This is a genomic window from Pseudomonas sp. EMN2 (genome assembly GCF_009650555.1).
GTDB lineage: Bacteria > Pseudomonadota > Gammaproteobacteria > Pseudomonadales > Pseudomonadaceae > Aquipseudomonas > Aquipseudomonas sichuanensis.
Genome location: NZ_VZZR01000042.1, coordinates 1 through 41,397, shown reverse-complemented (window position 1 = coordinate 41,397; position 41,397 = coordinate 1). Strand labels below are relative to the sequence as shown.

Below are 41,397 nucleotides of genomic sequence, written 5' to 3'. Positions count from 1 at the left end.
GGACTGCTCATGGCGGGTCAGTACCAGCTTGATCTTCGATTTGCGCAGGGACTCGAGCAGGTCGAGGTTCTCCTCGCCGGGGATGCCGAATACGTACTCAACACCTTCACTTTCCAAACATTGCACAACGAGATCAGCTGCCTTGGCCATCTATTTGCCCTGCCACTATCGAGAGTGAGCCACGCGGGCAGATGACGAGATCTCTACCCGGTGCTTAATGAGTTTTATGGTAAAGAGGAGAATCTTGGATTATTCAGTCTTTCGAAGAATCACCAAGGTGGCGTCAATTGCAATCAAAGCATTCAACGCAAGCGCCGACACGCCAACGGTCGCTCGTGCCGGGTAAGGCGCTTCAAAATAGCGGCTCATTATTTCGTTCACGACACCGAAGTGCGAAAGTTCGGTGAGATAAATAGTGAGTTTTCCTACGTCAGAAAAACCACCGCCTGCGGCCTGTGCAACTGCCTGGAGGTTCTCGAGCACCTGAATGGTTTGGGCTTCAATCCCCTGAGCCAATTCCATCTTTTCAGGGTGAAGCGCGATTTGCCCTGTCAGGAAAACCAACTCCCCCATTTGGACTGCTTGCGAATACGGGCCGATAGCTTTCGGCGCCTGATCACTGTGGATAGCGATTCTGCTCATCAAAATTGATCCTGTCTTAGGGAGCGATCCAGCCCGCCTGCCAATGCTTGCCTTGCACAATAAAGCGTGCCCGCTGGTGGATAGCCTGGGTAAGGTCAAGCCACTCGATTTTTCTTAGGTGAACAACCACTACTGCGAAATTTTCGAAACCATCCATGTGCGCTTCATAGGCTGATGAAGGTGAAGAAATTGCCTCGCCCGGTATGCACCCATGGCGAAAGAGCGCTTGAGTTCTTCCTCGTGCCTGCTCCCAATGCTTGGCGAGGAGCGAAACATCCGACAAAGATTCACCCAGGCCTTCAATCCGAAGCTGAAGCTTGCCAGACGGGTCGACGGAGGTAATACCGACTCTAGGCTCGGCAAGTATCTCGGCAAACTTCGCCGACCGCTTGTCCACATAAAAGATGATCGATCTCGTGGACTCATCCGCATGGCGCAAGACAACAGTGCTTACCTTGGGCTGCCCTTCAGCATTGATCGTGGCCAGTTGCATCAAGCGAAATGGATTTTGAATACCGCCAACAGGGATGGATAAGTCCGACCATACCTTGGCCAATATCAGATCAAGCATGGCAATCGCCCAACATGAAAAAGGGCCGCGTACTGTGTGCGGCCCGGAAGTGCTTAGACGCTGCGGGTTACGCCGCCGTCGACCTTGATGTTCTGGCCGGTAATGTAGGCTGCCCCTTCGCTCGCCAGGAAGGCGATAGTCGCGGCGATCTCCTCACTGGTGCCATAGCGCTTGAGCGGCACACCTTCTCGACGCTGTTCGGTAGCAGGGAGACTGTCGATCCAACCAGGCAGCACGTTATTGATGCGAATGTTGTCAGCGGCGTACTTGTCAGCAAAGATTTTGCTGAACGACGCCAGGCCAGCACGGAAAACTGCCGAGGTAGGGAAGAGTTCGCTTGGCTCGAACACCCATGCAGTAGAAATGTTGATAATTGCACCACCGTTCTGGCGCTGCATGTATGGCGTCACCAGTCGCGCGGGGCGAATTACGTTCAGCAGGTATGTCTCCATACCCTGATGCCAGTCTTCGTCGCTGATCTCAAGGATCGGTGCCCGCGGGCCATGGCCGGCGCTGTTGACCAACACATCAATACGGCCCCATTTCTGAATGACTGCGTCGACCAGGCGCTGCAGATCTTCGTTTGACTGGTTGCTGCCGGTTACGCCGATACCACCTAACTCTTGCGCCAGGGCCTCCCCTTTGCCAGAGGAAGAAAGAATTCCGACCTTGAAGCCGTCGGCAGCCAGCCTGCGTGCTGCTGCCGCTCCCATGCCGCTACCACCGGCAGTGACGATTGCTACTTTTTCTACTGACATACATCCTCCTAAGTGAGGCGTGGACGGGTTGTTGGTGAAACGAGACTAGCAGCGCTCGCTGCCTATCAGAGAGACAACAACCCTTGTTCATGTCAGTAGAAAATCTATAGCCTTGGCATTTCCAGTTCCGTGATGTCCGACCTGAGGCGGCTTCTGAAATAGAGGACATCAGTCACGCCAGCCGATTGCTTGGGCATTCGAAGGAGGGAATCAGCGAGCCCTCGAAAGGCTGAAGTTTCGGAACTCCACCCTTTTTTCGACCCACAAAGAAAAACCCCGCAGACGTTAATCTGCGGGGCTTTCGAATATGGAGGCCGAGGTCGGAATCGAACCGGCGTAGACGGATTTGCAATCCGGAGCATAACCACTTTGCTACTCGGCCTCAAAGTCGGAGTCAGCTTTCGCTATCTCCTTGAAACTGCTGGGCTTTTTCAAGTTCAGCTGCGTTTCGATGGAGGCCATTATGTCGGCAATCGATTGACCTTGCAACCCCCTTCAAGAAAAAAATCTTCAAGGGGTTCAAGGTGTTAGCGAAGGCGCCCAAGTTTGCTCCACAGCCCTACCAGGGTGTTCTCCACCGCACCACTGGCAGCCACGCCAATACGCTCCTGCAGGCTCTTGCGCTCGGCAAAACGCAAGTGGAATACATTGGCCTCGCGGGCGCTGCGGCTCAGGTACTCGTCACTGGTGCCAAGCTCATCGACCAGCTGGCGGTTGAGGGCGGCAATGCCCAGCCAGACTTCGCCGGTCGCCACCTCATCGATGTGCAATTGCGGACGGTAGCGGGCAACGAAGTCCTTGAACAGCTGATGGGTGATGTCGAGGTCTTCCTGGAATTTCTCCCGGCCCTTTTCGGTGTTCTCGCCGAACACCGTCAGGGTGCGCTTGTATTCGCCTGCCGTGAGCACCTCGAAATCGATATCGTGCTTCTTCAGCAAGCGGTTGATATTGGGCAGCTGCGCCACCACGCCGATCGAACCGAGCACGGCGAACGGCGCGCTGACGATCTTCTCGCCGATACAGGCCATCATGTAGCCGCCGCTGGCGGCGACCTTGTCGATGCAGATGGTCAAGGGAATGCCGGCTTCGCGAATGCGCGCCAGCTGTGAAGCCGCCAGGCCGTAGCTGTGCACCAGGCCGCCCCCGCTCTCCAGGCGCAGCACCACTTCGTCACGGGGTGTGGCCAGGGTCAACAGCGCAGTAATCTCGTTGCGCAGGCTTTCGGTGGCCGAAGCCTTGATGTCGCCATCAAAGTCGAGGACGAACACCCGGCGCTTCTGCTCGGGCTTTTTCTTCTGTTGCTTCTCGGCCTTCGCCTGCTGCTTGCGCAGCGCCTTGAGCTCGCCTTTGTCGAGCAGGCCCGATTCCAGGCGCTCACGCAGCTCTTTATAGAACTCGTTGAGGCGGGTGACCTGCAATTGACCACCCGGCTTGCGCCGCCCCTTGCCGCGCAGACCGGCGATGGCCGACAACACCATCAGGATGGCGATCACCAGCGTTGCGGTTTTGGCGAGAAAGCTTGCGTATTCGGCAAGAAACTCCACGTTGACTCCTTGATAGACCAGCGCCAGACAGGCACGAAATGCTTGCAGCATACCGGGCTGCCTGGGCTGCTGCCAGCCGTCGACAACGCCGGCAACACAGTTCAAACGACCTTTTCAAACACTTGTATGTTTTTTCGTTGACAGCCTTGGCAGGGCATCCTAACCTCGCTGCAACCTCCAATCGGGCCGGACAACTTCGTGGGCAACCTCTACCTGATCCGACATGGCCAAGCCTCATTCGGTGCCGCCGACTACGACGTCCTCTCGCCCGTTGGCGAGCGTCAGAGCCTGGCGCTGGGCGAGCACCTCGCCCAACTCGGGCTGCGCCTGGATCGTTGCATCGCCGGCAGCCTGCGCCGCCAACAGGATACCGCCCGCCTGGCACTGCAAGCCTTGCAGGCCAGCGGCAGCCAAGTCCCTGCCATCGAGACCGACCCGGCCTTCAACGAATTCGATGCCGACGGGGTGATCCGCGCCCTGCTCCCCGGCCTGCTGGCCGATGAGCCCGAAGCGCTGCACGTACTGCGCAACGCTGCGCAGAACCGCAGTGAGTTCCAGCGCCTGTTCGCCTTGATGGTACAGCGCTGGCATGCGGGCGAGCATGCTCACGACGACAGCCTGGAAACCTGGCAGGCCTTCACTGGCCGGGTGGGTGGCGGCCTGCAGCGGCTGCTCGACAGCGCTGCCAGTGGTGAAAACATCGCCCTGTTCACCTCGGGTGGCACCATTGCCGCCCTGCTCCACCTGATTTGCGCAATCACGCCGGCACAGGCATTCGCCCTGAACTGGCAGATCATCAACACGTCGCTCAGCCACCTGAAATTCCGTGGCCGTGACGTGGTACTGGCCTCCTTCAACAGCCAAGCCCACGTGCAGCTGCTGAGGGCGCCGGAGCTCATCACCTACCGATGAACCCGGCCTGTTTTGTCCCTGCGGACTTGAATATCACTTAATAAGGAAAACACCATGAGCGATGTAGCAAAAGCCGTCGAGGCAATGAAAGCGAAATTCAACCCCGCCGCTGCCGCCGGCCTGGACCTGGTGTTCGGCTTCAACATCACCGACGAAGACAAGCACTACGCGCTGCTCGTCAAGGATGGCACCTGCGAGATCCAGGAAGGCGAGAACGCCGACGCCAACTGCACCCTGGTGCTGGACAGCGAAACCCTCAAGGGCATCGTCAGCGGTGACACCGATGGCATGCAGGCCTTCATGGGCGGCAAGCTGCGCGTCGAAGGCGACATGATGCTGTCGATGAAGCTCAGCGAGCTGTTCCCGGCCTGATCGGCAACGCGAACTGCGAATGAAAAAACCGAAGCGTCCTGCGCTTCGGTTTTTTTTTGCCTGTCCAGCATCAAGGCCATTGATCGCCCGGCAACACCCCGACCAATAAGCGTCTGGCACGCTTGTACCAACAGTCATGGGAAATTAGATTAGCCAATAGTCCTTGCTATTGATCATAAGGAAATCGCATGACGATCACCGATCAGTCCACCCAGGTCCGCCCCGGCGAAGAACTCGATGCCGCCGTCATCGATCCCTATCTGAAGGATCATATTTCCGGCCTTGAAGGCGTGCCAACCATCAGCCAGTTCCCCGGTGGCGCCTCCAACCTCACCTACCTGCTGGCCTACCCGCAGCGAGAGTTCGTGCTACGCCGCCCGCCGTTCGGGCACAAGGCCAAATCGGCCCATGACATGGGCCGCGAGTTCCGCATCCTCAACCGGCTCAACGACGGCTTCCCCTACTGCCCCAAAGCCTACGTGCACTGCACCGACGAATCGCTGATCGGCGGTGAGTTCTATGTGATGGAGCGGGTCAACGGCATCATCCTGCGCTCGGATATCCCGGCCGAACTGAACCTTGACCCAGCCCGCACCGAGGCCTTGTGCAAGAGCTTCATCGACCGTTTGGTCGAGCTGCACCAGGTGGACTACAACACCTGCGGGCTGGCCGACCTGGGCAAGCCGGAAGGCTATGTACAACGCCAGATCGAAGGCTGGGCCAGCCGCTATGAAAAAGCCCTGACGCCGGACGCGCCGCGCTGGGAGCAGGTGATTGCCTGGCTGCGCGAAAAAATGCCGGCCGACCACCCGCGCCCGGGCATCGTGCATAACGATTATCGCTTCGACAACGTCATCCTCGACAGCAACAACCCCATGCGCATCATAGGCGTGCTGGACTGGGAGATGGCCACCATTGGCGACCCACTGATGGACCTGGGCAACAGCCTGGCCTACTGGATCGAGGCCAGCGACCCGGCGCCGGTGCAACTGATGCGCCGCCAGCCCAGCAACGCACCGGGCATGCTGACCCGCCAACAGTTCGTCGACTACTACGCCGAGCGCGCAGGCATCACGCTCGACAACTTCGACTTCTATTACTGCTATGGCCTGTTCCGCCTGGCCGGCATCGTGCAGCAGATCTACTACCGCTTCTTCCACGGCCAGACCCAGGACAAACGCTTCGCCCAGTTCATCCACATGAACCGCCTGCTGGAGCAGATGAGCCTGCAACTGATCGACAAATCCCGCCTGTAAACCCGGCAGCGACAGACAACAAGGAATACAAGCATGTCCAAGACCCAGCTGTTCGACCTCGACGGCAAGATCGCCTTCGTCTCCGGCGCCAGCCGCGGCATCGGTGAAGCCATCGCCCACCTGCTGGCCCAGCAGGGCGCCCATGTGATCGTCTCCAGCCGCAAGCTCGATGGCTGCCAGCAGGTGGCCGAGGCAATCATCGCCGCCGGCGGCAAGGCCACCGCGATGGCCTGCCACATCGGCGAGATGGAGCAGATCCAGCAGGTGTTCGCCGGGATCCGCGAGCAGTTCGGCCGCCTCGATATCCTGGTCAACAACGCCGCCACCAACCCACAGTTCTGCAATGTGCTGGACACCGATCTGGGCGCCTTCCAGAAGACCGTAGACGTGAACATCCGCGGCTACTTCTTCATGTCGGTGGAGGCCGGCAAGCTGATGCGCGAGCACGGCGGTGGCAGCATCATCAACGTGGCCTCGATCAACGGCGTATCGCCCGGCCTGTTCCAGGGCATCTACTCGGTGACCAAGGCAGCGGTGATCAACATGACCAAGGTGTTCGCCAAGGAATGCGCACCCTTCGGTATCCGCTGCAACGCCCTGCTGCCGGGCCTCACCGACACCAAGTTCGCCTCGGCGCTGGTGAAGAACGACAGCATCCTCAACGCCGCCCTACAGCATATCCCGCTCAAGCGCGTGGCCGACCCGAGCGAAATGGCCGGCGCCGTGCTGTACCTGGCAAGCAGCGCGTCCAGCTACACCACCGGCACCGCACTCAACGTCGATGGCGGTTACCTGTCCTGAGGATCAGCCCTTGAGCGCCTGCAGCGTGTAGCTCAGCGGCAGGCGCCAGGGGGCTTCGATCAGGCGCCACTCACCGTCGGCGCCCTTCTCCATCTGCCCCGGCAACGCCTCCCAGGGGATGCTCTGGTGCTCCTCAAGCGCGGTCAGGCGCAGGCCATTGCCCAGCAGTGCGCTGATCACCTGGCCCAGCCCGTGGTTCCACTCATGGGTCTCGGTCTGGCTCAACGCCTGGTCAGTGTCCACGTAGGTCTGGTCGCTGTGCCACACCGTAGGCGCTTCACGCTCGAAATACGGGTAATCCAGTTGCAGCCGGTCCTGATGGTCCTCGTTGACTGCCATCAGCATCGGATGGCCATCGCGCAGGAACAGGCGCCCGCCCGGCTTGAGCAAGGCCGCCACCGTGCGTGCCCAGCGCTCGATGTCAGGCAACCAGCACAAGGCGCCAATGCCGGTGTAGACCAGATCGAAGCTGCCTGCCGGCAGCACCTGCTCGGCACGGTAAACGTCCGCCTGCACATACTCGATGTTCGCACCGCAGCGCCCGGACAAGCTGCGCGCCTGCGCCAGCGAAGCCGCCGAGAAATCCAGGCCGCAGATATCGGCACCAAGCCTAGCCAGCGACAGGGTATCGGTACCGATATGGCATTGCAGGTGCACCGCGCGCAAACCGCGAAGGTCGCCCAGCCGTGGCAGGTCGAAACGCACGACCTCGGACAGGTGCCCGGGGTCGCGAACGAATGTCTCGACTTCATAATCCTTCGAGGCCGCGTGCAGCGGCGCGCGCTCATCCCAACTGGCGCGATTGAGTTCCAGTGATCGGCTCATGCGGTACGTCCCTGTCCTGATGGAGTCAGCGGCCACGTTAACCGCCCCTGGGGCGCTGCGGCAACACCCGTCAACCTGAGGTTGACAGCTCAGGTATACTGCGGCCTTCGGCCCCCGCCCAAGGATCCAGCACCCATGACGGAAAACAGCTTCGCCTTTCGCCTCAAGGAACTGCTCGAACATCACAAGCTGACCCTGCAGGCGGTTGGCACGGCCCTGGGGATATCGCGCACGGCGGTGCACAAGTGGACCCGCGGCGGCGAGATCGACTACGACAACCTGCGCAAGCTGGCGGACTTCCTCAAGGTCAACTGGATCTGGCTGCGTTACGGCGAGGAAGCCCTGCAAAGCGTGCAGCAGGCCGAAGTGGTGGAGCTGCCGATGACCGATGTGCGCCGACGCTACACCGCCGAGATCATGGAGAGCGAAATGCGCATGAAGCTGGCCCAGGAAGGCGCGCGCATCGTCACCTGGGAGTGGAACCTGGTCAGCGACGAGGTCACCTACTCGCCCAACGTCGAGGCGGTGTATGGCTGGCCGGTACGGCGCAACGAGGATTTCTGGGCACATATCCAAGCCGATGACGCCCGCCACATGCAGGGCATGTACGCCCAGGCGGTCGCGCAAGGCACTGGCTGCGAGTGTGATTTTCGCATCACCCGCCCCGATGGCAGCCAACGCTGGATCGCCTCGCGCGCTACGGTACTGCAGGACAGCGTCGGGCGCCCGGTGAAGATGGTCGGCATCAGCATGGACAACACCGAGCGCAAGGTCGCCGAGGAAGACCTGCGCCAGAGCGAAGAACGCTTTCGCGCGATCTTCGAACTGGCCTGGGGGGCACTGGCCTATATCGACCCGGACGGCACCTGGCAACGGGTCAATGGCGGCCTCTGCGAATTGCTCGGTTACAGCGAGAGCGAGCTGTATGCCATGACCTTCCAGCAGTTGACCCACCCCGACGACCTGCCGCACAACCTGGTGCTGCTACGGCGCATGCTGGCCGGCGAAATCGAGCGCTATGAAGTGGAAAAACGCGTGCGGCACAAGGATGGCCGCTTTATCTGGGTGCGCGCGCGCACCTCGCTGCAACGGCATGCCGATGGCCAGCCGGAGCACCTGATCAGCGTGTTCGAGGACATCGGTGCCGAGCGCGAAGAGCATGAACGCTTGCAGGCGCATATTGCCGGGCTGGAGGCGCGGCTGCGCTGAGCGCAGCCTTACAGGCAGGTTGCCGCTGCCGCCCGGCGCTGCAAGGCCATACCGTCGTTGTGCTGGGCGTAGTAATCCACCCGCGTGCCGCCGGCCTGGGCATAGACATCGACGAACGACTCCGCTTCGCGGGTATACACGGTGAAACCGCCCGCCTTGCGCGCTTCGAGGTAGCCGCTGGCATCCACGCCGAAGGTCTTCTCTTCCTGCCAGCTGAACTGGATGCACTGGGCGACCACATCCGGGGTCTTGTGCGAATCCAGGCGCGCGGTCGGTGCGCCGTTACGCGCTGCCTCCATGGTCGACGACGCACAGCCCACCAGCAGCAGCGCCACAGTCATCGGCAGAATCGCTCGCATGTTCCATCCTCGGGACAAAAAAGAACGCGACTCTAGCACGGCAAACCAGGGTTCGGCGTCTGTCCCAATCTGATACACGCAATGGCCTGGATGCCGCCTATCGCCAGGGCACCAATATTTTGCGGGGTAAAGAAACCAAATCGATCGACCAGGGTCTCAGCGAGTACCCGGTAAACCTTTACCGATCAAGGACCTATATCGTGATGACTCGCCTTGCAAGCCTTTCGCTGATCACCGCCTTACTGCTGCTTGGCGGCTGCTACAGCCACCACTACCACGACGATGATGATGGCTGGCGCGACGGTGATCGCGGCCACCGCCATCACCACCGCCACGATCGCGATGACGACGACGATCGCCAGTACCGTGACCGCTACCAGCGCTGAGACGTCTTCCCAACCTTGATTCGCCGCCCGCAAGGCGGCACCCCACCCTGATGATTCCTCTGAGGTTCACAACATGCGTCTGACTCTGCCTTCCCTCGCCCTCGGCCTGCTGCTCTGCCAGGGTGCTTTCGCCGGTGACGGTACCGCGGCCATCGGCGGCGGCCTGGGCGGCGCCTTGGGTAACGTGGTCGGTAAACAGATCGGCGGCAGCACCGGCGCTGCCATCGGTGCAGGCCTGGGCGGCGCGGCCGGCAGCGCCGTCGGCGCACGCAAGGGCAACCGCACCGAGGCGGCCATTGGTGGCGGCCTGGGTTCGGCAGGCGGCTCGCTGATCGGCGGCAAGCTCGGCGGCTCCAACGGCTCGACCATCGGCGCAGGCCTGGGCGGCGCAGCCGGTGGCGCCATCGGCAACCACATGGGTGACAGCAACCGCAAGCACAAGCACCGTCACTGATCGACGCTGACACCCTCGCGGGCGGTGCAGGCTTGTTGTATGGCCGCACCGCCCGCGATCGTTTAGCCCGGCAAAACATTGCAGCACGTCAACGACGCATTCGCGTCAAGCTGCCACACTAAGGCCATCGCTTTTCGCGCCCTAGTGTGAAGGAACCCCCCCTCCCCATGAACCAAGAGTTGCTCTGGGTCCTCGGCCTGCTGGCCGCCGTCGTCGTGCTGTTCATCATCAACCGCCCACGCATGGACGTGGTTGCGTTGCTGGTGATCCTCATCCTGCCGCTTACCGGCATCCTTACCGTGGACCAGGCCCTGGCCGGTTTCAGTGACCCCAACGTGGTCCTGATCGCTGCACTGTTCGTGATCGGCGAAGGCTTGGTCCGCACCGGCATTGCCTACCGCATCGGCGAATGGATGAGCGAGCGCGCCGGCAACAGCGAGGCGCGCCTGCTGGTTTTGCTGATGGTGGCGGTGGCCGGCCTGGGCTCGGTGATGAGCTCCACCGGGGTGGTGGCGATTTTCATCCCGGTGGTGCTGAGCATTGCCGCGCGCCTGAAGCTCTCCCCCAGCCGGCTGATGATGCCGCTGAGCTTCGCCGGACTGATCAGCGGCATGCTCAGCCTGGTGGCCACGCCACCCAACGTGGTCGTGCACAGCGAGCTGATGCGCCACGGCCAAAGCGGCTTCGGCTTTTTCAGCTTCACCCCGTTCGGCTTGGTGGTGCTGATGCTGGGCATCGGCTACATGCTGCTGACCCGCCACTGGCTCAATGGCGAAGTGCGCAAGGATGGCCGGGTGGAAACCCGCCGCACCCTGCTCGACCTGGTGCTGGACTACAAACTCAACGGCCGCGAGCGTCGCCTGCGCATCCGCCCGCACTCGCCACTGATCGGCCATACCCTGGGCGAACTGGAACTGCGCACCCGGCATGGCGCCAACGTGATCGGTATCGAGCGCCAGCACAAGTTCACCACCCGGGTGATCGCCGCCAATTCGGGCAGCGTGCTGCAGCAGGGCGACATCCTGCTGCTCGACCTGTTCGCCAACCGCGACGACCTGCGCAGCCTGTGCCAGACCATGCAACTGGAGCCGCTGCACTTCAAGGCGGCCTACTTCATCGACCAGTCCCAGGAACTGGGGATGGCGGAAGTGTCGCTGCCGCCAGGCTCGCAACTGATCGGCAAGAGCATCCTCGAACTTGCCTTCCGTACCCGCTACGACCTCAACGTGGTGGGGCTGCGGCGCGACCAGTTGGCCATCGAGGAGCAGTTGGTCGAAGAAAAGCTGCGCCTGGGCGACACCTTGCTGGTCGTCGGCCCGTGGAAAGCGGTGCGCCAGCTGCAGACCAAGCCCCGCGACTTCCTGGTGCTGAGCCTGCCGGCCGAAATCGACCAGGTGGCCCCCGCAAGCGCCCGGGCGCCTTATGCCTTGCTGAGCCTGGCAGTGATGGTCGGGTTGATGGTCAGTGGCCTGGTGCCCAATGTGCTCGCCGCGCTGATCGGCTGCCTGCTGATGGGCGCGGGGCGCTGCATCGACATGAACAGCGCCTATCGCGCCATCCACTGGCAAAGCCTGGTACTGATCGTCGGCATGCTGCCGTTCGCCCTGGCGCTGCAAAAGACCGGCGGCATCGACCTGGCGGTGGGCGCCCTGGTGAGCCTGCTCGGCGATGCCGGGCCAAGCGCGATCCTCGCCTGCCTGTTCGCCGTCACCGCAGTCATCGGCCTGTTCATCTCAAACACCGCCACTGCCGTTTTGATGGCGCCGGTGGCCATCAGCACCGCGCAACAGCTGGGCATGTCGCCCTACCCGTTCGCCATGACGGTCGCGCTCGCGGCATCGGCGGCGTTCATGACCCCGGTGTCGTCGCCCGTCAACACCCTGGTGCTGGGCCCCGGGCAGTATCGCTTCGCCGACTTCGTCAAGGTCGGGGTGCCGTTCACCTTACTGGTGATGCTGGTGACCGTGCTGATGGTGCCGTGGGTTTTTGGCTTGTAATCTGACGCAGTATTCAGGAAATTCCCGGCGAATTGACATCAATTGGCGACTTGAAACAAACTGACGCGACTTTGCCCCAGGTGCCTACGGCCGTTTTCCTGGATTCCGTCCTCGCTTGCCGGTCGAGCTTATGGTGTCTCCAGTTCCGTCGCGCCTGCTGCCTTTCGCCATCCTGTTCGGCCTGACGCTCGTCCTGACACTTGCGGGCATCCTGGCCAGGCCGATCGAATCCCTGTCGCTGTTCTGGCCGGTCAACGCCGTACTCGCCGGCGTCTTGCTGCGCAACCCGCGCCAGGCCACAGCAGCCGGCTTTGGCCTGATCTACCTGGCGATGGTCGCTGCCGACCTGGCTACCGGCTCGCAGTGGCAACCGGCGCTGTGGTTCAACCTGTGCAACCTGGGCGCCATCCTCAGCATCTGGTACCTGATGGCCCGTTTGCCACGGGTTCACCGGCGCCTGCGTACACCCCACGGCACCCTGTGCCTGTTCGGTGCCTGCGCCGTCGGCGGCATGGTGGCCGCCAGCCTGGCCTGCGTCATGGCCGCGCCGTGGTTCGAGCAGTCGTTGCGCGCCACCTGGCTGGCCTGGTTCAGCGAGCAGTTCTCCACCAGCGTGCTGGTCCTGCCGGTTCTGCTCACCGCCCCCTCGCCCCGCGCCTTCACCCGCAGCGGCAGCCAGCCGATCTCCCTGGCCCCGCTGCTGGTGTTGCTGGCCTCGCTGGCATTGAGCATCTTTTTTGGCGGGCCGGGGGCAATTGCCTTCCCGATCGCCGCCCTGTTGTGGTGCGCCTTGAGCTACTCACCGTTTCTCGTTTCGTTGCTGACCCTAACAGCCGGCAGCACCTTGATCGTTGCCGTGGCGCAGAACCTCATGCACTTCAGCGTGCCGCACAGCGAGCCGGGCGTGACCACCTTGATGTCGGCACGCCTGGGCATCGCCATGCTGGTGCTCGGCCCGCTGGTAGTGGCTTGCGTGAGCAATGCCAATCGCAGCCTGATGGCGCGCCTGGCGCACCAGGCGACCATCGACCACCTCACCGGCACCCTCACCCGCAGCGCCTTCACCCGCCGCGCCAACGGCCTGCTCGACAACCGTCAGCAGCAGGCTCCAGCCCTGCCGTTGACCTTGATGATGCTCGACATCGATCATTTCAAGACCATCAATGACCGCCACGGCCACGCAGTGGGTGACCAGGTACTGCGCCAGTTTGCCGACACCCTGCAGGACCAGTTGCATGACGGCGAACTGTTCGCCCGCCTGGGTGGCGAGGAGTTCGCCATTGTCGTCCCGGGGCTTGCGCCGGAGCTGGCCAGGTTCACTGCCGAACGCCTGCGCCGGGCCGTTCAGGACCTGCCGTTCGCCCAGGCCGGGCAGCGCCTGCAGATCACGGTCAGTATCGGTATCGCCGGGTGCAGCAGTGACGATGCCGCGCCCAGCCTCGACGTGCTGCTGGCCAGGGCCGATCAGGCGCTGTACCGCGCCAAGGCCCACGGCCGCAATCGTATAGAGCTGGCCGAGGCCCAACGCCAGATCGTGGTCTGACTCAACCGTTGAACAGGTCCCAGCTCAGCTTGGCGATCAGCACACACAGCAGGATCAGGAACAACCCGCGCACGAACCCCGCCCCCTTGCGCACCGCCAGCCAGGTGCCTGTCAACGCGCCGAGGATGTTGAACAGCGCCATCGGCAGGGCAATCGCCCACAGCACATTGCCCGAAGGGATGAAGAACACCAGTGCCGCCAGGTTGGTGGCGATGTTCACCAGCTTCGCCGAGGCCGAGGCATGCAGGAAGTCGAGGGCGAAGAAGCGAATGAACAGGAAGATCAGGAAACTGCCGGTACCTGGCCCGAACAGGCCGTCGTAGAAACCGATGGCGCCACCGATCAACACCGCCAGGCATTGCTCCTTGCGGCCGATGACGGTGGGTTTGTGCAAGGTACCGAAGTCCTTCTTGCAGAAGGTGTAGATGGCCATCAGCACGATCATCGCCAGCACCATAGGCCGCATCACGCTGGCCGGCACCAGCGACACCGTGGCCGCGCCGCAGAACGACATGACGAAGGCGCTCAGCGCCGCCGGCACGATCAGCCCCCAGTCCAGCTTTACCTTGCGGATGAACGAACGCGCGGCAAAGCTGGTGCCGCAGACCGATGCCAGTTTGTTGGTACCCAGCAGTGCGGCCGGCTGGGCAGTGGGCATCACGTTGAACAGGGCCGGGATCTGGATCAGCCCGCCACCACCCACGGCGGCATCGATCAGGCCAGCGGCGAAGGCAAACAGCGAAAGCAGGGCGATATCCATCATGTCGGCAGTCCAGGCGGCAATAAGCAGGCCGCCAGACTAATCAAAGCGCCGCGCTTGTGTTGAAATGCCACGTTGCGAAAACTGCAACGAGGAAAAGCCCATGGCACTGGACATGCTGCGTGAGATCCAAGCATTCGTCAGCGTTGCGCACAAGCGCAGCTTCGTCAGCGCAGCCCGCGCCCTGGGCCGCTCCCCCAGCGCCGTTACCCGCGCGGTGCAGGCGCTGGAAGATAACAGCGGCGCCAAGTTGCTCAACCGCAGCGCCAGCACCGTGACCCTCACCGAAGCCGGCGAACGCCTGCTGCCCCATGCCGAGCGCTTGCTGGATGTGCAACGCGATGCCGCCGACGAACTGGCCGCGCTGGCCGGCAGTGCGCAGGGCTGGATCCGGCTGGCCGCACCCGAGGTGCTGGCCCAGCAGGTACTGCCGCAGGTTCTGGCCGAGTTCTCCAGGCTTCATCCGCAGGTAACGCTCGATGTGCAGTTCAGCGACCAGGCGCTCGACCCGCTGCTGGGCAAGCTCGACTTCGTTATCCGGGGTGCATTCCCCCAGTCAAGCGAGCTGATCGGCTACCCGCTGTGGAGTTACCGCCGACACCTGTATGCCAGCCCGCAGTACCTGGCGCGAGAAGGCACACCCCAGGGGCTGGAGGATCTGGAACAGCACGCACTGATCCTGCATACCGCGCCACGCATCCTCAAGGCCTGGCACTTCTGCCGCGAGGGGCACATCACCAGCCTGCGGCCACAACCACGGTTGCGCCTGGGTTCAGGTGTCGCGGTGCTGCAAAGCACCCTGGCCGGCGCCGGCATCGCCCGGCTGGCCGACTGGCTGGCCGAACCCGAGGTGCACGCCGGGCGCCTGGTGCGGGTCTGCGCCGATTACCACCTGACATCCAGCAGCGGCCAGGACCCGCAGATGCATGCGCTGTACCCCACAGGCGACGTGCCGACGCGGGTACGCGAGCTGCTACAGGCCCTGCGCGCTGCGCGTCCGTGAGCACAAAAACAGAGGGTGGAAACGCTGCTCACTTTCTGCTCAATTTAACAGAAGCCACGAAACACAAGGCCCAGAGAACTTTATCCACAGACCTACCCACGTTTTTTGTGGACAGTTTCGCCAACGCTTGCAGGATTTATCTGAGCTTCAGCAATGCCGTATTGGCCAACTTGACCAGTTCGATCCATTCACTTGCACTGATCACTCCAGAATGCTCCAAGGCTTCGGCACTGCGCAGTGCCTGATCGTAGTCCTCCTCATGCAGGATGCCCTCTGCGAGATAGCGACTGCGCCACTCCAGCATTGCTGTAGTGTCTTTCTTGCATTCCATAGTGCGTATTGTCTCCAAGGCAGGTGATCGGCCCGTGTTCCCGGGCCCTTTTTACGGGGGCGGGAGACTACACGAGCACCTTGCACTTGAGAATGACTTGCAGCTACCGCCTGTCTAGACGACTGCGGCAAATGGCCAAGGGCCGGAGGGAGAGAATCGAGCCCGCCTTGATGCCAGACGGGCTGAGGGATGAAGCGTGGGTTTTCAACCCGGCGGAATGGTACCCAGCAAACCGATCATGATAGTCAGCAGCAGAAAACCACCCAGGAACAGAGCAAGCTTGCCCATCGGAACCTCTACAGTGTGATGACGGAACAGCGGGGCCGGCCGATGCGGGTGCAGAGCAGCGCAACCGGCCCGGTGTTTGCCGGTTCGCAAGCGCCGGGCCTGGAAGGTATTGTCGGCTCGACGCTGATACGGTTACAGATTCAGGTTCGTGGAAAAAAAGCAGATCAGATGATCTTTCAGCAGCCCAGCAAGCGCAGTTTCTGCTGCGGCAACCAGCCCAGTTCGCCGTTGCGCAAGTTGCGGCACCACAGCCAGCCGTTCAGTGGTCGCAGGCCTTCGACCTGCTGGCCCGGGTCGATGTCCAGTTCATGGGCGCAATAAGCCTCCACCGCCCTGCCCCGGTCGACGCCGATCCGTTCGATCACCTGCGCCGGTACCCAGCCCGGCGCCTGCCCACTGCAACTGCACAGGTACCAGTCCTGCCAAGGTTCTTCGCCCTCGTAGCGCTGACCGATGTCCAGCAACGTGCCGCCGGCGAAGGTGATGGGGGTGGGGTATTCGCTGCGGTGGTGCTCTATCACGACGTACTTCACATGCCTCTCCCTGGCGGTGAAAAGCGTCGATGCTAGCAGAAACCGCCAACGCGGGATTGCCGGGGCCAGCAACTTCTCGCCCGAGTCAATTGCAACATATAGTTTCAGCCCATTCGAAGATATCCTACGGCGCCAAGTTCGTTATCGACGCTGCGTGTAGGGCTTAAGCCCAATCATGCCAAGGCTTTTAGTGCGACTACTGGAGAACATCCTAGAATCAAGCCCTGATTTATTCGTAGGACCAATCTGAATGGTCTGTAGCCGAGTTATCGTAAATTCAGGAAGTGTGTATGAATGATCAGTATTGGCCTGCGGAATGAGCTGATACCTTCGTTGGCTCTAACAACGGCAAGGAGGCCCTTCAATATGAGAACGACATGGATCAGTACCACACCTCCGCCGTCTCCCTGCAAAAACACCTGCTGAACCTGCGCCAGGAACTGGTGCAGCTCAAGGCGCAAGGGCAACTGGAAAAGGCAGATCACCTCGCCGGGCTGATCGCGCATATCGAATTGACACTGGCTGACATGGCCCCGCCCTTCAGGTCACCGACGTTGCAGTGAACACAGGGGCTGGGTGAGCGCTTGGCCTTGAGGGTGGTAACCTGAGGCTCGAGCAGAATGTCACCCACCCTCAGACACCAGGAAGATCCGACACGTGCACGACGCACTCGATAGTCTACTAAGCGCAATTGGCAGCATTTTCGAAGCCATCGGCAACCTGTGTTATGCACTGCTCAACTGGCAAAGTTTCGACAAGCCACGCCGGGTGTTCACCCGTGGCTTCGTGGCGTTCTGCGCATTGGTGGCGGTACTGGAGTTGTGGTTTTTGAATGCGACGTTCGGGCAGGGTGCCTGATGGGGGAATGCGGCTGGGATGACTATGCCCAGGAATGCAAAAAGCCCCGAGTACTCAGGGCTTTGAATGTGGCGTAAGCGTGTGATTCAAGCTCATCGAAATGGCGCCGAGCGGTCTACGCGAAAGCTGTGTACGTGTTTTGTTCCAGGGAGAGCGGCGAAGGGTGTGATAATGGCGAGCAATCACAAGGGCCATGCCATGCTGATCATCTCCAACAACGTGCATCTGCCGGATGCCGACATTGAACTCACCTACATTCGCGCGCAAGGCGCAGGTGGGCAGAACGTCAACAAGGTGTCCAGCGCCGTGCACCTGCGCTTCGACATTCCCGCCTCGTCGCTGCCCGAGTTTTACAAAGAGCGGCTGCTGGCACTGCGTGATAGTCGCATCACCGGCGACGGGGTGTTGATCATCAAGGCCCAGCAGTACCGCACCCAGGAGCAGAACCGCGCTGACGCGCTGGCGCGTCTTGCCGAGTTGATCATCGCTGCCGGCAAGACCGAGAAGAAACGCCGTCCCACCAAGCCGACCCTTGGCTCGAAGACCCGCCGACTCGAAGGGAAAGCCAGGCGGAGCAGTGTCAAGGCGGGGCGGGGGAAGGTGGAGTTCTAGTGCTGGTGATGGAACGGTACTGACAAGTCTTAGTTCTGGGAATGCCAGAAGCAAAAAAGCCCTGAATAATCAGGGCTCTAATGAGAAATTGTGGCGGAAGCGTAGAGATTCGAACTCTAGGATAGTTGCCCATCGACGGTTTTCAAGACCGTTGCCTTAAACCACTCGGCCACGCTTCCAGCTGGTTTTGCGGCGGCAATAATACCTTAATGTAACAAGCTGTCAAACTCTCTGTGTCGCGGGTTGCGGCAGCTCTGGTATGCTCCAGCAACCATACGTTTCATTCGCCAGGCTTCAACGCCTGGGTTCACAGCAAAGGAGTGTCGCCATGCGCGAACAGGATTACGCCGTCCACCACGGCCAGCAGGTCGAGCAGCAGGAGATCAGCAAGGTCCTGCGCAACACGTACAGCCTGCTGGCGCTCACCCTCGCCTTCAGCGGCATCATGGCCTTCGTCTCGCAGCAGATGGGCGTTCGCTACCCCAACGTATTCGTCGTGCTGATCGGCTTCTACGGCCTGTTCTTCCTCACCGCCAAGCTGCGTGATTCGGTCTGGGGCCTGGTATCGACCTTCGCCCTCACCGGCTTCATGGGCTTCATCCTCGGCCCGATCCTCAACCGTTACCTGGGTATGAGCGGTGGCGCCGAAGTCGTCAGCTCGGCATTCGCCATGACCGCACTGGTCTTCGGCGGCCTGTCTGCCTATGTACTGATCACCCGCAAGGACATGAGCTTCCTCGGTGGCTTCATCACCGCTGGCTTCTTCGTCCTGTTGGGCGCCGTGCTGGCCAGCTTCTTCTTCCAGATCAGCGGCCTGCAACTGGCGATCAGCGCCGGCTTCGTACTGTTCTCGTCGGTCTGCATCCTGTTCCAGACCAGCGCCATCATCCACGGCGGCGAGCGCAACTACATCATGGCGACCATCAGCCTGTACGTGTCGATCTACAACCTGTTCGTCAGCCTGCTGCAGCTGTTCGGCATCATGGGCCGCGACGACTGATTCAAGCCCGTCGAGCAGTCAGGAAAAGCCCGCTTCGGCGGGCTTTTTCGTGGCCGATGAAAAGGCCGCATAAACTGACCTTTAAGTCAGCTTAATCGGCGATTGTGACGCTATCTTCCTAACCTCTACCCCTATCGGGATTCAGCCCGTAGAATGCGCTCCTTTTTTCTTCCGGGGCAGCATTTCCCATGAGTTCACACGAACACGGGCCGGGCGCGGCGGCGCCTGCCAACGAACTGGTCCTGGGCCTAGAGGACAAGCCTCGCCTGTTGATCGGCCTGCTGGCGGCACTGCAGCACCTGCTGGCGATCATCGTGCCGATCGTTACCCCTGGGTTGCTGATCTGCCAGGCGCTGGGGGTCTCGGCTCGCGACACCAACCTGATCGTGTCCATGTCGCTGGTGATCTCCGGCATCGCCACCTTCGTGCAGTGCAAGCGCTTTGGGCCGTTCGGCGCCGGCTTGCTGATCGTGCAGGGCACCAGCTTCAACTTCGTTGGCCCGCTGATCGCGGGTGGCGCATTGATGGTCAAGCAGGGCACACCGGTTGAAAGCGTGATGGCGGCCATCTTTGGCGTGGTCATTGCCGGTTCGTTCGTCGAGATGGGTGTTTCGCGCATCCTGCCCTTCGTCAAACGCCTGATTACCCCGCTGGTCACCGGTATCGTCGTGCTGATGATCGGCCTGACCCTGATCAAGGTCGGCCTGATCAGCATGGGCGGCGGCTTCGGCGCCATGGCCAACGGCACCTTCGCCAACGGCGAAAACCTGCTGCTGTCGGGCGTGGTGCTGGCAATCATCGTCATCCTCAACCGTATCCCGGTGGTGTGGATGCGCAGCTGCGCCATCGTAATCGCCTTGGCCGTGGGCTATGCCCTGGCCGGCTACCTGGGCCGTCTGGACTTCACCGGCATGCACCAGGCTGCGTTGTTCCAGGTACCGACGCCGCTGCACTTCGGCGTGAGCTTCTCCTGGGCGCTGTTCATTCCGATGCTGGTGATCTACCTGGTCACTTCGCTGGAAGCCATCGGCGATGTCACCGCCACCAGCAAGGTCTCGCGCCAACCGGTCGAAGGCCCGGTGTGGATGCAGCGGATCAAGGGCGGGGTGCTGGTCAACGGCGCCAACTCGTTGCTGGCCGGCGTGTTCAACACCTTCCCCAGCTCGATCTTCGCCCAGAACAATGGCGTCATTCAGCTGACCGGCATCGCCAGCCGCCATATCGGCATCTGGATCGCCGCCATGCTGGTCCTGCTGGGCCTGTTCCCCAGTGTTGCCGGGGTAATCCAGGCGGTGCCGGAGCCGGTCCTGGGTGGCGCGGCCATGGTGATGTTCGGTGCCGTCGCCGCATCGGGCATCAACATCCTCGCCAGCACCCGCCTCGACCGCCGGGCACTGCTGATCATTTCCGTGTCGCTGGCCCTGGGCCTTGGCGTGGCCCAGGTGCCGGAGTTCCTCGCACACATGCCGGCGGCCCTGCGCAACGTGCTGGAATCGGGCGTCGCCACCGGGGGCATCTGCGCCCTGGTACTCAACTGGTTCCTGCCCGAGAGCAAGGAACAGGCCTGATCGATCACGGCCTTGCAGACCGAGCCCGCGCCCACCAGCGCGGGCTTTTTGCTTTATCATGGCCGCATTCCTTTACACGGGTTTTCCATGAAATTCGCCATTGCGGTCTTTTCCCCGGCGCATGCGCCCTCGTCGCGTCGCGCCCTGCGCTTCGCCGAGGCGGCACTGGCCGGCGGGCATGAAATTGCTCGGCTGTTCTTGTACCAGGACGGGGTGCACAGTGCCTCGGCCAATATCGTCGCGCCGCAGGATGAACTCGACGTGACCAATCACTGGCGCGCGTTCATCAGCAAGCATCAGCTCGACGCCGTGGTCTGCATTGCCGCAGCCCTGCGCAGGGGCGTGCTCAATGAAGAAGAGGCCAACCGTTACCAGCGCCCGGCCGTGAACCTGCCGGCACCCTGGGAACTGTCCGGCCTGGGCCAGCTACACGAGGCCGCTCAAGTCGCCGACCGCCTGATTTGCTTTGGGGGTGATTGAAATGGCCAAATCGCTTCTGATCATCAGCCGCCAGGCGCCGTGGAGCGGCCTGTCCGCCCGTGAAGCCCTGGATATCGCCCTGGCCGGCGGTGCCTTCGACCTGCCGCTGGGCATGCTGTTCCTCGACGACGGGGTGTTCCAGCTGGCTCAAGATCAGCACCCGGACGCCCTGCAGCAGAAGAACCTGGCCGCCAACCTCCAGGCCTTGCCGATGTTCGGCGTCGAGGAGCTGTTCGCCTGCGCTCACAGCCTGGCCCGCCGCGGCCTGGACAGCACCACGCTGGCGTTGCCCGTCGAGGTCCTCGACGATGCCGCACTGGCCGCGCTGATCGCCCGTTTCGACCAGGTGGTAACCCTCTGATGACGACCCTGCACGTACTTGCCCACTCGCCTTTCGCGGACGAACGCCTGGCCAGCTGCCTGCGCCTGCTCGGCCCACAAGACGCGATATTGCTGTGTGGCGACGCCACCTATGCGCTCAAGGCCGGCAGCGAGCCCCTGCGCGCCCTGCAAGCCGCCAACCTCGAACAACGCCTGTTCGCCCTAGACGAAGACCTGCAAGCCCGCGCGCTCAGCAGCCCACTGGCCAAGGCCGTGGACTACCCGGCCTTCGTCGAACTCACCCTGCACTACGACAAGGTCAACAGCTGGCTATGAGTACCCTGACTGTCGGCGATCGCGCCATCGCCCTGGACAAAGACGGTTTTCTGGTCGACCTGCAGGACTGGTCCCACGAGGTCGCCGAATCACTGGCTGCCCGTGAGGACATCGCCCTGACCACCGACCACTGGGAAATCCTCGAGCTGTTGCGCCAGTTCTACGCCGAGTACCAGCTGTCGCCGGCCACCCGCCCGCTGATCAAGTACACCGCGCTAAAACTGGGCACGGAGAAGGGCAACAGCCCGCACCTCAACCGCCTGTTCAATGGCACTCCCGCCAAACTCGCCGCCAAGCTGGCGGGCCTGCCCAAGCCGACCAACTGCATATGAACGCACCTCGCCCGCTCACCCTGGAAACACCGACCGAACACCCCTTCGCCGAATTCGTGCGCATCCTGGGCAAAGGCAAGCGCGGCGCCCGCGGCCTGACCCGCGAGGAGGCCCGCGCAGCCATGACCCTGCTGCTCGAGGGCAAGGTCGAAGACACCCAGCTCGGCGCCTTCCTGATGCTGCTGCGGCACAAGGAAGAAAGCGCCGAGGAACTGGCAGGCTTCACCGAGGCCCTACGCGCCCATCTGCAAGCGCCATGCATCAAGGTCGACCTGGACTGGCCGAGCTACGCCGGCAAGAAGCGCCATCTGCCCTGGTACCTGCTGGCGGCCAAGTGCCTGGCCGGCAATGGCGTACGCATCCTGATGCACGGTGGCGGCGCCCACACCGCCGGGCGCATGTATACCGAACAACTACTCGGCCTGCTGGACATCCCGCTGTGTCGCGACTGGGCAAGCGTTGCGCAAACGCTGGACACTCACCAACTGGCCTTCTTCCCGCTGCAGGACTGGGCGCCGCAGTTGCAGCGCATGATCGACCTGCGCAACACCCTCGGCCTGCGCTCACCGATCCACTCGCTGGCCCGAGTACTCAACCCCCTAGCAGCGCGCTGCGGCCTGCAGAGCATCTTCCACCCCGGTTACCAGGCCGTGCACCGTGAGGCCAGCCGGCTGCTGGGCGACCAGGCATTGGTGATCAAGGGTGACGGTGGCGAGATCGAGATCAACCCGGATGTCACCAGCCATCTTTACGGCGCTTCGGCCGGCGATGCCTGGGACGAGGAGTGGCCGGCCCTGAGCGCCCAGCGCCATGTGAAGCCCGCCAGCCTGCAGCCGGAGCACCTGCTGGCCGTGTGGCGCGGCGAAGCCGAAGACAGCTACGGTGAAATGGCCGTGGTCTCGACCATGGCCCTTGCCCTGCGTGGCCTGGGCCTGGGCCAAGACCGCGAGCTGGCGTTCAGTACCGCCCACGCCTACTGGGCCGCCCGCGGAAACATCAAATAAACAGATCTGTTAGCCGCACTCTTTGCGCTATTCGTTCGAACGCATTGCTCTAGACTGAGCTCCAACGACAAACACTTTGTTCCGAGGAGCTCCAGCATGGGCCTTTTGATCGATGGCCGCTGGCATGACCAGTGGTACCAGACCAGCAAGGACGGCGCCTTCCAGCGCGAAAATTCGCAACGACGCAACCCACTGCCCGCCCCCGAAGCCGGCCGCTACCACCTGTATGTGTCGCTCGCCTGCCCCTGGGCCCACCGCACCCTGATCGTGCGCGCCATCAAAGGGCTGGAGCCGCTGATCGATGTGTCGGTAGTCAGCTGGCTGATGGGCGAGCATGGCTGGACCTTCGACCAGCAGGAAGGCTCCAGCGGCGACCACCTCGATGCCCTGCAGTACCTGCACCAGCGTTATACCCAGGACGACCCGCACTACACCGGGCGCGTGACGGTGCCTGTACTGTGGGACAAACAGGAAAAACGCATCGTCAACAACGAGTCGGCCGAGATCATCCGTATCTTCAACTCGGCATTCGACGAGCTGACCGGCAATACGCTGGACCTCTACCCAGCACCGCTGCGCAGCACCATCGATGCACTCAACGAGCGCATTTACCCGGCAGTGAACAACGGCGTCTACCGCGCAGGTTTCGCCACCACGCAGGAAGCCTACGAAACGGCGTTCGATGAGGTGTTCAATGAGCTGGAGTATCTGGAGGGGCTATTGGCTAGCCAGCGCTACCTGGCCGGCGAATACCTGACCGAAGCTGACGTACGCCTGTTCACCACGCTGGTGCGTTTCGATGCGGTGTACCACGGCCATTTCAAGTGCAACCTGCGCCGCCTGAGCGACTACCCGAACCTGTCCAACTGGCTGCGCGAGCTGTACCAGTGGCCGGGGGTGGCGGGTACGGTGGACATGGAACATATCCAGAAGCACTACTACATGAGCCACAAGACCATCAACCCGAACGGGATCGTGCCCAAGGGGCCGCTGCAAGATTTCAATCGGCCCCATGATCGGGAGCGCTTGCCGGGCAAAGGCATCTGGCAGAGTAAATGAAGACCCCACGTGGGAGCGGGCTTGCCCCGCGATAGCGCCAGAGCAGAGAGCAATGTTGCCGCTGCTGTCGCTATCGCGGGGCAAGCCCGCTCCCACGAGGTGTGCTCAGCTGTTTTGCGAACCTTCAAACCACGCCAGCTTCTCGCGCAACTGCACCACTTCCCCGACGATCACCAGGGTCGGCGCATGCACTTCATGCCGGGCCACCAGCTCAGGCAAGTCGGCCAAGGTACCGGTGAACACCCGCTGATTGCGTGTGGTCCCCTGCTGCACCAGCGCTGCCGGCGTACTGGCCGCACGGCCATGGCGAATCAACTCGGCGCAGATGGTCGGCAGCCCCACCAGCCCCATGTAGAACACCAGGGTTTGCGCAGGCGCCACCAGGTCGTGCCAGGGCAGGTTGCTGGTGCCATCCTTCAGGTGGCCGGTCACGAAACGCACCGACTGGGCATAGTCGCGGTGGGTCAGCGGAATACCGCCGTAGGCCGAACAACCGCTGGCTGCGGTGATGCCAGGCACCACCTGGAACGGGATACCCTGCTCGGCCAGCTCCTCGATCTCTTCGCCACCCCGGCCGAAGATGAACGGATCCCCCCCCTTGAGCCGCAGCACGCGCTTGCCCTGGCGGGCCAGATCGACCAACAGGCGGTTGATCTGGTCCTGCGGCACGCTGTGGTCGGCGCGGCGCTTGCCGACATAGATACGCTCGGCATCGCGCCGGCACATCTCGATGATGGCCGGGGCCACCAGCCGGTCATACAGCACCACGTCGGCCTGCTGCATCAGGCGCAGGGCACGGAAGGTCAGCAGGTCCGGATCACCCGGGCCGGCACCGACCAGATACACCTCGCCACCCTGCTGCACCGGCGCGCCGTCGACCATTGCCTGCAACAGGCGTTCGGCCTCGGCGCCCTGCCCGGCCAGCTGGCGCTCGGCGATCGGCCCCTGGAACACGTTCTCCCAAAAGCCGCGGCGCTGATTGACGTCAGGGTACAAGGCCTTGACCTGATGGCGGAAACGCGCGGCCAGGCCTGCCAATTCGCCATAGGCGGACGGGATCCAGGCCTCCAGCTTGGCGCGAATCAACCGCGCCAGCACCGGCGCGTCGCCACCGCTGGAGACCGCCACCACCAAGGGCGAGCGGTCGACGATGGCGGGGAAGATCACCGTGCACAAGGCCGGCGCGTCAACCACATTGACCGGCAGGCTGCGTGCCTGCGCATCCGCCGAGACCTGGGCATTGAGCCCGGGGTCATCGGTGGCCGCGATCACCAGGCGACAGCCGTCCAGGTCCGACGGCTGATAGCCGCGCACCAGCACCTCGCCACCGCCCTCACGGGCCAGTGCGGCGAGCTGGCCGTCTACCTCCGGCGCCACCACCCGCAGCGCGGCGCCGGCATCGGCCAGCAGGCGCGCCTTGCGCAGGGCGATCTCGCCACCGCCGACGATCAGCACGCGGCCGCCCTGCAGCTTATGGAACAGCGGCAGGTAATCCATCTCAGCGAATGACCTCGACGCCACCCATGTACGGCTTGAGCACTTCCGGCACACGGATCGAGCCGTCGGCCTGCTGGTAGTTCTCCAGCACTGCCACCAGGGTACGGCCTACTGCCAGGCCGGAACCGTTGAGGGTGTGCACCAGCTCCGGCTTGCCGGTTTCCGGGTTGCGCCAGCGCGCCTGCATGCGGCGGGCCTGGAAGTCGCCGCAGTTGGAGCAGGAACTGATTTCACGGTACTTGTCCTGGCTCGGCACCCACACTTCCAGGTCGTAGGTTTTCACCGCGCCGAAGCCCATGTCGCCGGTGCACAGCGCCAGCACGCGATACGGCAGCTCCAGCAACTGCAGCACGCGTTCGGCGTTGGCGGTCAGGCCTTCCAGGGCTTCCATGGATTTTGCCGGTTCCACCACCTGGACCATCTCGACCTTGTCGAACTGGTGCTGGCGGATCATGCCGCGGGTGTCACGGCCCGACGCGCCGGCCTCGCTGCGGAAGCATGGGGTGTGGGCAACCAGCTTGAGCGGCAGTTGCTTGGCGTCGAGGATCTGGTCGGCCACCAGGTTGGTCAGCGACACTTCGGCGGTCGGGATCAGGTAGAAGTCGGCCTCGCCTTCGCGAGTGATCTTGAACAGGTCTTCCTCGAACTTCGGCAGCTGGCCGGTGCCCTGCAGGGCCGGGGCCTGGACCAGGTACGGGGTGTAGTGCTCTTCGTAACCATGCTCGCCGGTGTGCAGGTTGATCATGAACTGCGCCAGGGCGCGGTGCAGGCGGGCAATCGGGCCACGCAGCACGGCGAAGCGGGCACCGGACAGCTTGGCTGCCGCCTCGAAGTCCAGGCCACCGCTGATTTCGCCCAGGGCCACGTGGTCCTTGATCTCGAAGTCGAAGGCCTGCGGGGTGCCCCAGCGGCGCACTTCGACGTTGTCGTCTTCGCTGGCACCGACCGGGACGCTGGCATCCGGCAGGTTGGGGATGGTCAGCAGGATGCCGTCGAGCTCTGCCTGGATGCCGTCCAGCTCGGCCTTGCCGGCGGCCAGCTCGTTGGCCATGCGCTCGACGTCTGCCATCAGCGGGGCGATGTCCTCACCCTTGGCCTTGGCCTGGCCGATGGACTTGGAGCGGGCGTTACGCTCGGCCTGCAGTTGCTCGGTACGGGTCTGCACCGCCTTGCGGCGCTCTTCCAGTGATTCGATGCGCGCGACATCCAGGCTGAAGCCACGGGAGGCCAGGCGGTCCGCCACTTCCTGAAGTTGGCCGCGTAACAGTTTGGAATCGAGCATATCGTTCTCTCGTTATAGGTAGGTGTTGGTTCAGAATCGGGTAAGGGTGAGGCCGGCCCAGGTCGCAAGCAGCCCGCCCACCACGCTAATACCGGTATAGCCCAAGGCTAGCGGAACCTGCCCGCTTTCGAGCAGGCGCACGGTATCCAGGGAAAAGGAAGAAAAGGTGGTCAGGCCACCGAGAAAGCCGACGATCAGCCCAGCGCGCAGCTCCACCGGCACCATGGGTTTGTGCAGGAACAGGCCGTACAGCAGGCCGATCAGCAGGCAGCCCACCAGGTTGACCGCCAGCGTACCGAGATAGAAATGCTTCGGCCAGTTGGCAGCGACCCAGTTGGTGGTGGCAAAGCGCAGCAGGGTACCGGCGATGCCGCCGGCACTGACGGCGGCGATGAGTGCGATCACGGTTTTCTCCGTTGGCGGGGGCTGGTGCGGTCGAGCTCGGCCAGGTGACGCAGCTTTTCGCCGATCTTCAGCTCCAGCCCACGCGGCACCGGCTGGTAGTACTGGCGCGGTTCCAGTTGCTCGGGGAAATAGTCTTCACCGGCGGCATAGGCATCCGGCTCGTCGTGGGCGTAGCGGTATTCCTCGCCGTAGCCCAGCTGCTTCATCAGCTTGGTCGGGGCATTGCGCAGGTGCAGCGGCACCTCCAGCGAACCGTGCTCGGCCGCTTCGCGCATGGCTGCCTTGAAGCCCATGTACACCGCATTGCTTTTCGGGGCGCAGGCGATGTAGGTGATGGCCTGGGCCACCGCCAGCTCGCCTTCCGGGCTGCCCAGGCGCTCCTGCACGTCCCAGGCCGCCAGGCACAGGCTCAGGGCACGCGGGTCGGCGTTGCCGATGTCTTCACTGGCCATGCGCACCACCCGCCGGGCGATGTACAGCGGGTCACAGCCGCCGTCGAGCATGCGCGCGTACCAGTACAGCGCGCCATCGGGGTTGGAGCCACGCACCGACTTGTGCAGCGCCGAGATCTGGTCGTAGAACGCCTCGCCGCCCTTGTCGAAACGTCGACGGCTGTCGCCGAGCAGGCTTTGCAGCAGCTCGACGCCAATTTCACCGCCGTCGTCGGCCAGGTCCGAGGCGTTCTCGAGGAAGTTGAGCATACGCCGGCCATCGCCATCGGCGGCGGCCATGAGCATCTTGAAGGCCTCGTCGCCAACCCGCAGGTTGCGCTTGCCCAGGCCGCGCTCCTCGCTCAGCGCACGGTCGACCAGCTTGCGCAGCGCCGCTTCGTCCAGGCTCTTGAGCACATACACCCGCGCCCGCGACAACAAGGCGTTGTTCAGTTCGAACGAGGGGTTCTCGGTAGTGGCGCCGATGAAGATCAGCGTGCCGTCCTCCACATAGGGCAGGAAGGCGTCCTGTTGCGACTTGTTGAAGCGGTGCACCTCGTCAACGAACAGGATGGTGCGCCGGCCGTACTGGCCGGCCTGCTGCTTGGCCACCTCGACCGCCTGGCGAATCTCCTTCACCCCGGCCAGCACCGCCGAGACCGTTTCGAAGTGCGCATCGCAGAACTGCGCCAGCAACCGCGCCAGGGTGGTCTTGCCCACCCCGGGCGGTCCCCAGAAGATCATCGAATGCAGCGCACCCTGCTCCAGCGCCTCGCGCAGCGGCTTGCCGCGCGCCAGCAGGTGCTCCTGGCCAACGTACTCGTCCAGGTTGGACGGGCGCAGCCGGGCGGCCAGGGGCTGGGCGACGGGTTCGCTTCGAAACAGGTCCATCACGGGCTCCGCTTACTCCTTGATGACGTCCGCGCCTTTGGGGATGTCGAACTTGAAGGTGCTGTCCGGCACCGCCTGGTTGGCCTTGACGCCATTGAACAGGATGTTGGTGCGCTGGCCGACACTGTCGATCAGTTGCATGTCGTTGATCAGGCCCTTGCGGAACGACACGCGCAGCGAGTCGAACAAGGTGTCCTTGGTCTTGGGCTTGAGGGTGAAGTCCATGACTTCGCCCTGCTCCTTGGAGGTGATGTCGAAGCTCTGGCTGATCTTCGACACGTCACCGGACAGCAGCAGCGCCGGGGTCTGGTTCAGACGCACGTCGAGCTTCTTGATGGTGGCCTGTTCCAGATCCGGGTCCCACAGGGTGACGTTCTTGCCGTCGGACACCACCACCTGCTCCTGCGGTGCATTGGTGTGCCAGTAGAACAGGCCCGGGCGCTTGACGGTCATCTTGCCGGAGGTTTCCTGCAGGTTGGCACCGTCGGCGGCAAGGGTCAGCTGGGAAAAGTTGGCTTCAATGGTCTGCGACTTCTCCAGCAACTGGGTCAGGCGCTGCACATCCTGCTCGCCGGCATGGGCCGACAAAGTGCCCGCAGCCAGGGCAGAAACCAACAGCATGCGAATCGCGCGCATGGAAATCCTCGTAGAACAGTGGGTGGGCCGGGCACCTCGTGTGCCCGGCAGGGTGATCTTCAATCGCGTGGGCCGCCCGGGGCAATCACTTCCCGCGAGCCGTTGCTGTTCATGGGGGTGACCACACCGGCCATCTCCATCGACTCGATCATCCGCGCGGCGCGGTTGTAACCGATCTTCAGCTTGCGCTGTACCGCGGAAATCGAGGCCCGGCGGCTTTCCAGCACGAACTGCACGGCTTCGTCGTAGAGGGCGTCGGCTTCCGGGTCATCGCCGTCGCCACCACCACCGCCACCGCCGTCGAAGCCGCTGCCGGCCTCCTCGACACCATTGAGGATGTCGTCGTTGTAGTCCGGCGCGCCACGCAGCTTCCACGCCTCGACCGTGCGATGCACCTCGTCGTCGGAAACGAACGCGCCATGCACGCGGATCGGCAGGCTGGTGCCCGGCGGCATGTACAGCATGTCACCGTGGCCCAGCAGCTGCTCGGCGCCACCCTGGTCGATGATGGTCCGCGAGTCGATCTTGCTCGACACCTGGAACGCCATGCGGGTCGGGATGTTGGCCTTGATCAGGCCGGTGATCACGTCCACCGACGGGCGCTGGGTGGCCAGGATCAGGTGGATACCGGCGGCACGGGCCTTCTGGGCGATACGGGCGATCAGTTCTTCGACCTTCTTGCCGACGATCATCATCATGTCGGCGAATTCGTCGACCACCACCACGATGGTCGGCAGGGTCTTCAGCGTCGGCGGCTCGTCGTCCATGCTCTCGCGACGGTACAGCGGGTCGTGGATGACTTCGCCGGCCTCTTGCGCGTCCTTGATCTTGCGGTTGAAGCCGGCCAGGTTACGCACACCCATGGCCGCCATCAGCTTGTAGCGCCGCTCCATCTCGGCAACGCTCCAGCGCAGGGCATTGGCGGCGTCCTTCATGTCGGTGACCACCGGGCACAGCAGGTGCGGAATGCCTTCGTAGATCGACAGTTCGAGCATTTTCGGGTCGATCATGATCAACCGCGCGTCTTCCGGGCCCGATTTGAACAGGATCGACAGGATCATGGCGTTCACACCCACCGACTTACCGGAGCCAGTGGTACCGGCCACCAGCAGGTGGGGCATCTTCGCCAGGTCGGTGATCACCGGCTTGCCGCCGATATCGTGGCCCAGGGCCAGGGTGACCGGCGACTTGTTCTCGTCGAACTGCGGCGACGACAGCACTTCGGAGAAGCGCACCATCTGGCGGTTCTCGTTGGGGATCTCGATACCCACGGTGGTCTTGCCGGGGATCACTTCGACCACCCGCACGCTGGTCACGGCCAGCGAACGCGCCAGGTCCTTGGCCAGGTTGGCGATGCGGCTGACCTTCACGCCTGCGGCGGGCTGGATTTCGTAACGGGTAATCACCGGGCCCGGGTGAATCGAATCGACAGAGACTTCGACGCCGAACTCTTTCAGTTTGATTTCCAGCAGGTGGCCGACCCCAGCCAGGGACTCCGGCGAGTACTCGATCTTCTTCTGCTCGGCCGGGTCGAGGATGGAGATCGAAGGCAGCGTGCCTTCCACGGCGCTGTCGACGAACAGCGGCGCCTGCTTCTCCTTCATCACCCGCTTGCTCGGCTCGGGCGCCTTGACCTGCGGCGGCGGCATGTTGATCACCGGGGCCGGCTGTTGTTCGCGCTGGGCCACATGCTTGGTCAGGGCTTCGTCGCGCTCGATGATGCGCTCGCGGGCCTTGATCTGCTCGCGTTTGTCCGGCACCACCGGGGCGACCACTTCATCGACCTGCTCGTCCACTTCGCGCAGCTGCGCCACCAGGCGCTTGCGCTCGTTGCGCGCCTCCCACCAGCGGTTGGCGGCACCCTGCACCAGCTCGAACAGGTCGAGGGTGATCTTGCCGGTGACGTCCATCACCTTGAACCACGACAGGTCGGTGAACACGGTCAGACCGAACAGGAACAGCGCAATGAACATCAGCGTGCTGCCCTGCACGTTGAGCAGGTTGCGCGCCAGATCCCCAAGGCTCTCGCCCAGGGCCCCGCCAGCGGAGAACGGCAGGATCTCCGAGGGGTGGAAATGAATATGCGCCAGCGCCGCGCCCGACAGCACCAGGAACACCAGGCCGATCAGCCGCCAGGAAAACAGCCAGCCGCTCCACTGCCAAGGCTGGTGACGTTCGCGGAAGATCTGCCAGGTCTTGATCGCCAGCAGCAGCGGGAAAATGTAGGCGAAGTAGCCGAGCACCATGAACAGGATGTCGGCGAAGTAGGCACCGGCACGGCCAGCGGCGTTCACCACCTGCTCGGTGTTGCTGGTGTGGCTGAAGCCAGGGTCGGAGGTGTCGTAGGTGAGCAGCGCCATCCACAGGTACAGGCACAGGGCACCGACGGCGATCAACGCACCTTCCTTGAGGCGGTAATGCAGCTGTTGCCGCCACAGGGGCACTGGCAAGGGGGCTGGAGTTGCGGTGGATTTCTTCAAAACGCGTCTATTCCTGCGCGAATAGTGATTGACCGGTGACTGGCCAACAAATCACTACTTTTAACATTACTGCCCGCCAGCCGCCATGGCGGCACGCCGTTTCGGGCGTGAACGGGGGCTACTTTCATTTAGTTGCAATTTGAGCATGCATTTTCTTTTGTGACAAAGGCTTATGCTGTGTTTTTGCACAGGTGTGACAGCAAATGCGTCAGATGGTGCCAGCCGGCAGATGAATATGCGGCCTGAGCGGACGCATTCGCGGGTAAACCCGCTCCCACAGGGACCGCGCATAACCTGTAGGAGCGGGTTTACCCGCGAACAGGCAAAGGATGATTGACCCTGCCAGGCGCGCACGCCATGCTGGTCGCCCTCCCCTCCCCCACCGCCCAAGACCCATGCTCACCTGGCTGACCCGCGACTCGCTGACCTTCCCGCCCCTGGAAAAAGCCCTGCATGACCCCAACGGCCTGCTGGCCGCCGGCGGCGACCTCACCCCCGACCGACTGGTCGCAGCCTATCGCCACGGCTGCTTCCCCTGGTACCAGGATGGCCAGCCAATCCTCTGGTGGTCGCCCGACCCACGCACCGTGCTGTTCCCTGACGAACTGCACGTTTCGCGCTCACTGGCCAAGCTGATCCGCCAGGGCCGCTACCAGGTCAGCTTCGACACCGACTTCGCTGCCGTGATTGCCGCCTGCGCCGCGCCACGCGATTACGCCGACGGCACCTGGATCACCGACAACATGCGTGCCGCCTACTGCGAACTGCACCGGCGCGGTTTCGCCCACTCGGTGGAGGTGCGCCAGGATGGCGAGCTGGTGGGCGGCCTCTACGGGCTGGCCATGGGCCGGCTGTTCTTCGGCGAATCGATGTTCAGCCGTGCCGACAACGCGTCGAAAGTGGGCTTCGTAGCCCTGGTCGAGCACCTGCGCGAAGCCGGTTTCGCCCTGATCGACTGCCAGATGCCGACCAACCACCTGCACAGCCTGGGCGCCCGCGCCATCAGCCGGGCGAACTTCGCCGAACACCTGGCCAAGTACCTCGATGCCCCCAACCACGCCACCTGGGTTCGCTAGGCGAGTTCCCGGAGCTGGCTTACACTTAGTAACAACGTCTCACCGAAGGGGTTGATCATGACAGAGCTGGCGCGGTTGAAGTTCTATGCCACTCAACCCCACTCCTGCAGCTACCTGCCGGACGAACAGGCCACCACGCTGTTTCTCGACCCGAGCCAGCCGATGGACGTGCACGTGTACGCCGACCTGTCGGAAATGGGCTTTCGTCGCAGCGGCGACCACCTCTATCGCCCGCATTGCCAGCACTGCAATGCCTGCGTACCGGCGCGCATTCCCGCCGCACGTTTCATCCCCAATCGCCAGCAACGGCGCATCCTCAAGCGCAACGCCGACCTGACCGTCACGGCCGCGCGTCCGGCATTCAAGGAAGAGTATTTCGACCTCTACCGGCGCTACATCGAGCAGCGCCACGCTGATGGCGACATGTACCCGCCAAGCCGCGACCAGTTCGCCACCTTCCTGGTGCGCGACCTGCCGTTCTGCTGGTTCTACGAGTTCCGCCTCGATGGCCGCCTGCTGGCCATCGCGGTCTGCGACCTGCTGCCCAACGGCCTGTCGGCGGTGTACACCTTCTACGAGCCCGAGGAAGAACGCCGCAGCCTCGGCCGCTATGCCATTCTCTGGCAGATCGGCGAAGCCCTGCGGCAGAACCTCGATGCCGTCTACCTGGGCTACTGGATCAAGAACTGCAAGAAAATGAACTACAAGACCCAGTACCGCCCCATCGAATTGCTGATCAACCAGCGCTGGGTCAGCCTCAACTGAAAGCATTGGCTTGAAACACAATTTTCGGGCATAATCCACGCCACTTTTTTTGCCCGGTGCAGTTACGCGTCGGGCCAACTCTGGACACCGAGGGCTTTACTGCATGTCGAAAGAAGACAGCTTCGAAATGGAAGGCACTGTCGTCGACACCCTGCCCAACACCATGTTCCGCGTGGAGTTGGAAAACGGGCACGTCGTTACCGCGCATATCTCTGGCAAGATGCGCAAGAACTACATCCGTATTCTCACTGGCGACAAGGTCCGCGTCGAACTGACGCCATACGACCTGAGCAAGGGCCGCATCACCTACCGTGCGCGCTAAGCTCCAGCCATAAAAAAGCCCGGCCATGTGCCGGGCTTTTTTATGGGCCGTGAAAAGCATCGCGGGGCAAGTCGCATCGGCGCACCGCCGCCCCCACGCCAGCAAACACTGCCTGACGTGGGAGCGGGCTTGCCCCGCGATGATGTTTAAGCGACTTCAGCCGTGGTCTCGTAATCGAACACCAACTCGCCATCGCGCAGATCGATGTGCACCACACCGCCATGCTCGGCCAGCTCACCAAACAGGATCTCTTCGGCCAGCGGCCGCTTGATCTTGTCCTGGATCAGCCGCGCCATCGGCCGCGCGCCCATCTGCACGTCGTAGCCCGAGGCCGCCAACCAGCCGCGCGCGGCATCGGTAACCTCCAGCAGCACGCGCTTGTCCTCGAGCTGCGCCTGCAACTCGATGAGGAACTTGTCGACGATGCTCTTGATGGTCTCGTGGGACAGACGACCAAACTGGATGATGGTGTCCAGGCGGTTGCGGAACTCCGGCGTGAAGCTCTTGCGAATGACCTCCATCGCGTCGGACGAGTGATCCTGATGGGTGAAACCAATCGAGGCCCGCGCCGCGGTTTCGGCACCGGCGTTGGTGGTCATGATCAGGATCACGTTGCGGAAGTCCGCCTTGCGCCCGTTGTTGTCGGTCAGGGTGCCGTGGTCCATCACCTGCAGCAGCAGGTTGAAGACTTCCGGGTGGGCCTTCTCGATTTCATCGAGCAGCAGCACGCAGTGCGGTTGCTTGGTGATTGCCTCGGTCAGCAGGCCACCCTGGTCGAAACCGACGTAGCCCGGTGGCGCACCGATCAGGCGCGACACGGTATGCCGCTCCATGTACTCGGACATGTCGAAGCGTACCAGCTCGACACCCAGCGCCTTGGCCAACTGGCGGGCGGCTTCGGTCTTGCCCACGCCAGTGGGGCCGGCGAACAGGAACGAGCCGACTGGCTTGTCCGGTGCTTTAAGCCCCGCACGCGACAGCTTGATCGCCGTGGCCAGCGAATCGATGGCCGCGTCCTGACCAAATACGGTCAGCTTCAGGTCACGCTCCAGATTGCGCAGCAGCTCTTTGTCGGAACTGGTGACGTGCTTCGGCGGAATCCGCGCGATCTTGGCAACGATATCCTCGACCTGCGGCACCTCGATACGCTTGACCCGGCTGGCTTCCGGCTGCAGACGCTGGTAGGCACCCGCCTCGTCGATCACGTCGATGGCCTTGTCCGGCATGTGCCGATCATTGATGTAACGCGAAGCCAGCTCTGCAGCTGCCCGCAACGCCTCATCGCTGTACTCGATGTTGTGATGGCTCTCGAAGCGCCCTTTCAAGCCGCGCAGGATACCAACGGTGTCCTCCACCGAAGGCTCGGTGACATCGACCTTCTGGAAACGCCGCGCCAGGGCGCGGTCCTTCTCGAAGATGCCACGAAACTCCTGGAAGGTGGTCGAGCCGATGCAGCGGATATCACCCGACGACAGTAACGGCTTGAGCAGATTGGAGGCATCCATCACACCGCCGGAAGCTGCACCGGCACCGATGATGGTGTGGATCTCGTCGATGAACAGGATCGCCTGCGGACGTTTTTTCAGCTCGCCGAGCAGCGCCTTGAAGCGCTTCTCGAAGTCGCCGCGGTACTTGGTACCCGCCAGCAGCGCACCCAGGTCGAGCGAATAGACCACGCTCTGGGCCAGCAGATCGGGCACCTGGCCATCGACGATGCGCTTGGCCAGGCCTTCGGCGATGGCGGTCTTGCCCACCCCGGCCTCGCCGACCAGCAGCGGGTTGTTCTTGCGGCGACGAGCGAGGATCTGCGCAACGCGCTCGACCTCCTGCTCGCGGCCCACCAGCGGGTCGATACGCCCGGCACGGGCCAGTTCGTTCAGGTTGCTGGCATAGGCGTCCAGCGGATTGCTGGACGACGAGGTTTCGCCACCCTCCTCGTCCTGCATGTCCTGGTCGCTGTCGTTGTGCGACCCGTGGCCAGGCACCTTGCTGATGCCATGGGCGATGTAGTTGACCACATCGATGCGCGCCACGCTCTGCTGCTTGAGCAGAAACACCGCCTGGCTTTCCTGTTCGCTGAAGATCGCCACCAGCACGTTGGCGCCGGTCACTTCGCGCTTGCCGGAACTTTGCACATGGAACACGGCACGCTGCAGCACACGCTGGAAGCCCAGCGTCGGTTGCGTTTCACGGTCCTCGTCATGCACGGGGATCAGCGGCGTGGTCGAATCGATGAACTCCTGCAGGTCATGCTTGAGCTTGTCGAGATTGGCGCCACAGGCGCGCAGAACGGTCGCGGCAGCCTCATTGTCAAGGAGTGCCAGCAGCAGATGTTCGACGGTCATGAACTCATGACGCTTCGAACGAGCCTCCTTGAAGGCCAGATTGAGGGTGACTTCGAGCTCGCGGTTTAACATAGCTTCACCTCATACCCAAGTGGTCGGCGATTAACCGTCCTTCTCGATTTCACAGAGTAGCGGATGCTGGCTTTCCCTGGCGTATTGGTTGACCTGCATGGCCTTTGTCTCGGCGATGTCCCGGGTAAACAATCCGCACACTGCTCGCCCTTCGGTATGGACGGTCAGCATGATCTTGGTCGCCAGCTCGCGGTTCAGATTGAAGAACGTCTCGAGCACTTCGACGACGAAATCCATTGGTGTGTAGTCATCATTGAACAAAACCACCTTGTACATCGGTGGCGCCTGCAGGATCGGTTTGGCCTCCTGCACCGCAAGGCCGGCACCGTCATCCTCATGCCCGTCCTCATGGGACTGCGGGCGGTCCTGATTGAATGTTAGTCGAATCTCACTGGGTACATGCATGGAAAGAATTTCATCATGATCGACAGGTTAAGGTTGTGAGTTGACCGCGCAGGCCCCTGTCGGCGCGGGCGCCGGGTGACCTTGACTATCGGCAAAACGGTGTTACAACCAATAAGAACCCACCGTGGTCGATAAAGATCCGCGCAGTCAACCAGATTTTTCGCAAGGTTCGTATGCGGATAACGTGGATGATACTCCAGTGATGGAGTCCTTTGCAGAGGGACATAGGGATGGCAAGCGGTAAAGTCAAGTGGTTCAACAATGCCAAGGGCTATGGATTCATCAATGAAGAGGGTAAGAGCGAAGACCTGTTCGCCCATTACTCCGCCATCCAGATGGATGGCTACAAGACATTGAAAGCCGGCCAGGCAGTCACGTTCGAGCTCGTGCAAGGTCCCAAGGGCACGCATGCGGTGAATATCCAGAGTGTCACCGCCAGCAGTGCAGGTACCAGCACAGGCAATGCCGCCCCTGCCAATACCGCCCAAGCCTGATCCCCGCTCATTGCCGGTATACGAAAAAACGGCCGCTTCTTTAATAAAGAGGCGGCCGGTTTTTTTGCCCGCCTTACATGTGCTTGATCATTGCCTCGCCAAAGCCGGAACTGCCGACCAGCGTTGCGCCGTCCATCAGACGCTCAAAATCATAAGTCACCGTCTTGGCCGCAATCGCGCCATTGGTGCCCTTGATGATCAGGTCGGCGGCCTCGGTCCACCCCATGTGCCGCAGCATCATTTCGGCCGACAGGATCACCGAGCCTGGGTTGACCTGATCCTTGCCAGCGTATTTGGGCGCAGTGCCGTGGGTGGCCTCGAACATGGCCACGGTATCCGACAGGTTGGCCCCCGGCGCGATGCCGATGCCGCCCACCTCCGCCGCCAGCGCGTCGGACAGGTAGTCGCCATTGAGGTTGAGCGTGGCGATCACGTCGTATTCGGCCGGGCGCAGCAGGATCTGCTGGAGCATGGCATCGGCGATGGCGTCCTTGACGATCACTTCACGGCCGGTCTTCGGGTTCTTGAACTTCATCCAGGGGCCGCCGTCCAGCAGTTCGGCGCCGAACTCGTCACGGGCCACTTCATAACCCCAATCCTTGAACGCGCCTTCGGTGAACTTCATGATGTTGCCCTTGTGCACCAGGGTCAGCGACTTGCGATCGTTGTCCACCACATACTGCAGCGCCTTGCGCACCAGGCGCTTGGTGCCCTCCCGGGAAACCGGCTTGACGCCGATACCGCAGTCCTGGTCGAAACGGATCTTGGTAACGCCCATTTCCTCCTTGAGGAACTTGATCACCTTGTTCGCCTCGGGCGAGCCGGCCTTCCACTCGATACCTGCATAGATGTCTTCTGAGTTCTCGCGGAAGATCACCATGTCGACGTCACCCGGCTTCTTCACAGGGCTGGGCACACCCTGGAACCACACCACAGGCCGCAGGCACACGTAAAGGTCGAGCTGCTGGCGCAACGCCACGTTGAGCGAGCGAATACCGCCACCGACCGGCGTGGTCAGCGGCCCCTTGATCGACACCACATAGTCTTTCACCGCATCCAGGGTTTCCTGGGGCAGCCAGGTGTCCTGGTCATAGACTTGCGTGGCCTTCTCGCCGGCATATACCTCCATCCAGGCGATCTTGCGCTTGCCGCCGTAGGCCTTCTGCACGGCTGCATCCACCACCTTGATCATCACCGGCGAAACGTCCACGCCGATACCGTCGCCTTCGATGTAGGGGATGATGGGGTTGTCGGGAACATTGAGCGAATGGTCTGCATTGACGGTGATCTTGGTGCCGTCAGTCGGAACCTTGATTTTCTGGTATCCCATGCTGCACTACTCCGCTTTTCGCTGGTGTGATTGAAAAACGCGCGATGCACTGAGCCTAAACCAGGATTGCCGAGCTGCAAGCTGCAAGTTTCAAGCGGCAAGAGATGAGCTGTTCTTGCACCTTGCAGCTTGCGACTTGCAGCTTGCGACTTGCAGCTGCCGCCCTGCGGCATTGCGCCACATTGCCCCTACGTCTTTGGTCTTATAAATGGCGCGATCGCACTTGACCTTGCTGAATCGACCAAAGGGTTTGATATACTGCGCCGCGACCGCAGGGTCATCGGGGCGAATCCCAGGAAAATGCGGACCGCCCTTGGCCATGAATGGCCACGAAGCCTGGGTTGTTACCGCACCCCAGCACTTGACGCTCGACTGATGCATCCACCATCACCGCTCGCAGCCTCTCGACTTTCCGCTCATGGCGATGCCAGGGCGAAGCGCCTACCCTGCGCACCTCGAGACTCGAGTACGCTCAGCACATAGAGAGTTAACCCGCATGCCCACCCGTTCCAAGATCATCTACACCTTCACCGACGAAGCCCCCGCCCTCGCCACCTATTCGCTGCTGCCGATCGTCGAAGCCTTCACTGCTTGCGCCGACATCGCCGTCGAAACCCGCGACATCTCCCTGGCCGGCCGCATCCTCGCGGCGTTCCCGGAGCAACTGGGCACCCAGAAGCAGGTAGCCGATCACCTGGCGGAACTGGGCCAGCTGGCCACCACCCCTGAAGCCAACATCATCAAGCTGCCGAACATCTCCGCTTCGGTCCCGCAGTTGAAGGCCGCCATCAAGGAACTGCAAGCCAAGGGCTTCAACATTCCTGACTACGCCGACGAGCCGGCCAGCGCCGAAGAGAAAGAATCCCGCGCACGCTACGACCGCATCAAAGGTTCGGCCGTGAACCCCGTGCTGCGCGAAGGCAACTCCGACCGCCGCGCACCGCTGTCGGTCAAGAACTACGCCCGCAAGCACCCGCACAAAATGGGCGCCTGGGCCGCCGACTCCAAGTCGCACGTTGCCCACATGACCCAGGGCGACTTCTACGGCAGCGAGAAAGCCGCACTGATCGAGGCTGACGACAGCCTGCGCATCGAGCTGGTCGGCAAAGACGGCAGCACCACCGTCCTGAAAGAAAAGACCGCGGTCAAGGCCGCCGAAGTCATCGACTGCGCCACCATGAGCCGCAAAGCGCTCAAGGCCTTCATCGCCGAGCAGATCGCCGATGCCAAGGCATCTGGCGTGCTGCTGTCGGTACACCTGAAAGCCACCATGATGAAGGTCTCCGACCCGATCATGTTCGGCGTGATCGTCGAAGAGTTCTACGGCGACGTGCTCAACAAGCACGCCGCAGCCCTGACCGAAGTAGGCTTCAACGCCAACAACGGTATCGGCGACCTGTACGCCCGCATCAAGGACCTGCCAGCCGACAAGCAGGCCGAGATCGAAGCCGACATCCAGGCCCTGTACGCCGTTCGTCCGGCCCTGGCCATGGTCAACTCGGACAAAGGCATCACCAACCTGCACGTACCGAGCGACGTCATCGTCGACGCCTCGATGCCTGCGATGATCCGTGACTCGGGCAAGATGTGGAACACCGCCGGCGAGCTGCAAGACGCCAAGGCCGTGATCCCGGACCGCTGCTACGCCGGCATCTACCAGGCCACCATCGAAGACTGCAAAGTCAACGGCGCCTTCGACCCGACCACCATGGGCAGCGTACCGAACGTTGGCCTGATGGCGCAGAAAGCCGAAGAATACGGCTCCCACGACAAGACCTTCCAGATCAAGGCCGACGGCGTCGTGCGCGTGGTCGACGGCAAGGGCAAAGTCGTGCTGGAGCAGAACGTCGAAGCCGGTGACATCTTCCGCATGTGCCAGACCAAGGACGCGCCGATCCAGGACTGGGTCAAGCTGGCCGTCAACCGCGCCCGCCTGAGCAACACCCCGGCGGTGTTCTGGCTGGACCCGGCCCGCGCCCACGACGGCGTGATGATCGAGAAGGTACAGGCGTACCTGAAGGATCACGACACCACCGGCCTGGACATCCGCGTCCTGGCCCCGGTCGATGCCATCAAGTTCTCCCTGGCCCGCATCCGCGAAGGCAAGGACACCATCTCGGTGACCGGCAACGTGCTGCGCGACTACCTGACCGACCTGTTCCCGATCATGGAGCTGGGCACCAGCGCCAAGATGCTGTCGATCGTCCCGCTGATGAACGGCGGTGGCCTGTTCGAAACCGGCGCCGGCGGTTCGGCACCGAAGCACGTGCAGCAGCTGGTCGAAGAGAACTTCCTGCGCTGGGATTCGCTGGGTGAGTTCCTGGCCCTGGCCGCCTCGCTCGAGCACCTGGGCAACACCTACGCCAACCCGCGCGCCAAGGTCCTGGCCAACACCCTGGACCAGGCCACCGGCAAGTTCCTCGACACCAACAAGTCGCCTTCGCGCAAGGTCGGCGGTATCGACAACCGTGGCAGCCACTTCTACCTGACCCTGTACTGGGCAGAGGCCCTGGCCGCCCAGAGCGACGACGCCGCCCTGCAGGCGCGCTTCGCCCCGCTGGCAAAAACCCTGGCCGAGAACGAAGCGACCATCGTCGCCGAGCTCAACGCCGTTCAGGGCAAGCCGGCCGACATCGGTGGCTACTACGCCCCGGATGCCGAGCTGACCGCCAAGGTGATGCGCCCAAGCCAGACCCTGAACAGCGCCATCGCGGCACTGTAAGGTTCGCTTGAAGTAACAGCACAAACCCCGGCCACGCACCGGGGTTTGTGCTTTCTGAAGCCTGTGAAAAACTCCGTGGGAGCGGGCTTGCCCCGCGATTGCGTCCGTTCAGGTACATTGCAATCGCGGG

Annotated in this window: 45 protein-coding genes and 2 tRNA genes; 26 read left to right on the top strand and 21 right to left on the bottom strand. The window is 62.6% G+C overall.

The window, feature by feature from the left end:
* From F6X61_RS14175 to sohB, 6 genes are all read right to left on the bottom strand, one after another.
* Positions 1 to 150, bottom strand: a 150-nt coding sequence (locus F6X61_RS14175) for a thiamine pyrophosphate-binding protein (protein ID WP_256671364.1), incomplete at its 3' end; no start/stop codon positions are given.
* 99 nt (positions 151 to 249) lie between these two features.
* A complete protein-coding gene (locus F6X61_RS14170) occupies positions 250 to 642 on the bottom strand; it encodes a Rid family detoxifying hydrolase (protein ID WP_153787151.1) in 393 nt (130 codons plus the stop codon).
* Positions 643 to 658: 16 nt separating this feature from the next.
* Positions 659 to 1,213 (bottom strand): pyridoxamine 5'-phosphate oxidase family protein, encoded by a 555-nt coding sequence (locus tag F6X61_RS14165; RefSeq protein WP_153787150.1) that lies wholly within the window; start codon positions 1,211 to 1,213, stop codon positions 659 to 661.
* Positions 1,214 to 1,266: 53 nt separating this feature from the next.
* Positions 1,267 to 1,971, bottom strand: coding sequence for an SDR family oxidoreductase (locus tag F6X61_RS14160; RefSeq protein WP_153787149.1), 705 nt, complete (start codon positions 1,969 to 1,971; stop codon positions 1,267 to 1,269).
* A 308-nt stretch (positions 1,972 to 2,279) separates the two neighbouring features.
* Positions 2,280 to 2,353: transfer RNA gene (locus F6X61_RS14155), tRNA-Cys, on the bottom strand.
* A gap of 145 nt (positions 2,354 to 2,498) precedes the next feature.
* A complete protein-coding gene (sohB, locus tag F6X61_RS14150; protein ID WP_153787153.1) occupies positions 2,499 to 3,515 on the bottom strand; it encodes a protease SohB in 1,017 nt (338 codons plus the stop codon).
* Positions 3,516 to 3,713: 198 nt separating this feature from the next.
* On the opposite strand from sohB, the gene F6X61_RS14145 reads away from it, so the two are divergent.
* The 4 genes from F6X61_RS14145 to F6X61_RS14130 all read left to right on the top strand — a co-directional run bounded on the left by F6X61_RS14145 (position 3,714) and on the right by F6X61_RS14130 (position 6,856).
* On the top strand, positions 3,714 to 4,427 hold the full coding sequence (locus tag F6X61_RS14145; protein WP_153787148.1) for a histidine phosphatase family protein: 714 nt from the start codon (positions 3,714 to 3,716) through the stop codon (positions 4,425 to 4,427).
* 54 nt (positions 4,428 to 4,481) lie between these two features.
* Positions 4,482 to 4,799 (top strand): SCP2 sterol-binding domain-containing protein, encoded by a 318-nt coding sequence (locus tag F6X61_RS14140; protein ID WP_125464629.1) that lies wholly within the window; start codon positions 4,482 to 4,484, stop codon positions 4,797 to 4,799.
* A 188-nt stretch (positions 4,800 to 4,987) separates the two neighbouring features.
* Positions 4,988 to 6,055, top strand: a complete 1,068-nt coding sequence (locus tag F6X61_RS14135) for a phosphotransferase family protein (protein ID WP_153787147.1) — start codon at positions 4,988 to 4,990, stop codon at positions 6,053 to 6,055.
* A 33-nt stretch (positions 6,056 to 6,088) separates the two neighbouring features.
* Positions 6,089 to 6,856 (top strand): SDR family oxidoreductase, encoded by a 768-nt coding sequence (locus F6X61_RS14130; protein ID WP_153787146.1) that lies wholly within the window; start codon positions 6,089 to 6,091, stop codon positions 6,854 to 6,856.
* 3 nt (positions 6,857 to 6,859) lie between these two features.
* On the opposite strand, the gene F6X61_RS14125 is transcribed toward F6X61_RS14130, so the two are convergent.
* Positions 6,860 to 7,681, bottom strand: coding sequence for a class I SAM-dependent methyltransferase (locus tag F6X61_RS14125; protein WP_153787145.1), 822 nt, complete (start codon positions 7,679 to 7,681; stop codon positions 6,860 to 6,862).
* A gap of 135 nt (positions 7,682 to 7,816) precedes the next feature.
* On the opposite strand from F6X61_RS14125, the gene F6X61_RS14120 reads away from it, so the two are divergent.
* On the top strand, positions 7,817 to 8,890 hold the full coding sequence (locus tag F6X61_RS14120; protein ID WP_153787144.1) for a helix-turn-helix transcriptional regulator: 1,074 nt from the start codon (positions 7,817 to 7,819) through the stop codon (positions 8,888 to 8,890).
* 8 nt (positions 8,891 to 8,898) lie between these two features.
* Here the strand turns inward: F6X61_RS14120 and F6X61_RS14115 are convergent, their stop codons facing one another.
* Positions 8,899 to 9,249, bottom strand: a complete 351-nt coding sequence (locus F6X61_RS14115) for a hypothetical protein (RefSeq protein ID WP_153787143.1) — start codon at positions 9,247 to 9,249, stop codon at positions 8,899 to 8,901.
* 203 nt (positions 9,250 to 9,452) lie between these two features.
* Here F6X61_RS14115 and F6X61_RS14110 point away from each other — a divergent pair, with 203 nt between their 5' ends.
* From F6X61_RS14110 to F6X61_RS14095, 4 genes are all read left to right on the top strand, one after another.
* Positions 9,453 to 9,635 (top strand): hypothetical protein, encoded by a 183-nt coding sequence (locus F6X61_RS14110; protein WP_153787142.1) that lies wholly within the window; start codon positions 9,453 to 9,455, stop codon positions 9,633 to 9,635.
* Between the two features lie 73 nt (positions 9,636 to 9,708).
* A complete protein-coding gene (locus F6X61_RS14105) occupies positions 9,709 to 10,089 on the top strand; it encodes a glycine zipper domain-containing protein (protein ID WP_110995555.1) in 381 nt (126 codons plus the stop codon).
* A gap of 167 nt (positions 10,090 to 10,256) precedes the next feature.
* Complete coding sequence (locus F6X61_RS14100) at positions 10,257 to 12,086, top strand: SLC13 family permease (protein WP_153787141.1); 1,830 nt, start codon at positions 10,257 to 10,259, stop codon at positions 12,084 to 12,086.
* A 115-nt stretch (positions 12,087 to 12,201) separates the two neighbouring features.
* Positions 12,202 to 13,629, top strand: a complete 1,428-nt coding sequence (locus tag F6X61_RS14095; protein ID WP_153787140.1) for a GGDEF domain-containing protein — start codon at positions 12,202 to 12,204, stop codon at positions 13,627 to 13,629.
* 1 nt (position 13,630) lies between these two features.
* Here the strand turns inward: F6X61_RS14095 and F6X61_RS14090 are convergent, their stop codons facing one another.
* Positions 13,631 to 14,392: a TSUP family transporter gene (locus F6X61_RS14090; protein ID WP_153787139.1), complete on the bottom strand. Its 762-nt coding sequence runs from the start codon at positions 14,390 to 14,392 to the stop codon at positions 13,631 to 13,633.
* Positions 14,393 to 14,492: 100 nt separating this feature from the next.
* Between F6X61_RS14090 and F6X61_RS14085 the strand changes: the two genes are divergently transcribed.
* Positions 14,493 to 15,392 carry a LysR family transcriptional regulator gene (locus tag F6X61_RS14085; protein WP_153787138.1) on the top strand — a complete coding sequence of 300 codons (900 nt, stop codon included), beginning with the start codon at positions 14,493 to 14,495 and terminating at the stop codon, positions 15,390 to 15,392.
* A gap of 136 nt (positions 15,393 to 15,528) precedes the next feature.
* Here the strand turns inward: F6X61_RS14085 and F6X61_RS14080 are convergent, their stop codons facing one another.
* Positions 15,529 to 15,723 (bottom strand): hypothetical protein, encoded by a 195-nt coding sequence (locus F6X61_RS14080; protein WP_153787137.1) that lies wholly within the window; start codon positions 15,721 to 15,723, stop codon positions 15,529 to 15,531.
* A gap of 464 nt (positions 15,724 to 16,187) precedes the next feature.
* Positions 16,188 to 16,544, bottom strand: coding sequence for an SH3 domain-containing protein (locus F6X61_RS14075; RefSeq protein WP_153787136.1), 357 nt, complete (start codon positions 16,542 to 16,544; stop codon positions 16,188 to 16,190).
* Between the two features lie 377 nt (positions 16,545 to 16,921).
* On the opposite strand from F6X61_RS14075, the gene F6X61_RS14070 reads away from it, so the two are divergent.
* From F6X61_RS14070 to arfB, 3 genes are all read left to right on the top strand, one after another.
* Positions 16,922 to 17,107 carry a hypothetical protein gene (locus tag F6X61_RS14070; RefSeq protein WP_153787135.1) on the top strand — a complete coding sequence of 62 codons (186 nt, stop codon included), beginning with the start codon at positions 16,922 to 16,924 and terminating at the stop codon, positions 17,105 to 17,107.
* Positions 17,108 to 17,201: 94 nt separating this feature from the next.
* Positions 17,202 to 17,402 carry a hypothetical protein gene (locus F6X61_RS14065; RefSeq protein ID WP_153787134.1) on the top strand — a complete coding sequence of 67 codons (201 nt, stop codon included), beginning with the start codon at positions 17,202 to 17,204 and terminating at the stop codon, positions 17,400 to 17,402.
* 198 nt (positions 17,403 to 17,600) lie between these two features.
* Positions 17,601 to 18,014: an alternative ribosome rescue aminoacyl-tRNA hydrolase ArfB gene (gene arfB, locus F6X61_RS14060; protein ID WP_153787133.1), complete on the top strand. Its 414-nt coding sequence runs from the start codon at positions 17,601 to 17,603 to the stop codon at positions 18,012 to 18,014.
* Between the two features lie 91 nt (positions 18,015 to 18,105).
* Here arfB and F6X61_RS14055 read toward each other — a convergent pair.
* Positions 18,106 to 18,193 (bottom strand) — tRNA-Ser (locus F6X61_RS14055).
* Between the two features lie 149 nt (positions 18,194 to 18,342).
* Here F6X61_RS14055 and F6X61_RS14050 point away from each other — a divergent pair.
* The 8 genes from F6X61_RS14050 (at position 18,343) to F6X61_RS14015 (ending at position 24,114) form a co-directional block, all read left to right on the top strand.
* Positions 18,343 to 19,014 carry a Bax inhibitor-1/YccA family protein gene (locus tag F6X61_RS14050; protein ID WP_153787132.1) on the top strand — a complete coding sequence of 224 codons (672 nt, stop codon included), beginning with the start codon at positions 18,343 to 18,345 and terminating at the stop codon, positions 19,012 to 19,014.
* Between the two features lie 188 nt (positions 19,015 to 19,202).
* Positions 19,203 to 20,582, top strand: coding sequence for a nucleobase:cation symporter-2 family protein (locus tag F6X61_RS14045; protein WP_153787131.1), 1,380 nt, complete (start codon positions 19,203 to 19,205; stop codon positions 20,580 to 20,582).
* Positions 20,583 to 20,669: 87 nt separating this feature from the next.
* A complete protein-coding gene (gene tusD / locus F6X61_RS14040; RefSeq protein ID WP_153787152.1) occupies positions 20,670 to 21,062 on the top strand; it encodes a sulfurtransferase complex subunit TusD in 393 nt (130 codons plus the stop codon).
* Position 21,063: 1 nt separating this feature from the next.
* Positions 21,064 to 21,423, top strand: a complete 360-nt coding sequence (tusC, locus tag F6X61_RS14035; protein WP_153787130.1) for a sulfurtransferase complex subunit TusC — start codon at positions 21,064 to 21,066, stop codon at positions 21,421 to 21,423.
* Positions 21,423 to 21,719 carry a sulfurtransferase complex subunit TusB gene (gene tusB / locus F6X61_RS14030; RefSeq protein ID WP_153787129.1) on the top strand — a complete coding sequence of 99 codons (297 nt, stop codon included), beginning with the start codon at positions 21,423 to 21,425 and terminating at the stop codon, positions 21,717 to 21,719. Before tusC ends, tusB begins: the two co-directional genes overlap by 1 nt.
* Positions 21,716 to 22,051, top strand: a complete 336-nt coding sequence (locus tag F6X61_RS14025) for a TusE/DsrC/DsvC family sulfur relay protein (RefSeq protein WP_125464648.1) — start codon at positions 21,716 to 21,718, stop codon at positions 22,049 to 22,051. Before tusB ends, F6X61_RS14025 begins: the two co-directional genes overlap by 4 nt.
* Positions 22,048 to 23,055, top strand: coding sequence for a glycosyl transferase family protein (locus F6X61_RS14020; RefSeq protein ID WP_153787128.1), 1,008 nt, complete (start codon positions 22,048 to 22,050; stop codon positions 23,053 to 23,055). The genes F6X61_RS14025 and F6X61_RS14020 overlap by 4 nt, the downstream gene beginning before the upstream one ends.
* Positions 23,056 to 23,151: 96 nt before the next feature.
* On the top strand, positions 23,152 to 24,114 hold the full coding sequence (locus F6X61_RS14015) for a glutathione S-transferase family protein (protein WP_153787127.1): 963 nt from the start codon (positions 23,152 to 23,154) through the stop codon (positions 24,112 to 24,114).
* 105 nt (positions 24,115 to 24,219) lie between these two features.
* Here F6X61_RS14015 and cysG read toward each other — a convergent pair whose 3' ends face one another.
* From cysG to ftsK, 6 genes are read right to left on the bottom strand one after another with little or no spacing between them, the layout of a single operon-like run.
* Complete coding sequence (cysG, locus tag F6X61_RS14010) at positions 24,220 to 25,611, bottom strand: siroheme synthase CysG (protein ID WP_153787126.1); 1,392 nt, start codon at positions 25,609 to 25,611, stop codon at positions 24,220 to 24,222.
* 1 nt (position 25,612) lies between these two features.
* The gene (gene serS, locus F6X61_RS14005) at positions 25,613 to 26,893 is read right to left on the bottom strand and encodes a serine--tRNA ligase (RefSeq protein WP_153787125.1); all 1,281 of its coding nucleotides are present in this window, start codon (positions 26,891 to 26,893) and stop codon (positions 25,613 to 25,615) included.
* A gap of 30 nt (positions 26,894 to 26,923) precedes the next feature.
* Positions 26,924 to 27,298, bottom strand: a complete 375-nt coding sequence (crcB, locus tag F6X61_RS14000) for a fluoride efflux transporter CrcB (RefSeq protein ID WP_153787124.1) — start codon at positions 27,296 to 27,298, stop codon at positions 26,924 to 26,926.
* On the bottom strand, positions 27,295 to 28,620 hold the full coding sequence (locus F6X61_RS13995) for a replication-associated recombination protein A (protein WP_110993204.1): 1,326 nt from the start codon (positions 28,618 to 28,620) through the stop codon (positions 27,295 to 27,297). The genes crcB and F6X61_RS13995 overlap by 4 nt, the downstream gene beginning before the upstream one ends.
* A 12-nt stretch (positions 28,621 to 28,632) precedes the next feature.
* Positions 28,633 to 29,256: an outer membrane lipoprotein chaperone LolA gene (gene lolA / locus F6X61_RS13990; RefSeq protein WP_110993203.1), complete on the bottom strand. Its 624-nt coding sequence runs from the start codon at positions 29,254 to 29,256 to the stop codon at positions 28,633 to 28,635.
* 59 nt (positions 29,257 to 29,315) lie between these two features.
* Positions 29,316 to 31,736 carry a DNA translocase FtsK gene (gene ftsK / locus F6X61_RS13985; protein WP_153787123.1) on the bottom strand — a complete coding sequence of 807 codons (2,421 nt, stop codon included), beginning with the start codon at positions 31,734 to 31,736 and terminating at the stop codon, positions 29,316 to 29,318.
* Between the two features lie 395 nt (positions 31,737 to 32,131).
* On the opposite strand from ftsK, the gene aat reads away from it, so the two are divergent.
* The 3 genes from aat to infA all read left to right on the top strand — a co-directional run bounded on the left by aat (position 32,132) and on the right by infA (position 33,899).
* Positions 32,132 to 32,812, top strand: a complete 681-nt coding sequence (gene aat / locus F6X61_RS13980; protein ID WP_153787122.1) for a leucyl/phenylalanyl-tRNA--protein transferase — start codon at positions 32,132 to 32,134, stop codon at positions 32,810 to 32,812.
* 57 nt (positions 32,813 to 32,869) lie between these two features.
* Positions 32,870 to 33,577: an arginyltransferase gene (locus tag F6X61_RS13975; RefSeq protein WP_125464656.1), complete on the top strand. Its 708-nt coding sequence runs from the start codon at positions 32,870 to 32,872 to the stop codon at positions 33,575 to 33,577.
* A gap of 103 nt (positions 33,578 to 33,680) precedes the next feature.
* Positions 33,681 to 33,899: a translation initiation factor IF-1 gene (gene infA / locus F6X61_RS13970; RefSeq protein WP_002553999.1), complete on the top strand. Its 219-nt coding sequence runs from the start codon at positions 33,681 to 33,683 to the stop codon at positions 33,897 to 33,899.
* 146 nt (positions 33,900 to 34,045) lie between these two features.
* On the opposite strand, the gene clpA is transcribed toward infA, so the two are convergent.
* Positions 34,046 to 36,316, bottom strand: coding sequence for an ATP-dependent Clp protease ATP-binding subunit ClpA (gene clpA, locus F6X61_RS13965; protein ID WP_153787121.1), 2,271 nt, complete (start codon positions 36,314 to 36,316; stop codon positions 34,046 to 34,048).
* A gap of 30 nt (positions 36,317 to 36,346) precedes the next feature.
* A complete protein-coding gene (gene clpS / locus F6X61_RS13960) occupies positions 36,347 to 36,721 on the bottom strand; it encodes an ATP-dependent Clp protease adapter ClpS (RefSeq protein WP_028692390.1) in 375 nt (124 codons plus the stop codon).
* A 230-nt stretch (positions 36,722 to 36,951) separates the two neighbouring features.
* Between clpS and cspD the strand changes: the two genes are divergently transcribed.
* The gene (gene cspD / locus F6X61_RS13955) at positions 36,952 to 37,215 is read left to right on the top strand and encodes a cold shock domain-containing protein CspD (protein WP_153787120.1); all 264 of its coding nucleotides are present in this window, start codon (positions 36,952 to 36,954) and stop codon (positions 37,213 to 37,215) included.
* 73 nt (positions 37,216 to 37,288) lie between these two features.
* Here the strand turns inward: cspD and icd are convergent, their stop codons facing one another.
* Positions 37,289 to 38,545: an NADP-dependent isocitrate dehydrogenase gene (icd, locus tag F6X61_RS13950; RefSeq protein ID WP_153787119.1), complete on the bottom strand. Its 1,257-nt coding sequence runs from the start codon at positions 38,543 to 38,545 to the stop codon at positions 37,289 to 37,291.
* A gap of 496 nt (positions 38,546 to 39,041) precedes the next feature.
* Here icd and F6X61_RS13945 point away from each other — a divergent pair, with 496 nt between their 5' ends.
* Complete coding sequence (locus F6X61_RS13945) at positions 39,042 to 41,267, top strand: NADP-dependent isocitrate dehydrogenase (protein WP_153787118.1); 2,226 nt, start codon at positions 39,042 to 39,044, stop codon at positions 41,265 to 41,267.
* Positions 41,268 to 41,397: the final 130 nt, after the last annotated feature.

Excerpts from the sequence above, each read along its gene's own strand:
- F6X61_RS14170 (WP_153787151.1), bottom strand. The coding sequence starts at position 642 with ATGAGCAGAATCGCTATCCACAGTGATCAGGCGCCGAAAGCTATCGGC.
- F6X61_RS14165 (WP_153787150.1), bottom strand. The coding sequence starts at position 1,213 with ATGCTTGATCTGATATTGGCCAAGGTATGGTCGGACTTATCCATCCCT.
- F6X61_RS14160 (WP_153787149.1), bottom strand. The coding sequence starts at position 1,971 with ATGTCAGTAGAAAAAGTAGCAATCGTCACTGCCGGTGGTAGCGGCATG.
- F6X61_RS14140 (WP_125464629.1), top strand. The coding sequence starts at position 4,482 with ATGAGCGATGTAGCAAAAGCCGTCGAGGCAATGAAAGCGAAATTCAAC.
- F6X61_RS14135 (WP_153787147.1), top strand. The coding sequence starts at position 4,988 with ATGACGATCACCGATCAGTCCACCCAGGTCCGCCCCGGCGAAGAACTC.
- F6X61_RS14130 (WP_153787146.1), top strand. The coding sequence starts at position 6,089 with ATGTCCAAGACCCAGCTGTTCGACCTCGACGGCAAGATCGCCTTCGTC.
- F6X61_RS14125 (WP_153787145.1), bottom strand. The coding sequence starts at position 7,681 with ATGAGCCGATCACTGGAACTCAATCGCGCCAGTTGGGATGAGCGCGCG.
- F6X61_RS14120 (WP_153787144.1), top strand. The coding sequence starts at position 7,817 with ATGACGGAAAACAGCTTCGCCTTTCGCCTCAAGGAACTGCTCGAACAT.
- F6X61_RS14115 (WP_153787143.1), bottom strand. The coding sequence starts at position 9,249 with ATGCGAGCGATTCTGCCGATGACTGTGGCGCTGCTGCTGGTGGGCTGT.
- F6X61_RS14110 (WP_153787142.1), top strand. The coding sequence starts at position 9,453 with ATGACTCGCCTTGCAAGCCTTTCGCTGATCACCGCCTTACTGCTGCTT.
- F6X61_RS14105 (WP_110995555.1), top strand. The coding sequence starts at position 9,709 with ATGCGTCTGACTCTGCCTTCCCTCGCCCTCGGCCTGCTGCTCTGCCAG.
- F6X61_RS14100 (WP_153787141.1), top strand. The coding sequence starts at position 10,257 with ATGAACCAAGAGTTGCTCTGGGTCCTCGGCCTGCTGGCCGCCGTCGTC.
- F6X61_RS14090 (WP_153787139.1), bottom strand. The coding sequence starts at position 14,392 with ATGATGGATATCGCCCTGCTTTCGCTGTTTGCCTTCGCCGCTGGCCTG.
- F6X61_RS14085 (WP_153787138.1), top strand. The coding sequence starts at position 14,493 with ATGGCACTGGACATGCTGCGTGAGATCCAAGCATTCGTCAGCGTTGCG.
- F6X61_RS14080 (WP_153787137.1), bottom strand. The coding sequence starts at position 15,723 with ATGGAATGCAAGAAAGACACTACAGCAATGCTGGAGTGGCGCAGTCGC.
- F6X61_RS14070 (WP_153787135.1), top strand. The coding sequence starts at position 16,922 with ATGGATCAGTACCACACCTCCGCCGTCTCCCTGCAAAAACACCTGCTG.
- arfB (WP_153787133.1), top strand. The coding sequence starts at position 17,601 with ATGCTGATCATCTCCAACAACGTGCATCTGCCGGATGCCGACATTGAA.
- F6X61_RS14050 (WP_153787132.1), top strand. The coding sequence starts at position 18,343 with ATGCGCGAACAGGATTACGCCGTCCACCACGGCCAGCAGGTCGAGCAG.
- F6X61_RS14045 (WP_153787131.1), top strand. The coding sequence starts at position 19,203 with ATGAGTTCACACGAACACGGGCCGGGCGCGGCGGCGCCTGCCAACGAA.
- tusD (WP_153787152.1), top strand. The coding sequence starts at position 20,670 with ATGAAATTCGCCATTGCGGTCTTTTCCCCGGCGCATGCGCCCTCGTCG.
- tusC (WP_153787130.1), top strand. The coding sequence starts at position 21,064 with ATGGCCAAATCGCTTCTGATCATCAGCCGCCAGGCGCCGTGGAGCGGC.
- tusB (WP_153787129.1), top strand. The coding sequence starts at position 21,423 with ATGACGACCCTGCACGTACTTGCCCACTCGCCTTTCGCGGACGAACGC.
- F6X61_RS14025 (WP_125464648.1), top strand. The coding sequence starts at position 21,716 with ATGAGTACCCTGACTGTCGGCGATCGCGCCATCGCCCTGGACAAAGAC.
- F6X61_RS14020 (WP_153787128.1), top strand. The coding sequence starts at position 22,048 with ATGAACGCACCTCGCCCGCTCACCCTGGAAACACCGACCGAACACCCC.
- F6X61_RS14015 (WP_153787127.1), top strand. The coding sequence starts at position 23,152 with ATGGGCCTTTTGATCGATGGCCGCTGGCATGACCAGTGGTACCAGACC.
- cysG (WP_153787126.1), bottom strand. The coding sequence starts at position 25,611 with ATGGATTACCTGCCGCTGTTCCATAAGCTGCAGGGCGGCCGCGTGCTG.
- serS (WP_153787125.1), bottom strand. The coding sequence starts at position 26,893 with ATGCTCGATTCCAAACTGTTACGCGGCCAACTTCAGGAAGTGGCGGAC.
- F6X61_RS13995 (WP_110993204.1), bottom strand. The coding sequence starts at position 28,620 with ATGGACCTGTTTCGAAGCGAACCCGTCGCCCAGCCCCTGGCCGCCCGG.
- lolA (WP_110993203.1), bottom strand. The coding sequence starts at position 29,256 with ATGCGCGCGATTCGCATGCTGTTGGTTTCTGCCCTGGCTGCGGGCACT.
- aat (WP_153787122.1), top strand. The coding sequence starts at position 32,132 with ATGCTCACCTGGCTGACCCGCGACTCGCTGACCTTCCCGCCCCTGGAA.
- F6X61_RS13975 (WP_125464656.1), top strand. The coding sequence starts at position 32,870 with ATGACAGAGCTGGCGCGGTTGAAGTTCTATGCCACTCAACCCCACTCC.
- infA (WP_002553999.1), top strand. The coding sequence starts at position 33,681 with ATGTCGAAAGAAGACAGCTTCGAAATGGAAGGCACTGTCGTCGACACC.
- clpA (WP_153787121.1), bottom strand. The coding sequence starts at position 36,316 with ATGTTAAACCGCGAGCTCGAAGTCACCCTCAATCTGGCCTTCAAGGAG.
- clpS (WP_028692390.1), bottom strand. The coding sequence starts at position 36,721 with ATGCATGTACCCAGTGAGATTCGACTAACATTCAATCAGGACCGCCCG.
- cspD (WP_153787120.1), top strand. The coding sequence starts at position 36,952 with ATGGCAAGCGGTAAAGTCAAGTGGTTCAACAATGCCAAGGGCTATGGA.
- icd (WP_153787119.1), bottom strand. The coding sequence starts at position 38,545 with ATGGGATACCAGAAAATCAAGGTTCCGACTGACGGCACCAAGATCACC.
- F6X61_RS13945 (WP_153787118.1), top strand. The coding sequence starts at position 39,042 with ATGCCCACCCGTTCCAAGATCATCTACACCTTCACCGACGAAGCCCCC.